This window comes from Paenibacillus sp. VCA1 (assembly GCF_031583795.1).
GTDB classification, from domain to species: Bacteria; Bacillota; Bacilli; order Paenibacillales; family Paenibacillaceae; genus Paenibacillus_AQ; species Paenibacillus_AQ albilobatus.
Genome location: NZ_JAVLSX010000010.1, coordinates 173,015 through 230,685, shown reverse-complemented (window position 1 = coordinate 230,685; position 57,671 = coordinate 173,015). Strand labels below are relative to the sequence as shown.

Annotated in this window: 52 protein-coding genes and 3 pseudogenes (1 of these 55 cut by a window edge); 40 read left to right on the top strand and 15 right to left on the bottom strand. The window is 51.0% G+C overall.

What is annotated here, in order from left to right; translation table 11 throughout:
• A protein-coding gene (locus RJP21_RS22660; RefSeq protein WP_310861319.1) for a TetR/AcrR family transcriptional regulator crosses the window boundary here: on the top strand, positions 1-363 show its 3' portion. It extends 282 nt beyond the left edge of the window; 363 of the gene's 645 nt are visible here — the last part of the coding sequence; its start codon lies beyond the left edge, outside the window; its stop codon occupies positions 361-363.
• A gap of 191 nt (positions 364-554) precedes the next feature.
• The gene (locus RJP21_RS22655; protein ID WP_310861318.1) at positions 555-833 is read left to right on the top strand and encodes a sensor histidine kinase; all 279 of its coding nucleotides are present in this window, start codon (positions 555-557) and stop codon (positions 831-833) included.
• 57 nt (positions 834-890) lie between these two features.
• On the opposite strand, the gene RJP21_RS22650 is transcribed toward RJP21_RS22655, so the two are convergent.
• Positions 891-1,658, bottom strand: a complete 768-nt coding sequence (locus RJP21_RS22650) for a hypothetical protein (RefSeq protein ID WP_310861317.1) — start codon at positions 1,656-1,658, stop codon at positions 891-893.
• A 463-nt stretch (positions 1,659-2,121) separates the two neighbouring features.
• Between RJP21_RS22650 and RJP21_RS22645 the strand changes: the two are divergent.
• Positions 2,122-2,301, top strand: a pseudogene (locus tag RJP21_RS22645) (transposase); the annotation flags it as partial.
• Positions 2,302-2,494: 193 nt separating this feature from the next.
• Here RJP21_RS22645 and RJP21_RS22640 read toward each other — a convergent pair.
• On the bottom strand, positions 2,495-3,514 hold the full coding sequence (locus RJP21_RS22640; RefSeq protein WP_310861316.1) for an alpha/beta fold hydrolase: 1,020 nt from the start codon (positions 3,512-3,514) through the stop codon (positions 2,495-2,497).
• 142 nt (positions 3,515-3,656) lie between these two features.
• Here RJP21_RS22640 and RJP21_RS22635 point away from each other — a divergent pair, with 142 nt between their 5' ends.
• The 3 genes and pseudogenes from RJP21_RS22635 to RJP21_RS22625 form a co-directional block, all read left to right on the top strand.
• Positions 3,657-4,559: a LysR family transcriptional regulator gene (locus tag RJP21_RS22635; protein WP_310861360.1), complete on the top strand. Its 903-nt coding sequence runs from the start codon at positions 3,657-3,659 to the stop codon at positions 4,557-4,559.
• A gap of 231 nt (positions 4,560-4,790) precedes the next feature.
• Complete coding sequence (locus RJP21_RS22630) at positions 4,791-5,027, top strand: helix-turn-helix transcriptional regulator (protein WP_310861315.1); 237 nt, start codon at positions 4,791-4,793, stop codon at positions 5,025-5,027.
• 24 nt (positions 5,028-5,051) lie between these two features.
• Positions 5,052-5,363 (top strand): annotated as a pseudogene (locus RJP21_RS22625) (DUF2178 domain-containing protein); the annotation flags it as partial.
• Positions 5,364-5,485: 122 nt separating this feature from the next.
• Here RJP21_RS22625 and paiA read toward each other — a convergent pair.
• Both paiA and RJP21_RS22615 read right to left on the bottom strand, forming a co-directional pair.
• On the bottom strand, positions 5,486-6,004 hold the full coding sequence (gene paiA / locus RJP21_RS22620; protein WP_310861314.1) for a spermidine/spermine N(1)-acetyltransferase: 519 nt from the start codon (positions 6,002-6,004) through the stop codon (positions 5,486-5,488).
• Positions 6,005-6,028: 24 nt separating this feature from the next.
• Positions 6,029-6,481 carry a MarR family winged helix-turn-helix transcriptional regulator gene (locus RJP21_RS22615; RefSeq protein WP_310861313.1) on the bottom strand — a complete coding sequence of 151 codons (453 nt, stop codon included), beginning with the start codon at positions 6,479-6,481 and terminating at the stop codon, positions 6,029-6,031.
• Positions 6,482-6,793: 312 nt separating this feature from the next.
• Here RJP21_RS22615 and RJP21_RS22610 point away from each other — a divergent pair, with 312 nt between their 5' ends.
• The 5 genes from RJP21_RS22610 to RJP21_RS22590 all read left to right on the top strand — a co-directional run bounded on the left by RJP21_RS22610 (position 6,794) and on the right by RJP21_RS22590 (position 12,030).
• Complete coding sequence (locus RJP21_RS22610) at positions 6,794-8,302, top strand: spore germination protein (protein ID WP_310861312.1); 1,509 nt, start codon at positions 6,794-6,796, stop codon at positions 8,300-8,302.
• Positions 8,303-8,331: 29 nt separating this feature from the next.
• Positions 8,332-9,546, top strand: coding sequence for a Ger(x)C family spore germination protein (locus RJP21_RS22605; RefSeq protein ID WP_310861311.1), 1,215 nt, complete (start codon positions 8,332-8,334; stop codon positions 9,544-9,546).
• 14 nt (positions 9,547-9,560) lie between these two features.
• Positions 9,561-9,758, top strand: coding sequence for a hypothetical protein (locus RJP21_RS22600; protein WP_160043303.1), 198 nt, complete (start codon positions 9,561-9,563; stop codon positions 9,756-9,758).
• Between the two features lie 15 nt (positions 9,759-9,773).
• Positions 9,774-10,868: a GerAB/ArcD/ProY family transporter gene (locus RJP21_RS22595; RefSeq protein WP_310861310.1), complete on the top strand. Its 1,095-nt coding sequence runs from the start codon at positions 9,774-9,776 to the stop codon at positions 10,866-10,868.
• Between the two features lie 169 nt (positions 10,869-11,037).
• A complete protein-coding gene (locus RJP21_RS22590; protein WP_310861309.1) occupies positions 11,038-12,030 on the top strand; it encodes a phage baseplate protein in 993 nt (330 codons plus the stop codon).
• A 126-nt stretch (positions 12,031-12,156) separates the two neighbouring features.
• Here RJP21_RS22590 and shc read toward each other — a convergent pair whose 3' ends face one another.
• The gene (gene shc, locus RJP21_RS22585; protein ID WP_310861308.1) at positions 12,157-14,046 is read right to left on the bottom strand and encodes a squalene--hopene cyclase; all 1,890 of its coding nucleotides are present in this window, start codon (positions 14,044-14,046) and stop codon (positions 12,157-12,159) included.
• Between the two features lie 397 nt (positions 14,047-14,443).
• On the opposite strand from shc, the gene RJP21_RS22580 reads away from it, so the two are divergent.
• Positions 14,444-16,507 (top strand): GxGYxYP domain-containing protein, encoded by a 2,064-nt coding sequence (locus RJP21_RS22580; protein WP_310861307.1) that lies wholly within the window; start codon positions 14,444-14,446, stop codon positions 16,505-16,507.
• 264 nt (positions 16,508-16,771) lie between these two features.
• Here the strand turns inward: RJP21_RS22580 and RJP21_RS22575 are convergent, their stop codons facing one another.
• Positions 16,772-17,359, bottom strand: coding sequence for a dihydrofolate reductase family protein (locus RJP21_RS22575; RefSeq protein ID WP_310861306.1), 588 nt, complete (start codon positions 17,357-17,359; stop codon positions 16,772-16,774).
• A 75-nt stretch (positions 17,360-17,434) separates the two neighbouring features.
• Positions 17,435-17,860, bottom strand: a complete 426-nt coding sequence (locus RJP21_RS22570) for a sigma-70 family RNA polymerase sigma factor family protein (RefSeq protein WP_310861362.1) — start codon at positions 17,858-17,860, stop codon at positions 17,435-17,437.
• A gap of 373 nt (positions 17,861-18,233) precedes the next feature.
• Here RJP21_RS22570 and RJP21_RS22565 point away from each other — a divergent pair, with 373 nt between their 5' ends.
• Positions 18,234-19,463, top strand: a complete 1,230-nt coding sequence (locus tag RJP21_RS22565) for an MFS transporter (RefSeq protein WP_310861305.1) — start codon at positions 18,234-18,236, stop codon at positions 19,461-19,463.
• A 159-nt stretch (positions 19,464-19,622) separates the two neighbouring features.
• On the opposite strand, the gene RJP21_RS22560 is transcribed toward RJP21_RS22565, so the two are convergent.
• Positions 19,623-20,957, bottom strand: a complete 1,335-nt coding sequence (locus tag RJP21_RS22560; protein WP_310861359.1) for a catalase — start codon at positions 20,955-20,957, stop codon at positions 19,623-19,625.
• 325 nt (positions 20,958-21,282) lie between these two features.
• Between RJP21_RS22560 and RJP21_RS22555 the strand changes: the two genes are divergently transcribed.
• On the top strand, positions 21,283-21,615 hold the full coding sequence (locus RJP21_RS22555) for an ArsR/SmtB family transcription factor (RefSeq protein WP_160040732.1): 333 nt from the start codon (positions 21,283-21,285) through the stop codon (positions 21,613-21,615).
• A 20-nt stretch (positions 21,616-21,635) separates the two neighbouring features.
• The gene (locus RJP21_RS22550; RefSeq protein WP_310861304.1) at positions 21,636-22,145 is read left to right on the top strand and encodes an SRPBCC domain-containing protein; all 510 of its coding nucleotides are present in this window, start codon (positions 21,636-21,638) and stop codon (positions 22,143-22,145) included.
• Positions 22,146-22,256: 111 nt separating this feature from the next.
• Here the strand turns inward: RJP21_RS22550 and RJP21_RS22545 are convergent, their stop codons facing one another.
• The 3 genes from RJP21_RS22545 to RJP21_RS22535 all read right to left on the bottom strand — a co-directional run bounded on the left by RJP21_RS22545 (position 22,257) and on the right by RJP21_RS22535 (position 25,270).
• Complete coding sequence (locus RJP21_RS22545; RefSeq protein ID WP_310861303.1) at positions 22,257-23,591, bottom strand: MFS transporter; 1,335 nt, start codon at positions 23,589-23,591, stop codon at positions 22,257-22,259.
• A gap of 27 nt (positions 23,592-23,618) precedes the next feature.
• Positions 23,619-24,338: a purine-nucleoside phosphorylase gene (deoD, locus tag RJP21_RS22540; RefSeq protein ID WP_310861302.1), complete on the bottom strand. Its 720-nt coding sequence runs from the start codon at positions 24,336-24,338 to the stop codon at positions 23,619-23,621.
• A 188-nt stretch (positions 24,339-24,526) separates the two neighbouring features.
• Positions 24,527-25,270 (bottom strand): GntR family transcriptional regulator, encoded by a 744-nt coding sequence (locus tag RJP21_RS22535; RefSeq protein WP_160040724.1) that lies wholly within the window; start codon positions 25,268-25,270, stop codon positions 24,527-24,529.
• Between the two features lie 262 nt (positions 25,271-25,532).
• On the opposite strand from RJP21_RS22535, the gene RJP21_RS22530 reads away from it, so the two are divergent.
• The 12 genes and pseudogenes from RJP21_RS22530 (at position 25,533) to RJP21_RS22475 (ending at position 40,263) form a co-directional block, all read left to right on the top strand.
• Positions 25,533-26,966 (top strand): PAS domain S-box protein, encoded by a 1,434-nt coding sequence (locus tag RJP21_RS22530; protein WP_310861301.1) that lies wholly within the window; start codon positions 25,533-25,535, stop codon positions 26,964-26,966.
• 90 nt (positions 26,967-27,056) lie between these two features.
• Entirely contained in the window at positions 27,057-28,007 is a 951-nt protein-coding gene (locus RJP21_RS22525) for an ArsR/SmtB family transcription factor (protein ID WP_310861300.1), read from the top strand.
• A gap of 51 nt (positions 28,008-28,058) precedes the next feature.
• Complete coding sequence (locus RJP21_RS22520; RefSeq protein ID WP_310861299.1) at positions 28,059-28,892, top strand: AraC family transcriptional regulator; 834 nt, start codon at positions 28,059-28,061, stop codon at positions 28,890-28,892.
• A 233-nt stretch (positions 28,893-29,125) separates the two neighbouring features.
• Complete coding sequence (locus RJP21_RS22515) at positions 29,126-29,323, top strand: hypothetical protein (RefSeq protein ID WP_310861298.1); 198 nt, start codon at positions 29,126-29,128, stop codon at positions 29,321-29,323.
• Positions 29,316-29,510: pseudogene (locus RJP21_RS22510) on the top strand (family 43 glycosylhydrolase); the annotation flags it as partial. The gene RJP21_RS22515 and the pseudogene RJP21_RS22510, both read left to right, overlap by 8 nt.
• Before the next feature lie 357 nt (positions 29,511-29,867).
• Positions 29,868-31,598 carry an extracellular solute-binding protein gene (locus tag RJP21_RS22505; RefSeq protein ID WP_310861297.1) on the top strand — a complete coding sequence of 577 codons (1,731 nt, stop codon included), beginning with the start codon at positions 29,868-29,870 and terminating at the stop codon, positions 31,596-31,598.
• 186 nt (positions 31,599-31,784) lie between these two features.
• The gene (locus RJP21_RS22500; RefSeq protein WP_310861296.1) at positions 31,785-32,759 is read left to right on the top strand and encodes an ABC transporter permease; all 975 of its coding nucleotides are present in this window, start codon (positions 31,785-31,787) and stop codon (positions 32,757-32,759) included.
• A gap of 15 nt (positions 32,760-32,774) precedes the next feature.
• Positions 32,775-33,677 (top strand): carbohydrate ABC transporter permease, encoded by a 903-nt coding sequence (locus RJP21_RS22495; protein WP_310861295.1) that lies wholly within the window; start codon positions 32,775-32,777, stop codon positions 33,675-33,677.
• 339 nt (positions 33,678-34,016) lie between these two features.
• Positions 34,017-35,801 (top strand): glycoside hydrolase family 2 protein, encoded by a 1,785-nt coding sequence (locus RJP21_RS22490; protein ID WP_310861294.1) that lies wholly within the window; start codon positions 34,017-34,019, stop codon positions 35,799-35,801.
• A gap of 30 nt (positions 35,802-35,831) precedes the next feature.
• Positions 35,832-37,580, top strand: coding sequence for a glycoside hydrolase family 2 protein (locus tag RJP21_RS22485; protein WP_310861293.1), 1,749 nt, complete (start codon positions 35,832-35,834; stop codon positions 37,578-37,580).
• A 49-nt stretch (positions 37,581-37,629) separates the two neighbouring features.
• The gene (locus RJP21_RS22480; RefSeq protein ID WP_310861292.1) at positions 37,630-39,054 is read left to right on the top strand and encodes a family 43 glycosylhydrolase; all 1,425 of its coding nucleotides are present in this window, start codon (positions 37,630-37,632) and stop codon (positions 39,052-39,054) included.
• A 126-nt stretch (positions 39,055-39,180) separates the two neighbouring features.
• Positions 39,181-40,263, top strand: coding sequence for a glycoside hydrolase family 172 protein (locus RJP21_RS22475; protein WP_310861291.1), 1,083 nt, complete (start codon positions 39,181-39,183; stop codon positions 40,261-40,263).
• Between the two features lie 186 nt (positions 40,264-40,449).
• On the opposite strand, the gene RJP21_RS22470 is transcribed toward RJP21_RS22475, so the two are convergent.
• Positions 40,450-42,051 (bottom strand): ATP-binding protein, encoded by a 1,602-nt coding sequence (locus RJP21_RS22470; protein ID WP_310861290.1) that lies wholly within the window; start codon positions 42,049-42,051, stop codon positions 40,450-40,452.
• A gap of 234 nt (positions 42,052-42,285) precedes the next feature.
• Here RJP21_RS22470 and RJP21_RS22465 point away from each other — a divergent pair, with 234 nt between their 5' ends.
• The 6 genes from RJP21_RS22465 to RJP21_RS22440 all read left to right on the top strand — a co-directional run bounded on the left by RJP21_RS22465 (position 42,286) and on the right by RJP21_RS22440 (position 49,108).
• Positions 42,286-43,980, top strand: a complete 1,695-nt coding sequence (locus RJP21_RS22465; protein ID WP_310861289.1) for a sigma-54-dependent transcriptional regulator — start codon at positions 42,286-42,288, stop codon at positions 43,978-43,980.
• Between the two features lie 172 nt (positions 43,981-44,152).
• Positions 44,153-45,115, top strand: coding sequence for a 2-keto-3-deoxygluconate permease (locus tag RJP21_RS22460; protein WP_310861288.1), 963 nt, complete (start codon positions 44,153-44,155; stop codon positions 45,113-45,115).
• A 15-nt stretch (positions 45,116-45,130) separates the two neighbouring features.
• Positions 45,131-46,429: a four-carbon acid sugar kinase family protein gene (locus RJP21_RS22455; protein WP_310861287.1), complete on the top strand. Its 1,299-nt coding sequence runs from the start codon at positions 45,131-45,133 to the stop codon at positions 46,427-46,429.
• Position 46,430: 1 nt separating this feature from the next.
• The gene (pdxA, locus tag RJP21_RS22450) at positions 46,431-47,438 is read left to right on the top strand and encodes a 4-hydroxythreonine-4-phosphate dehydrogenase PdxA (RefSeq protein ID WP_310861286.1); all 1,008 of its coding nucleotides are present in this window, start codon (positions 46,431-46,433) and stop codon (positions 47,436-47,438) included.
• A 251-nt stretch (positions 47,439-47,689) separates the two neighbouring features.
• Entirely contained in the window at positions 47,690-48,199 is a 510-nt protein-coding gene (locus RJP21_RS22445) for a DinB family protein (RefSeq protein ID WP_310861285.1), read from the top strand.
• Positions 48,200-48,304: 105 nt separating this feature from the next.
• On the top strand, positions 48,305-49,108 hold the full coding sequence (locus RJP21_RS22440; RefSeq protein WP_310861284.1) for an AraC family transcriptional regulator: 804 nt from the start codon (positions 48,305-48,307) through the stop codon (positions 49,106-49,108).
• A gap of 117 nt (positions 49,109-49,225) precedes the next feature.
• Here the strand turns inward: RJP21_RS22440 and RJP21_RS22435 are convergent, their stop codons facing one another.
• Entirely contained in the window at positions 49,226-49,633 is a 408-nt protein-coding gene (locus RJP21_RS22435; protein ID WP_310861283.1) for a VOC family protein, read from the bottom strand.
• A 163-nt stretch (positions 49,634-49,796) separates the two neighbouring features.
• Here RJP21_RS22435 and RJP21_RS22430 point away from each other — a divergent pair, with 163 nt between their 5' ends.
• The 4 genes from RJP21_RS22430 to RJP21_RS22415 all read left to right on the top strand — a co-directional run bounded on the left by RJP21_RS22430 (position 49,797) and on the right by RJP21_RS22415 (position 53,071).
• A complete protein-coding gene (locus tag RJP21_RS22430) occupies positions 49,797-50,627 on the top strand; it encodes an AraC family transcriptional regulator (protein ID WP_310861282.1) in 831 nt (276 codons plus the stop codon).
• A gap of 68 nt (positions 50,628-50,695) precedes the next feature.
• Entirely contained in the window at positions 50,696-51,118 is a 423-nt protein-coding gene (locus RJP21_RS22425; RefSeq protein ID WP_310861281.1) for a VOC family protein, read from the top strand.
• A 197-nt stretch (positions 51,119-51,315) separates the two neighbouring features.
• Complete coding sequence (locus tag RJP21_RS22420) at positions 51,316-51,900, top strand: RNA polymerase sigma factor (RefSeq protein WP_310861280.1); 585 nt, start codon at positions 51,316-51,318, stop codon at positions 51,898-51,900.
• A complete protein-coding gene (locus RJP21_RS22415) occupies positions 51,875-53,071 on the top strand; it encodes a DUF4179 domain-containing protein (RefSeq protein WP_310861279.1) in 1,197 nt (398 codons plus the stop codon). The genes RJP21_RS22420 and RJP21_RS22415 overlap by 26 nt, the downstream gene beginning before the upstream one ends.
• A 278-nt stretch (positions 53,072-53,349) precedes the next feature.
• Here the strand turns inward: RJP21_RS22415 and RJP21_RS22410 are convergent, their stop codons facing one another.
• Positions 53,350-53,913 carry a helix-turn-helix domain-containing protein gene (locus tag RJP21_RS22410; RefSeq protein ID WP_310861278.1) on the bottom strand — a complete coding sequence of 188 codons (564 nt, stop codon included), beginning with the start codon at positions 53,911-53,913 and terminating at the stop codon, positions 53,350-53,352.
• Between the two features lie 161 nt (positions 53,914-54,074).
• Here RJP21_RS22410 and RJP21_RS22405 point away from each other — a divergent pair, with 161 nt between their 5' ends.
• From RJP21_RS22405 to RJP21_RS22395, 3 genes are all read left to right on the top strand, one after another.
• Entirely contained in the window at positions 54,075-54,659 is a 585-nt protein-coding gene (locus RJP21_RS22405) for a LysE family transporter (RefSeq protein WP_310861277.1), read from the top strand.
• A 219-nt stretch (positions 54,660-54,878) separates the two neighbouring features.
• Positions 54,879-55,400, top strand: a complete 522-nt coding sequence (locus tag RJP21_RS22400) for a TetR/AcrR family transcriptional regulator (protein WP_310861357.1) — start codon at positions 54,879-54,881, stop codon at positions 55,398-55,400.
• A gap of 124 nt (positions 55,401-55,524) precedes the next feature.
• Positions 55,525-56,484: an NAD-dependent epimerase/dehydratase family protein gene (locus tag RJP21_RS22395; protein ID WP_310861276.1), complete on the top strand. Its 960-nt coding sequence runs from the start codon at positions 55,525-55,527 to the stop codon at positions 56,482-56,484.
• A gap of 90 nt (positions 56,485-56,574) precedes the next feature.
• On the opposite strand, the gene RJP21_RS22390 is transcribed toward RJP21_RS22395, so the two are convergent.
• Positions 56,575-57,639: an acyltransferase family protein gene (locus tag RJP21_RS22390; protein ID WP_310861275.1), complete on the bottom strand. Its 1,065-nt coding sequence runs from the start codon at positions 57,637-57,639 to the stop codon at positions 56,575-56,577.
• Between the last annotated feature and the right edge of the window lie 32 nt (positions 57,640-57,671).

Here is a 57,671-nt window from a genome sequence, read left to right as displayed (position 1 = left end):
TTCCCTTGTTCCGGTCAGCTTCTGATGAAGTCAAGGCCAGAGGCTGACTTTATGGAATTGTTCGAATGTCTATTGCAGATGATCGAACCTACCTCGTTGACGGATAAACAAAAATTTTCATATACGACCCATTTTTTTAACTACGTCATCCATTTTGCCGTTGAAGAATATGAACAACGTATGTTGCAGATATCGTTAGAGGAGGATCATAACGAGAATACCCATGTGGATCTTTCGCAATTTGCATTGCTTCAACGGATGCACGAAGAAGATATGTTTAAATTAATGGGTTCTGATGAACTTTTTAATTCCGGAATCCTTTTATTACTTGATGGAATAGAGCAGAGGGTTAAAAATGTTTGAAGAGAACGGCCCTTCTCCGTACGACCGCCAATAGGCTCCACCAAAATCTAACACAAACGGCAGAGATGCCGTTTTTTTCTTTTATTCCATAAATATGATAGAACTGGGGGCGATCCGGTGGTAATATCGATTCATACAATAGAAAGTTGAAGCTGACCGATTTTTTTTCATAGATAGCAAAGGAGCACTAAATGAACAATCCGATACATATTCTCGTTGCCGAGGACGATAATGATATCAGTCGATTGCTTTGCAGCATTATTAAGAAAAACGGTTATATCCCCCAGCCGGCTTACTTTTTGTTTGATCGGTTCTATACGGCAGACCGTGCCCGATCCGCCCAAACATCCGGGCTTGGTCTTCCGATCGCCAAAAGCCTGATGAACAACATGGGCGGCACGCTGACGGCCGAACTGAACTGTGAAAAGCTGATGCTCGTCTGCCGCTGGAAAAAAGCAAAAAGGCAGTGAAACCGCCGACAGCTGTAGGGCGAGTCGCTGGCAGCAATATGTTAAATACATTTTAAGTTATTTTTCTAACTTCTCTATCAGGGGCTCTAACTTTATAATGAATTCAGAACGGGGTTCCTTTTTCAAAAACAGTTTATTTATTTTGTTGTCTATTTCAAATTGTAAAAACCATGAATTGTTAGTGCCTATTAGGTTTAGTAAAGGATAAGGTTTGACGATTTTGTATTGACCTGATGATTTTTGGTAGTTGACTTTGGAGATAAGTGTATCTCCCCAGTAACAATAGGCATGTATTGTATTTGGAACCGTTGTTTTTTGATTAAGTTTAATAGGAAGTTCAAAAATCTCAAAAATAAGTCGGTTTACGAAATACTTACCTTTTTCTTCGGGCAATAGTATTTCTTGGTTGTTTTCCATTTCTTGAATTTGTAAAAAATTTTGAGGGTCAATTCTAAGATAAATATCTAATTCTTTTGTCTTAGCATGATAATTTATTAAGGGTTTCGAGCGGATCAGGGATGGAGTAACTCCAGCGAAATAATTGTCTACGTACTCTCTAACTATTGATTCGGTTGGAATGGTAGTTCGGATCTTTAATTCATGATGAATACTAGGAAAAAGGTATGTGTAGACAGCAGGTATGATAAAAATCAAAAGGAAAACTTTTTTAAAGATTGTCTTGTTTGTGCTTCTAAATAGTAGAAATAATGAAATGAGTAAGGAAATTATAGGGAAAATAAAATAAAAAAACGGCAAAAGAGGGAACATAATCATCATTGGATAATGACCGGAAAGTAGAAGTAATATCATCCAAATAATTAACAATATACTTAACGTCTTGATTGCTGATTTTTCAATTTGGGTTTGTTTTTTCAGATGCTATTCCTCACTTTCAAAAAAACTACATAAAAGAGCAGATTTGAAAGGCCAATATTCTACAAATAGTTATGATAGAGTTATTATTCTTTTTTATTTGAAGATTTATAAGGTAGGTTTAGCGTTAAAATGCCTTTTTCCAATACCCTAAGGTAATATCATTTTAGGTTTTCTTTTATTTCTTTAAGTAATTTAATAACTTCTTCATCGTGCCTTTTTGATCTGTTTATATGTCCTATGATACTAAACGTAGTAAGTGCACTTAGAATGAGTAATAAAAGACCAATAAGTTGGAGCAAGTCTTCTTGCATTTATATCTCTCCTTTTAGAGATTAATAATCTGATTATAACATTTTTATACTTTGCCAATGTTTCAATAAATGGAATTAATAACTAACATTTCAGCCAGGAGGGCAAGTACCTATACCGAAAACGAAAAGAAATGATTGAGCGAAGCTTTATTGATGCGTAAGAACACCACGGGTTTCGCTACTGCCGTTTACGCGGGCTGAATAACGTGAGGGAACAAGCCTTGATGACAGCGGCGGAGCAGAACATGAAGAAGATAGCGATCCGCCTTGATCATTTGTAAAAGTCGGGTCGGGGTAATCTAATCACTTTCCAAATTTTGTGACTCCTAGGAATAAAAAGAAACCCTATTCCTCTTTAAAAGGCAGGGTTTCTCACAGTCCGAAGGGTATAAACCCTATTTCAATTCCTTTATGGTGGAGGATTCAACCGCTTCCTATCTAATTAAGACAGGACACCCCAATGCTAATGATGATTTATCCGTTCGCACGAAGCGCCAACAAGCGTTTCAGGTTATCATCAATAAACTGATTGTCGCTACTATTGATTCCGCGGCCGGCAAAATGGCCCCAGACCGACTCGATCGGTTTAAATTCAGCATTAGGTATACGCTTTGCCTCGTATTCGTTATCGTCCGCCGGGCAGAAGAGATCTGTGCTTCCCGGCATGACGCAGGCTTGCGCTTTAATGCTCCCCAGCGCCTTATCGAAATCTCCGTTGTAGGCGGGGTTTGCACTAATATCTGCATGTTGGCCCGTCCATAACATGGCTAGCACATTGTGCGGATCCATCTGCATAAAGCTATTTTCCCAGACGCCGACCATAAAATCCTCCAAGGAGTCAAATCCCATCTCACGATACAGTTCCTCTCTGTAAAACGCGGAAGATACGCCCCATCCAGCATAGACACGGCCAACGGCGCGCATGTCTGCGGAAGTCAACTGGTTCAATTTGCTTGAATCGAAGCCGACTGCAGCCATGAGCGGAGCTTTCATTCCTTCCAGAACCACGTATGTTTGGGGCCAAGTCTTGGCGACTCCGGCGAAAGGCGCAATCCGTTCCACCATGTCGGGATAACTTGCTCCCCATTGGAATGCTTGAATGCCTCCCATGGACCATCCAACGACGAGAGCGATCTTTTGAATGCCGAATTTTTCGGTTACCAGCCGATGCTGGAATTGAACGTTGTCATAGATCGTTACCTGTGGAAAATTCGCCCGGTCGAATGGCGAAGGCGTGTTGCTGGGAGACGAAGATAATCCGTTGCCCAGCAGATTTGGAACGATGATGAAATATTGTTCTGGATCCAGTGCCATGCCGCTTCCAATCAACCATTCATTCTGAACATGCTGGTCGCCAAAAGCCGTTGGATAGACGATGACATTATCCTTTTTTTCATTCAATCTTCCATAAGTCTTATAAGCCAGAAAAGCGCCCGGTAATGTCACTCCCGATTGCAAGGTTACGTCGCCCAAATCAAAAATCTCATAATCCATCGTGTTGTCTCTCCCTTCAAAATGAACCATACATTAAGAATGTGTTTCTTGTTGTTAGTATAGATCTGTGATACTCTCAATAAAAGTGAATGTTTTTCATACTAGTATTCAATAATATTGAAAGCAGAAGGGGGACCGTATGATGGAATTGCGCCAACTGATTACGTTCCGCACGGTTGCAGCAACTTTAAATTTCAGTCGGGCTGCGGAAGCGTTGAACTACGTCCCCTCTAACGTCACGATGCAAATCAAAGCATTGGAGGATGAGCTAGATGTTCGTCTCTTTGACCGCTTGGGGAAGCAGCTTGTTCTCACGCATGCGGGTGAACGCTTTTTAACCCAGATCCAAAGCGTTCTGGAAAAATTGGACGAAGCTCGCACCGTCGTTCACGACAATGAAGTGCTAAGCGGCACCCTAACGATCAGTGCCAACGAGGTGATTTGCGCCTATCGGCTTCCGGCTGTCTTTCAACGATTTCGTTCGCAGCATCCGGGAGTCCGTCTGATCTTCCGCTCCGTTCCCAATCTGGAGCTCAAACAAGCACTATTTGAGGGAACTGCCGATGTCGTCTTTATGCTGGACGAACCGATTCGCTCAAGTGGACTTAAGGTAGAGCCGTTGGTGGAGGAAAATTTCCGCCTTTTCGCCGCTCCGGACCATCCGCTCGCCAAACGAACGGTGCTGCGGCTGGATGATTTTCACGGAGAAGTGTTCCTGACGAATGAAAAGGGTTGTCCCTATCGAACGATGTTTGACCGGTCATTTGAGAAAGAGGGCATTGATAGTATTACGTATTTAGAGTTTCAAAGTGCGGAAGCCATTAAACAATGCGCCATTTCGGGAATCGGCATTGCCTTTCTTCCTGAAATCGTAGTGGAAGCCGAAGTTGAACGGGGCGCACTTGTTGCCCTTCCATGGCAAATTCCGGACCTTCACGTGTATACGCAGATGTCATGGCATAAAGACAAGTGGCTTTCGCCCATCATGTTATCTTTCATAGAAGCGGCGAGGGAGGTTCTCCATATCCCTACTGCACCACTTTGACCGTTTTTTGCACCACTTAATATCATAAAATGCACCACCAAATACCATAAATTACACCAGATCGATATGTGAACCTGACGGAATCATGAATTTCGTCAGGTTCTTTCTGCATTCTGGCTCTTGTTGAATCAAAGCAATTTAATTAAAAATAAAGTTATTTAATCATTTTGTATAAGTTTACTTTACCTTTGTAAAAGATTAATTTATAATTTGATTCATGAGGTGATGGTCATGAAGAAAGATTTTGGTGATTCGATATCAAATAAGGTTTATGAATATCGTGTACTTGCCAGAATGTCTCAGCAAGAATTAGCAGAGAAAGTCGGGGTTTCCAAACAAACCATCTTCGTCATGGAAAAAGGAAATTATGTTCCAACATTGCTGTTAGCATTTCGAATTGCCGAATTTTTTAATGTTGATGTAAATGATATTTTTACTTATGTGAAAGGAAGTGATCATAGTGATTAATTTTTCTGATATCTCTAACGCTTTTTTAACCCGTTAAAGTCTTGGGCTGAACAATCACAAGGAAATTGGAATCTTCTCATTGTTAGCGGTTTTGTATTGGTTTTTGTCGGAGCTATTCTAACATACGTACTACACAAAAAAATGGGTAAAGCTGATGAAAGAACAAAGCAAATATCTTTAAATAGTGCCCTTATAGTGTTATGTGTAGTCATTTTATGCGACGTGATTTTCCCGAAAGAATATATGTGGCAGATCTTCTTCTTATTTAAATATTCTCTTGCATTCCTTGCTTCAGCAATCTATCTAGCAGTTCGATATAAAAAAGACTTTTTTTAACTAAAGAACGAAACAGGAGGACCTGAGCAGCGGGGCGCAGCGACATCATCCGCTGTGTTCCTTCGTTCGCTCAGGATGACGATTGGGATTACCGTTTATGCAAGGGTTTTTCTGTTGCGTTTCTATTCCAGCGTTTTGGTCAGTATAAAATCGATTTGCTCTTCATCGCCCATATAAAAAGAGTGAGCCCCCGTTCGAACAAAACCCATTTTTTCATAAAACGTTATTGCGTTCTCATTCTTTTCCCAAACTCCCAGCCAGACCGTCTTTTTGTTTTGGTTCCTGGCTATTTCTACCGCTTTGTTTATGAGATCTTTCCCAAGCCCCTTTTTTTGAAATTTACGTCTGATATAAATCCTTTCAATTTCGAGCGACTCAGCACCCATTTTTTCGGTTTGGGCATCATTCATATTTACCTTTAAATATCCGGCTAATTCTTCTTCGAACCGGATGAAAAAGAACTCCGAAGAGGGGCTGGACCATTCCTTTTCCAGCTGTTTAGGGTGAAACGCCCTTTCCAAATAAGCTTTCATATTTTCGGGTGAATTCTGATCTTTAAATGTATCGTTGAATGTTTCAATGCTTATTTCTTGGAGTATTTGCAAATCCTCATGTTGGCATTTTTTTATCTTTACGGTCATTTAAAATACAGCCCCTTTATAAAATCAATAATTTCTCTTGTTCCCCTTTTTGACATATTCCCAGTCGACTTCGATGTTCATTCTCATTCTTTGAAGAAAATGAAAAATGGTCTCCGCTTCTTGTTCGGAAAATCCGGCCAGGGCGACACGATTCGAATGATCGTTTTCCCTTTTGATAAAAGGAAAAACATGTTTCCCTTTTTCAGTTGGAAAAAGCTTTTTTATTTTTTTGTTATGTTCATCGTCTTTTTTTTCAATAAAGCCGTTCATTTCAAGTTTTTGGATCGCCCGGGCTGCGGTCGTTCGGTCCACTTTAATCATTTCGGCCAACTTCTCTTGAATGATGCCCGGGTTTTCACATATTCGGACAAGGTACAAATACTGACCTTTGGTAAGGTCATATTCTTTAAATTCTATATTGCTGATCGAATCCAATGCCCTGGCGATCATTCCGATTTCACGCAGAATTTCCTTCATGGTGCGCCTCCATCCCTTCCTTTTGTTAACCGGAACCTTTTATAAATATTATAGCATTTTTGTTGCAAATGCAATAAAAAGAAACCACGGGACGTATCACCGGGGCAATGTGACTCCGATGCTGAGGCAGCAGATGTTTTTTGGAAAAAGGCTTTTCTATCAAAATCCCTTGTCTATCAAGGGATTTTTGTTTTGCTTAGTCGATTTTGCCCTCAAAAATACAATGTTTCTGACTGGGACTGGAAAACGGTATAAATGTTTCTTCCGTAGGAAATGCTACGGTATAATCTTTTGACGGGTTGGTGATAGCAGATGAAAAAAACACCGCAGCAATTGGAAACCAAACAACAGGATCTGTCGCTATCGTTGGACAACCTTAAGGACATTTTTCAGGATTGCGACGATATTGTTTTCCGGCCTCTTGAAATGGACGACGTTAGAGGAACGTTTATTTTTTTCAAAGATATGATCGCAGATCAGGCTCTTTCCGAAATACAAAAGGTTATTTTTAATTTCTTACTGGAAGGATCCGCTAAGCCCGAATCTTCAACTCAATTGCTCAAGGCGTTGAACAGCAGATTTGTAACGGGCAAAATCGCACAATCCAACGAGACCTCAAGTATCATCAACGATATTTTGGACGGCAACGCCGTTTTTCTTCTGGAAGGAATGGATTCGGCGTTTGTGTTCCAAACGGCGGATACCAGCGGAAGATCCATAGAAGAACCACCTACCGATCAAGTCGTGCGCGGTCCCCGTGAAGGCTTTGTCGAACAATTGGATACAAACATCAAATTGATTCGGCGTAAAATCAGCACCCCCTCGTTAAAAGTGCAATATTTGACCTTGGGCAAACAAACGAAAACCCGTTTGGCGCTTATGTATATTCAGGGAATTGCCAATGAGGGGATCGTCGAAGAAGTTCGCCAGCGTATCAAGCGCATTGAGATCGATTCCGTCCTGGGAAGCAACTACATCGAAGAAATGATCGGGGATGCGCCGTATTCCCCATTCCCAACCATATATAATGCCGAACGTCCGGATCGTATTTGCGGCGATTTGCTCGAAGGCAAAGTCGGCATTCTATTAGATGGGACCCCTTTCGCCTTAACGGCACCCGCTCTTTTTGTTGAGTTTTTTCAATCCAACGAAGATTATTACGACAGTTTCTATTCAGCGTCCATCATCCGTTTGGTTCGTATTTTTGGCGCGCTGATCGCACTGCTGCTTCCGGCTTTTTATGTGGCTGTATCGACGATCCATCAAGATTTGATCCCGACCCCTTTTCTTATCCACATCGCCGGGTTTCGGGCAGACCTGCCTTTTCCGATTGTCGTGGAGGCGATATTTATGCAAATCACTTTTGAGGTGGTAAGGGAAGCCGGTTTGCGGATGCCCAAAGCCATTGGCAGTGCGGTCACCATCGTCGGTACGTTGGTGATCGGCGAGGCAGCCGTACAAGCAGGAATCATAGGATCTTTGATGGTCATTATCGTCGCGCTCACCGCATTGACGACGTTCGTCTTGCCCAACTATAAATTTATGCAGGTTTTCCGGTTCGGCAATATTCCAATGCTGATTTTAGCAAGCTTGTTTGGCTTAATGGGCATCATTGTCGGCCTGATGTTCATCCTGGCCCATTTATGCAGCATCCGTTCCTTCGGTGTTCCCTACCTGTCTCCGATAGCTCCGGTATCAAAGGGCTGGAAAGATGTTTTCATTAGAGCCCCGTGGTGGTCCATGGAAAACCGGAATCCGGTTTTGTCCGAGAAAAATGTGCGGCGTGGTCATTTGAAGCCACCTTTGCCTCCCAAAAAATGAGGAAATATGGAGGATAATGGAGGGGAAAGATGAGACGATTCTTCCGATCGCAATGGCTAGGAAAGCTTGTTCTTGCTTTGACTATCATGAGTTCCATCAGCGGCTGTTGGAGCAGCTATGAAATCAACAATTTGGCGATCGTCACCCTGCTTGGGATTGACCTTGACGAGAACGGCCAGTTTAAAATGAGTGCATTAATCGTCGATCCGACGATGATGAACTCGGGAGGTCAAGGGGGCGGAAAGATGGAATCCCCGTTTTTGATCGCTTCCGCAACGGGAACGAATCTATTCGATTCCATACGCAAAATCTCCAGTACAATACCTAAAAAAGTATATTGGGCTCATTTGCAGGCGATTATTTTCGGATCTGAAGCCGCAAAGGATAAAATGATTCCGGCGCTTGATATCCTTGCAAGGCAGCATGAATTCCGAAAAAATATCGATGTTCTTGTTTCGAAAGGCAAGGCGTCGGACATTATCGGCATGAGACCCAATTTGAAATCGGATATGGGGGCTGAAATACGCGGAATCATTCGGCTTAGTCCCAAAACGTCCTTGACGATGGTGAGCGATATCAGTCGCCTCACTCAAGACATATCCAGCGATAGGACTGATCATATTACGGGGGAAATTAGTCCGTCCATGGAAAAGGGCGTTGAAATCATCAAAAGCAACAAAACAACGTCCGCAGTGAGCATTCGGGGAACCGCCGTATTTAAACAGGATCATTTTGCCGGTTGGATGGATCAGAAAGAAACCCGCGGCGTGCTGTTTTTGCGCGACAAGGTCAAAGGCGGGATTGCCAAAGTACCTTGCAGACGTGACCCCTCCGGCATGGTAAGCCTGCAATTTTCAAACGTAACAACGCAAAAGACTCCGATGATCGTCAATGGACAGCCGGAAATGAAGGTATCCATCGATGTAAAGGCAGATATAGACGAAATCACATGTCCTGACTTTCACCTGAGTACCCAGGAAATTCAATATTTAAACTTGAAACTGAAGGAACAAGTCATCGAATACGTCGAAAAAGCGCTTCAGAAAGGACAAAGGCAATGGGGAACCGATATATTTGAATTCGGGGACGTTATATACAAAAGATATCCGAAGGAATGGGCGAAATTGAAGCCTAACTGGAGAATCGACGGTTTAAAGAATATGAAAGTCCGGCTGGATGTTTCAGCCCATGTTACACGTTCCGGTTTGATTTCAGATCCGCTTCAGGCGGAAGAATCGAGGTAACCATGAGAATCATTATGGGTATCATTGTTGTTTTGTTTGCCGCCGGGTCGGTTGCATTTCAAACGTATTCCTTGATCCGGGGCAAACAAATCAAAGCCGCAATCGTTCAGGCCGCCATCATGGCTGCAGCCGTTACGGGGGCCTTCATGGTCATTTACAACGTTTCCGTTCCATCGCTGGCTAAGCTCATGACCAGCATAATTCCTTGGTAAGGGAGAGTTCATCACATGATTGAGTCCGGTAAAATCAGCAATGTTCAAGCTGCGATGTTAACCATTACAAACCTTACGATTATGGGACATTTGATTATCCTTTCTCTGGTTTTTAACCAGAGCAGGCAGGACGGCTGGATTGCAGGGATTATAGGATCATGTTTGGGTCTCATCGGAATTGTGGGACTGACGAAACTGAGTCAGCGGTTTCCGGGGTTGACATTGGTCGAGATTTTATTTTATCGCTTCTCCTGGCCGGGAAAGGTATTGGCGGTGATATATCTTGCTTATTTTTTGGTGATGGGAATATTGGCCACGCGGTTATTTGCCGAAACCTATAAAGTCATCATGCTGGAAACGCCGCTTACCTCGTTTGTGATCATTATCGTTCTTTTGTGCGCGTATATCGTGTTTTTAGGACTGGAAACGATGGCAAGGATGAATCAAATCATGCTTCCCATCCTCGTCATCACTGCCATGAGCCTCGTTTTTTTAACGATAGGAAAAAAGGATTATACCAATTTGCTTCCTATTATGGCAAAAGGATTCGGCCCCGTCGGATTAGGTTCGTTAACGGTAATGGGGTGGTTGGGCGAGTTCGCCGTGATGGGGATGATCCTGCCGTATGTCAAACATCCGAAAAAGCTGCTTTCATTTAATGTTGCGGCGGCTTTTATCAACCTCATTTTTTTTCTCGGGCCGATCACCGGCCCCATTGCGTTGTTCGGCCCCGAAGAAGCGGCCAGAATGTCGTTTCCGACCTTTTCCGAGATACGTTATGTCCAATTGGGCAACATCCTGAGCCGATTTGACGCGATTGCCGTTTTATTTTGGACCGTCGGCCTGATGTTTCGCATTTCGGTGTTTTATTATGGACTATGTCTCGGAACGGCGCAAATTTTAAAGTTTAAAACATACCGTCCGCTGATCATACCTTTCGGATGGCTGATCGTGGTCGGCTCGCTTTTGTTCGCCAGCAACTATGAAGAAATAAAAAACTTTTTGTTCCGGAGTTATGTTCCGGTCAATCTGCTGATGGGAGCGGCCATCCCGATTATTTTGCTCTTTTGGTCCTTGGCGTTTTTCAAAAAAACGGGCAGCAGGCGTTAAACGGCAGGCGGAATATGACAACAAAAGAGAGCGGAAACGAATATAATGGCCCAGGCGGGAATTCCTGATTTTGGGCCTTTTGTATGTTTTTTTCATGAGAGGATTGGGTTATTGAATATATAGGGGCAGAGAGGAAGCATAGATGATCATTTGAAATGGAGGTATCTGAATGATACATGTTCAAGCGCTGAACCCTATGAAAAGCAAATTTAAAATGCTCGTATCCGCAGTTCTCGCCGTTCTTGTTTTTGGATTGTCCGTCATGCCCGCATTTGCGGCCACGCCCGGGAAAACCGTCAATGCTTCGGCAAAGCTGGCCTACAACCTGAAAGGACTTCATCACAACTTGGCCGTTCAGAAAGCTTATATTGCTTCAAAATACGTTTACGTCACCCAGCGGTCCGGGGGAAACGTCTATCTGTCCCGACTGCTCATCAATGGGAGTGACGCCACGTACGTCGACGAGATGACCGTCACCAACGCCGGGCATGGCCAAACCCTCGATATGTACACTTACAACGATGCGAACTATTTTTATTTCAGCTCCAAAGCGGATCCTTCGACCGATTACCACTGGTCGCTTCAGGTCGCAAGGCTTCAATATTCGGCAGGCAAAACCGTTGATTATACCGATCTGCACCGCTTTACCTACATGAATTACGCCAATAAGACCGGTGCGAGATTGGGCGAGACATACCGCGTCGACGGCGGGGGCAACAGCACTTATACGGTTTTCCGCGTCCAAACGAAAGAAGGCACGGTAACCTGGTCCATTTATGACACGGCGGCATTAAATAAGCTTTTGGACAGCAATGAACAAGTGCGCATGGATAGCGATGCGGCGGTACGCGCCTGTGTCGCCAGCTTTACGCAGTCGGGAAGCGGCATCGTCAGACCGAACGGTTCTTTCCAAGGCGCCGATCTGCTCGGAAAAACGGAAATCTATACGTCAGGCGGCGCGGAAGGCGATACTCCGCAAATTGCTTTGATGTCAAACACAGGCGCGTATAAAACCCTTGTGAATATTACAAACGTGGGAAAACATGAAATCGAAGGCGTGCAGACGAAGGACAGCAACGTCTATTTTACGATCGTGACCAACCCGACCGACAAAAAAAATACGCAGAAAGTGTATTATGTTGCGGATAGCGTTTTTCATTGACGTGGGAGGTTTTCCAGGGTAACATTCCCGGCATCGCCACCGGTTTATATGCTTGACCCGTACCGCGGGGACGGAGTCCGGGGCAGTTTTCGGCCGTGAAATAGCCCCGGCTTCCTTCAGGGTAAATCAATCTTTGTAGCTCTTTTTGTAATGGCTAAGCGCCAGAAGCGGCCAAATATAGCGGTAGCTGTGGTAATGGGAATAAAAGCTGCCGGGAAGGCCGGCGCCCGTCGGATAAGCGGATTTCCAATCGTCTTCATGCAACGATGCGATCAGTCGAAGGATTCCTCGATCCATATCGGGGGAGCGCTCCGGATGTACGGCGATCAGCGCGTCAAGCGCCCACGCCGTTTGGGAAGGGGTGCTTGCCCCGAGCGGGACGTAACGCATCAACCGGTCGCTTTGGCAGGATTCGCCCCAGCCCCCGTCCGGGTTTTGTATGCTCCAAAGCCATCGGCTTCCTTTTTGCACCGTTTCATGGTCTGCCGGCAGCCCGGCAGCCCGCAAGCCTGTCAAAGCGGCCCATGTCCCGTAGATATAACAAACGCCCCATCTTCCGTACCAGGACCCCTCCTTTTCTTGATGGCGAACCAGCCATTCCGTTCCCCGTTTTACCCAATCATGTTTGACGTCAAGCCCGGCAAAACGGCCGAGATATTCCAACGTTCGTCCTGTGAGATCGGCCTCCGACGGATCGATGGCCGCCGATTTGGCGCCGTCGATCGCAAGCCAGGCCAGCAGCTCGTTGTCGGTGTTTTTTTCGAAGGCCGGCCAGCCGCCGTCCCGGTTTTGCATGGATATAACCCAATTCAAGCCGCGGTTCCACGAATCCCGGTATGCCGGGTCGCCATGGGACAAGGCGTGGATGGCCCGCAAGGCCGCCGTGGTATCGTCCACGTCCGGATTGATCGTGTTGGACTCCGAAAATCCCCAGCCGCCGGGCACCGCGTTCGGATTATGAACGCTCCAATCCGCCGTTTGATGCTGTTGCTTGGACTTTAGGTACGAAGCCGCATGCCGCACCGAAGCGTCGCCGGCCGAAAGCCCGGCCTCCTGCAAAGCGTAGGAGATGAGAGCCGTATCCCAAACGGTGGAGGGAGAATTTTGGATCGTAGTTTTGCCGCCCAAACGGCACTGCATGGCGGTCAGTCCTTCCACGGCGCGCACGATGACCGGGTGCTTCGGTTCGTACTTCAAGGCAAGGAGGGCAAAGATCATAAGAATCGTGCTGCTGGCGTAGCTGTACAGCGTGCCGTCCGGTTCGATCCGCTCGAGCATGTACTGTTCGGCTTTGTTCGTTGCAGCTTCATGAATAAAACGCGGGGTGCCGATCAGCCTCGATAATCCGGATTGAATGTCCTTTTGCATGTCCCGGTATTGCTGAGGCAGAGGTTCCTCCGCGTCTTCGCGCGAAACCTTGAGATCGGAAAGATCGGGCGCATCGGCCGGCCTGATCGAAAAACGGCGATCCGCCATGATCAGCATCGGGGTGAGATGAACTCTGGAGTAACCGGAGAAGTCGAAATAATTGATCGGAAAATAGCTGGGGAACAACAGTATTTCCAGCGGGATCGCGGAAATCGATAAAGGCCATTTGCGCTGGCCGGTTGCGGCGAGCATCGCTTTCGTCAAAATGCCGTTTACTTGGCCGAGCCCGCCTTTGGAACGGATGTAACGTTTGGCTCTCTGAATCGGCTCGTCCTCCGAATGGCTATAGCCGGAATAGAGCAGGGCGTAATAGGCTTCCACCGATGCGGACAAATTCCCCTCCTTTTCATCGGGGTACAGCCTCCAGCAGCCGTCCTCCTGTTGTTCGTTCAGGATGCGGTCATGCAGCTCCCGGATGATCTTTTCATTGGGGACGTCCAATATTCGCAAAAGAATGATCATGTAGGCGTCGATCGCGATGCCGTTTTCGAAGCAAAAATGCCAGGAACCATCCTCCCGCTGCCTTTTCGTCAGGAAATCCGTCAGCTCCCCGATGGCCTCGTCGACCTTGATCAGCATGTCGTCCATGGCTGAGTCCCTCCGCCGTTGTCGTTTTTAGCAGTATATGACGGCATGAAAACGGAAATGAGGATACTCCCGAAATACGATCGGATTTGCTTTATTTGACCTATGCATTGATGGCCGTTGCCGCTGCAGACCCTATAGCATTCTCTCAGGAATGGGACAGAAGATGGACGAATAACGGTTTTTTATTACCGTCGAAATCAAGTGAAAAAGCTTGGATCATACGAATCCACGGGAGGTTTTGTCGAAAGTGTTGTAATAACATATATAATATATTAAATATGATATTAGGGGACTCATTTTATGGTTCGTTCGTTGCGGCAGACCGGGGAGGTGAACGGGAGGTAAAGCGCCGAATGATTGCCCCCGCCATTTTACGATAAGACGAGGTGGATTCATCGTGATCCGAAAGAAGCCGATTGTTATAAGTCTTGCCTTATTATGCACCCTGTCGTTGTCAGTGGGCGCGTCCGCGGAACCGGCTGCGCAGCCGCAAGGTCAGGCGCATACGATTTCATGGCCCGATCAACAGCAGCTCCCGACCTTCGCCAAGGTCAAGCGGCTGGAGGTTGCGGACATCTACGACGCGCCCGGCGATATCAAACTGCTGCTTTCCACCCTGCAAGGCATCGTGAATCGCAAGGAGCCGCGCATCTATCTGATCGAAAGCAAGGAGGAAGGCAAGCTCACTTGGCTGAACGATTTGGAGGTTCCGTTTACGCTGCATGACGATTACTGGGACATTGTCAATGCATTCAAAAGCGAGGCGAAGGGGGTCATCGTCTACGATCCGCAGCTGCCGGATTCGATCAATGTGGCGACGACGCTGGCCGGGCTGAAAAACGCCGTCGTGGCAAGCCCGGAATTGGCGCAGAAGCTGGCGGCCGCACCGTATCATTTGCCTGTCGTCGATGACCTGCGGGGCCGCTTCAAGGATCGTGTGGACGCATACAGCTGGCAGTTTGACCATTTATGGGGCGAAACGACGCATCGGATGCTGATCGGATTAAGCCCGGACACCTCCATCCGCCTTCCGGAAGGCAATTTCGCGTCTTTCAAGACGATTGCCGAAGAACCGACGCAGGAACGCGACGCCAAAAACCGCAAGGAATACGATCTCGATTTGTCGGGGTTCCTGGGCAAAGAGTCGGTTTACCTGCGCTTTGAGGACGCTTTTCCGCAGGACGGCTGGGGACCGGCGGTGCATGAAGTGACGGTGAAAGCGGACGGGCAGGTCATTGCGCATTTCATCCCCGGCACGGCGGAAGAAGAACCTTATCTTTACGACCGGAACAACTCGCAGCTGTCGTCAGGCAACAACGGCCACCGTTTCGCCGACAACGGGCGTTATTTCGTCTATCAGTTTAGCGCTCCGGCCGGAACGAAGCAGCTGACGGCCACCGTCGACATGTGGAATCAGTTTAAAATTTCGGCCAGCAATGTAAAGCCGGTTTCCTCCGATGCGAAAGAACCATACGGATTTTTGCGCGATTACGCCGTTGCGAACAAAGCCGCGGTGTTCTGGCTTGATTCGAACGTGCCGCAGGAAAGGGAGCTGTTCGAAAAGATGATGTCGGACGTCAAGCCGGGAACGCCTTATTTAGGCTGGTTCAGCAACGACGTCGCCGGGGAATTCAGCGGCGTTGAAATTACGTCGAGACATGGCGTATACGTGCTCGCGGCGGATTATTTCGGCAACATGACCGTCTTTTCCGGAACGAAAGCGAAACAAGCCAATCCGAAACCGGTCAAAACGCCAAAGCTGGAAAACAAAATTTATGTCACCTATACCTTTGGGGAAGGGGATAACCTCCAGTACAACGAGCACCGGATGCGCGTTCTCTGGGATGACCCCAGCCGCGGGAAGGTGCCGATCAACTGGACGTCAAGCCCGCTGCTTTACGACGCCGCTCCAACCATGTTGAACCATTACCTGGAAACGGCGACCGCAAATGACCGGCTCGTCGCCGGACCTTCCGGGGCGGGATATTTTTATCCGAACGCCTGGCCGGACAACTCGTTCGCTAGTTTCCTGAAGCAGACTTATTCCTATATGAAAAAAACCGGCATGACGATCCCGTACGTGCTGAACCGGGTGGACGGCCAAAACTTGCCGCTTAGCGAAACGAAGGCGGCCGCTTACCGCGATGAATACCGCGTTCCCGGCCTGATGCTGATGTATGACAACCCGAACAGCGTCGAAGTGTTGGACGGAGGCCTTCCCGTATCGACGCTCCGCGAAATCAGCACCGTGGCAGACGGCAAAAAGGTGCTTGCCGACGCCAAAGCGAACTGGGACGGCAACTCCCCGCTGTTCGTATCCGTCGCCCTTCTGGCATGGAACATGACGCCTACGCAAGTCTACGAGTTGAACAGTTCGCTTGGACCCGAATACCAAGCCGTGACGGCAGACCAGTATTTTGCGCTCATCCGCCAAGCGAACGGCTTACCGGCCAAACCGTAAAATAGCCGTCTAAAGCGCGCAAGAGGGGACGGCCCGATCAGTGTCATTTAGTTAAGGCGCAGGGCCAAAAATCAAGAACAAGAGCAGGTTATCGAAAAGATAGCCCGCTCTTTTTTTTGAACGAAAAAGAGAAAAAGGGCTTGACAAGCAGTTTGAAATGCGTGGCCAAGCCCTAAGGCTAAAGCTTGCGACGACATCACATCAATCTTTTTCATAGCATGGCGCGATCGCTCACTGGGCGTAAGTTCGTGTTTTGATGTTGAGCTAAGCTTTAGCGGGTCTGTAGGTTAGCAAGAGGGAACCAACCTTAAGTGTTTTGACGTCCACGAGATGGAATTCCATCTGCTCATTAAGATCGTCAAACAAATGCTCCCCTACGTTGACCACAACCGGGTGCATAACGATCTGATATTCGTCAATAAGATTTGCGTTTGCAAGTGATCGCACAAGCGTTGGACTACCGAAAATAACAATGTCGCCACCGTCGCCATTTTTTAGGTCTTTAATTTGCTCTTCTATATTACTGCCGGTCAATGGTTTTGGGGCTTCAAATTCTCCCCATTTTAGATTTTCGTGTGGGCGGGCGCTTGTTACAACGAGTTTGTGGGCGTTGTTTATCTTATCACCCAGGCTTGAACCTCGAGTATTCGGCCACTTTCTAGAGAGGTCTTCGTAAGTTCCGCGGCCAAGCAAAATCGTATCCGCTGTCTCAAAAATATTTAATAGATACTGAGAACCTTCCTCAATGCCAGCGCTATTTCTCCAGACCGCCCAGTTGGTTTTGTCCTCGCTTGGGTCGCCAGTGACAACACCATTAATCGTACTGTGAATGAATAGAATGATTTTCCGCATGAACTATCGTCCTTTCTATCCTTGATCATCGTAATTTAGTATCTCATTTATTTAGACGAAATTAGATTACGATATTCATCGGTGTATTTGTGCAGGAAGCCCAAATCGCGAAAATAATTTTACATTAATGAAATTTTGGACGTGGTATATCTGCTTGTCCTTTATTTCAATCATGTGGATCCCCCAGGGTACCAAGTAGGAGTCTTCACCGCTTGGCACATACTGTGCGAAAGCAGGACAACCCCCATTCGCCGTAATCGGTAAAAACCGTGATCCTTCACAATGCCAGCGTGTAAGCGAAAAAAACTTGAACAAATCGTCTTTGCCGCGTACCCACATTGCGAAAGGCGGCATTGACAGGCGGCCTTCCTTATGAAACAACGCTACGAGCGCATGGATATCAAATTGTTCGAAGGCTTCCACATACCGTGACAGCAGCTCACGATCAGGTTCGACATCCATCATGCTAAACTCGTCAGAATGAAGTTTCGCTCGGTCCATCGTTTCTCTGGCTCTTTGCAGGGCGCTGTTAACCGCTGCCGGCGATATGCCTAAAGTTTCTGCGATCTGTTTGGAGGACCATTCGAATACATCCTTCAAAATAAGAACCGCACGTTGACGAGGGGGGCAAGATCTGCAAGAGTGCAATAAAACAGAGTTCAAGGGTATCTTTGCGAATGAAAATATCTTCCACAAAAACAGACGGCATCCGTATGAAAAAGCACGGAATTTTCCGAGCTTCCGGCAAAGTGCCGGGGGCTGTTTTTTTCCAATAAGATATATAATGATTAGGAACGGCCGTACCTCATGATGAATTCGGTCTTATGTGAAAATGATTTTAAATAAACAGGGGAATGGGGGGAAGGAAGCCAATTTGGAGACAAAAGAAAGCCGCAAGCCGGATCCGATCCGGATCGTTGCCATTGTTACGGCATTAAGTTTGCTTGGCGATTCCATGCTGTACATTGCCTTGCCTATTTTTTGGAAGGAAGCCGGGCTTGCGTCGCTTTGGGAGGTCGGGTTTCTTTTATCCATCAACCGTTTTATCCGTTTGCCGGCCAATCCCGTAGTCGGTTGGTTATACCGGCGAATGCCTTTAAGGACCGGGCTGATCGTCGCCATCATTTTGGGTGCGTTGACAACGGCCGGTTACGGCGTCGTTAAAGGTTTTGCCGGGTGGGTGCTGTTGCGGTGTTTGTGGGGGATTGCCTGGTCATTTTTTCGCATCGGAGGATTGGCGGCGGTCGTTCGTCATTCCTCTGAACACGGCCAAGGCAAAGCGATGGGGATTTACAACGGCTTGTATCGGACGGGGAGCTTGGCAGGCATGCTGCTTGGAGGCATTTTGGCTCCGGTATTCGGGCTGCAGACCATTTCCGTTTTGTTCGGGGCAGCTAATTTAGTCGGAATCCCGCTGCTCATGCGCGCTTCAAACCACGGCATTCGCCAGTCTGGCGCCGAAGAACGGGATATAGCCGGAAAACGCCCGTCGGCCCTGCCGAAAAGCCGCATCTGGATGATCGTCATCAGCAGTTTTTTTGTCACGATGTTTATACAGGGCGTGTTCCCTTCAACCCTAAGCACGCTGATCCAATATCAATTCGGCAATCCGATTGGTTTGTTGGGCGTTCTTGTCAGCGTAACGGCCTTATCCGGTCTGCTGCAATCCGTCCGGTGGGTATGGGAGCCTTTTTTGGCGAGCCGGATCGGGCAATGGTCCGACGGCGGCAAAGGGAGAATTCCGCTGCTGATTTATTCGCTGCTGTCGGCTTTTGCGACGTATGCCTTTCTTTCCGTCCATTTTTCTTTTGCCGCTTGGATCATCATTGCGCTTGCTTCCATGGTGGCCGCCACTTCTTTGACGACCCTGATGGACGCTTTGGCGGGGGATGTCGCGAAATCCGCCGAATCCATGACGTTCCTGACGTTTTATTCCATGGTTCAGGATGTCGGCGCTGCCTTGGGCCCGACGCTCAGCTACTTTTTCATTGCTAAGGAGCATGGCTTCGAATATCTTTATTTCGGGGTATCGGGCATGTTTTTGCTGCTCGCGTTGTTGTGGATTCCGGCCTATTTGAAGCAGCGGGCAGCGGCGATGCATTAATGAATTTATGCCGTTGTGTCATGCATCGGACAACGAGAAAAATAGAAAGAGTGTCTCTGTAATGGCATGACAAAAAACACCGGATTTGATTTTTTTCCGGTGTTTTTGTTTTTGGTTATGCGCGCAACAAGCCAGGTTATGCCGCTGCGACGGCCGCAACTACGATTCGATATGCCGGGCGACTCTTTCGCCCAGTTCCTGTGATGCATGACTAAGATGACTGAGGACAACGCGCTGCGTTTCAGGGGATATGCCCTTTAGATCGGCGGCAAGGTTATCCACCAGATGGTCCTGCTGCGTCTCGGAAAGGGCGCTGTAAAATTGGCCTGCTTGCGTAAAATCGTCCGTATTGGGCAGATCGGACCGCTCGAGTCGTCCTTCCACCGATCTGCCGCTGCCGCTGGTCACCAAGGATGCGGGCGTCCAGTTTTTCTGGTGGTTGACCGGGATATTGCGGAATTCGGGCCCGAGCCGCATGCGCTGCGAATCCCAATAAATGTTGGCCCGCCCCTGCAGCAGCTTGTCGTCCGACAGCTCGGCTCCTTCCAAAAGATTGGATGGGGAAAAGGCTATTTTCTCCACCTGCTCCCTATAGTTATCCGGATTGCGGTCGAGCACCAGACGGCCGACCGGCTGCAAAGGAAATTGCCGCTCATCCCAGAGTTTGGTCGCATCCAGCGGATCGTAAGGAAGATTTGCCGCGTCGTCGGGATCCATCAGCTGCACGTAAAGCCCGTAATCGACGTTTTGTCCCGCGGCGATGGATTCATAGAGTTCCTTGCCCGCAATATCGGGATCCTCGCCGGCCAGCCGGGCTGCTTCATGGCGATCGATGTACTTCTCGCCGGCAAAAGGGATCCAGTGGTATTTCACATAGGTGCGGGCGCCTTGCGCGTTTTTCCAGACGTAAGTATTTACGCTATGGCTTTTCATGTGGCGGAAGTTTTTTAACGTGCCTATGTCGGAATAGAGCCAGACGAGAAAATGAGTGGCTTCCGGCGTCCCGGCTACGAAGTCCCAGAGCCGTTCGGGATCGGTCAGATTGCTTTTCGGCGAAGGCAGGAACGCTTCGATGAATTCCGGAAAGCGGATGGCATCCCGCACGGAAAAAACGGGGATATGATTGCAGAGCAGATCGAACACGCCTTGTTCCGTATAAAATTTCGTGGAAAATCCGCGGACGTTGCGGGATGTGTCCGGGGTGCCTTTCGTGCTGACGGCAAAGGAAAGCCTCACGGTGACGGGAACCCGCTGGCCCGGATTTTGCAGAAAGCAAAGCTTGGTATACGCCGACATGGAATGGACCGTCTGGAAATATCCGAATGCGCCGTATCCTTTGACGTGTACGGGCCTTTCCGGAATTTTGGCATGTATAAAGGTTTCCAGCGTCTCGTGAAGCATGTTATCCTGCTCCAAAACGGGCCCCCGGTCACCGACGGTCTGCGAATGCAATGATGCCGGCATGTCCTTTGACCAACCGTTATTTTCTTGCATCATTCGGCCTCCCATGTTCAAAGTTTTCATCCGCTTTACGGCGGATCGGGTTCGATGCAATCATCGCTATCCACAGTATATTGCGGAAAGCGGCGATAAAGTCCCCCAAAAACCTTTCCTTTCGTCATTGGCGCCAGGTCGCTGCCGTTTGGGGAAACGGATGCAAACGCGTTATAATATTTTTCATATTCCTTGACAGGAATATTCCTAATGTAGTATATTTTGATCATAGCAAGGGAATACGGATAGAAACGGGGGGGCAGGACCGAAATCGGCAGGCGGATGAATTCCGCAGGGCCCATAATGTAATAAAGGAACATGAATCATGGAAATCAAGACATTTAGCGCATTAGCCGAACCCAATCGACTGAATATCGTTCAATTGCTGCAGGGCGGCCCATTGACCGTAGGAGAAATTGCGGATCGTCTGCAGCTTCGCCAGCCGCAAGCCTCGAAGCATTTACGCGTCCTTTTGGAAGCCGGGCTCGTCGAAGTCGAGGCTGTCGCCAACCGCCGGAATTACAGGCTTCGTCCGGAGCCGTTCCATGAATTGGACGAGTGGCTGGACGATTACCGCCGAATGTGGGAGGAGCGGCTTGATCAACTGGATCTTTATTTGCAGAAATTAAAGTCCCAAGAGAAGAAATCGGATGGATAAATCCAAGGGAGGATGCAAGGATGTTGAGACAAATGACTTTTCAGGCGGAAGGCAACGTGCTTACTGTCGAGCGTGTTTTTGATGCCCCGCGCGAGCTGGTATTCAAGGCGTTTTCGCAAGCGGAACATTTGAAGGCGTGGTGGGGACCGCGCGGCTGGGACGTGACCGTATGCAACGTGGATTTTCGCGAGGGCGGCCGCTGGCATTATTGCATGAAATGCGTCGACAAAAACCAGGGCGATTTTTATGGATTCGAATCCTGGGGCAAAGCGGTTTACCAAGAGATCGTTGACGGCGAGAAAATCGTGTACATCGACTACTTCTCGGATGCGGAGGGCAATGAAGCCGAAGGAATGCCGGCACCGGTCATCACGTTGACCTTTGAAGAATTCGAAGGCAAGACGAAATTCGTGAACCGCGCCGTTTACGAATCCGCCGAGGCTCTCCGGAAGGTCATCGAGATGGGGATGGAGCAAGGTTTTACGGAAACGATGGACCGTCTGGACGAATATCTGCAGGCGAACCGATAATTGTCATTGGCACGCAGAAGTTCCTTATATTAAGAAAGAGGGAGAGGCTGGAATACGCCTCGCCCTCTTTTTTCGTTTTTGGAATATAGCGCTGCGGACACAACCCTGCCTTTATGCCGTCTCTCTTGTTCTTCCGATCAAAAGCCAGTAAATGAGCAGTGCAGCAACCGTAATGACGGCAAGGACCGACAAGATCATCTTGAACGATACCGATTCGATCATGGCCGCCGAATACGTGATCCCGATCGAGGTGGCGACGTTTAACGTCAAGTTATAGAACCCGATCACGGTTCCCGATTGGCTTGACGGTAGAGCGCTTACACAGGTATCAAGCAACGGCGCGTACATAAAGGCAAAGGAGCCTGAAAATAGCATCATCGAGATGACGTACACGATCACGGGCCCTCCGTACAGCAGTGCCGGTAAAAATAAGCTGAGCGCGATCATGATCATCGCTGCCGACACCGCCTGCTTGTTGGAGAGGTATTTGGATATGGTTCCGGCCGATGCGCCCACGAGGACCGCCGTCACGTATCCCGGAATCAACAGCAGCGATATCGTGTCCAGGTGGAGACCGTAAACCTTTTCAAGAAGGAACGGGAACAGGAAGATATAACCCAGCTGCACCGAATAAATAATGAAAGCGACGGCCAGCACGGACACGAATCTTTTGTTTTTGAAAAAGGTTATGTCGATGAAAGAGTTTTTGCTTTTGCTGATATATAAAAGGAACAAAACGACCGCCGCCGCCAGCATGACGATATACAACCAGTTGAAATCCGTGATATACAGCATGACCGAGGTGGCGATCAAAGCGATCAGAAACAGCCCGATCACGTCGACGCGGCTTTTCTTCGTTTCTTCCTTCGGCAAATACTTCAGGATTAGCGGCAGCAAAATCAGCGACAGCAATGGAATCAAAAACAATGCCGCCCAGTTCAGATAGGTCGAGACGAACCCGCCTGTAAGGGAGCCGATGACAAGAGACAACGAATAGCTGCTGGTGCTGTAACCAAGGAATCTTTTTTGCTCGTCTTTAGGCAAATGCTTGGCGACGTAAATAACGTAAAGCGTCTCCGCGGAAGCCAGCCCGGCGGTTTGGACGACCCTGGATACAAGCAGCATGGGGAACGAATGCTGAAACGCGAACCCCATGACGGATCCGGCGGTTATGAAGGCGATGCCCGCGGCAAGCAACGAGCGGATGCTGACGGAGTCGGCCAAGGAGGCGTATACCACGGCGCCGATCCCGATCACGAGACCGGCCAACGTGGCCTGCCAGCTGACGGCCGTCGTCGAAATGCCCAAATCTTTTGCAATCGCGACGGAGACCAGTTTAAACGAATTGTCGATGATCAAGGAAAAAACAAAAAATATGAGCAGAATGGGAACCGCTTTCTTCGCGGAGAAAGCCTTGGTTTCGTGCAAATCCACGGTCGTATTCATCGGTCAACATCTCCTTTCCCGCAACATTTACGCCAGTTCGAGGGCGATTTCCATCATTTTCGTAAAAGAAGTCTGTCTTTCTTCGGCAGACAGGAACTCATGTCTAAAGATGTGGTCGCTTACGGTCAGTATGCAAAGGGCGTTGACGCCGGCGTAGGCGGCATTCAGGTAGAGTCCTGCCGATTCCATCTCGGCGCAGAGGATCCCCATCTTGCTCCATCTTTCGAGCGCGGTCGGATCGACGTTATAGAATATATCGCTTGAAAGAACATTTCCGACATGGACCTGTTGGCCTTTTGCATCGGCGATCTTTTTGGCTTTTTCAAGCAAGTCAAAAGATGCCGTAATGGAATAATGCCCCGGAAGATTAAATTGATGCATGTAATTGGAATCGGTTGCAGAACCCATGGCAAAAACGATGTCGTTCAGATGCAGATGATCTTGAATGGCTCCGGCGGATCCGATCCGGATCAGGTTTTTGACGCCAAACACGTGAATGAGTTCCCAGGAATACAAACTCATGCTGGGCGTGCCCATTCCCGTCCCCATAACGGATATCCGTTTGCCGTTATACGTGCCCGTAAAACCAAGCATACCGCGGACCTCGTTGAATTGGACGACATCTTCAAGGTAGGTTTCGGCGATGAATTTGGCTCGCAAAGGATCGCCCGGGAGGAGAATCGTTTCGGCGATTTCGGCTCCGTTCGGCTTGATATGAGGGGTTTCGATAGGTGCTTGCGTGTTCATGATCTCATTCTCCTTATAACAACTCTTTTAGTTGTATGGTATGTTGTCTAATTTGTACTTTGATAAAATACCACACAAACGACCTGGATAGCAACTAAAAATTACGGCGACGAAGCGCCGGTGCAGGAAGGAGAAGAACAAAAAACGGCATCAACCTGAAAGGAAGATGCCGTTACCGGAATGAATGCTTATTTGGTTGCGTTGATTTTCATGACGCTGGATTCTTCGGGAATATAGAACTTATTATAGAGGACCGGATGATGCTGGTCATTGACGTACAGACTTTCCAGGATCAAGTCGCACTGGTCGGCTCCTCCGGCGATGATGTATTTTTGCGAAGGGGAATTGATCGCACTCGAACGCTTGATTTCAAGCGTAGCGGAGTGGGCCGTTTCGTACACTTTATTTTCGAGAAAATCCAGGAGCTGGTCGGTGTCCTGCAAATCCAAATTCAATTCCGAGACGGTCTCGATCGCCATGAACGTAAAGGCAAAAGCGACGGCGATGCCTTTGCTTTTGTACCATCGTTCGATGGCGACGACCGCGGCGGCCTTGCGGTTCAAAATTTCCTGCGTATATTCGCTCTCCAAATCCAGCCGGAAATCCAATTCGATCCGGTCGATGGGTTCCGACAGGCATTTATGGATCGGATTCCCGATTTTCTCCAAACCCGCCGTTTGGTTCGCCTGCCGATGTCTGGTGACGAAACTTCCTTTGCCATGAACGCTCTTGACCAATCCGTCATCCTGCAAAAGGGCCAAAGCCTGTCTCAGGGTCATCCTGCTTACTTTGAATGTTTTGGCCAGTTCCGTTTCCGTCGGCAGCTGGCTGTCGCAAGGATAGGTGCCGTTCATGATCTGTTTATATAATTCGTCGTAGACCTTGATATATAACGGTTTTTTTTCTTTGAATCCTGCCTGGTTGACTTCCATTTTTTCACACCCATAACGATTAATTGTGCTGCCATACTCTGCAGGTGCATTCCCAGCCGATGATGGCGCCGTTTCAAGCTCGACCCAACCTTGCGATTATTATAACATGGCCGGGCCGAATTGAAATCGGTCGCCTTCCTCCGCTGCCGGTTCATTTTTCCTCAATCCCGCCGCTTTTAAATTTTTTTCCGGAAGGATGCCGGTGTTCGACCGTCGAATGAAGTGTAAATATTTTATTATTGGCCGATGGGAGTGGATGCAGATGGGGAAACCGCCGTGTGAATTCTTGGAGTATTCTTCCGCGGAATTGATCGAAATGTTGTCCGAGCAGCAGGGCATGACGTTTAAAGTCAAAAAAATAGATGGACGGTTCATACATACGTTTTGCAGCGGGCGGCTGTTATCCAAAATAGGCTTGACTCCTCAGGAGGTCACGGGAAAAGAGCTGAAGGACTTCTATCCCGCCGACATAGCCGCTCACAAAGAATCATTTTACCGGGATGCATGGCATGGGAAGGAAGGGATCATTTACGAAAGCGTGTTTCACGGCGTATTTTATCTGGTGTCTCTGCAGCCCGTCAAAAGATTCGGAAAGGTCGTCGAAGTGATCGCCTCCTGCGTCGACATTACGGAACTGAAGAGCCGCGAACAAGAGCTCCGGGAAACGAAAGAACTGCTGGAATCCTTATACGAAAGCTCCGTCGACGGCATTTGCATTATGGATACCGACGGCAAAGTCATTCGGATAAACCATGCTTTCGAGAAAATTTACGGCTGGTCGGAAGGCGAACTGCTCGGGAAGCAGGCGCCCATGTTTCCGGCCCATCTGGAGAACCGGTTCGAGGAAATTTTCAAGCATCTGCATAATGAGAAAGTGATCCATTTTGAAACCGTGAGGCCGCGAAAAGACGGTGAAACCATTCATGTTTTTTTGACGCTTTCCCCCATCAAAGACGCCAAGGACGACATCATCGCCATCACCGGCATTACCCGGGATATATCCGAACAAAAAAAATCGGAGGACTTTTACCGGAAAGCCGATAAATTGAATGCCGTCGGCCAATTGGCCGCGGGACTTGCGCACGAAATCCGGAACCCGCTGACCTCGCTGCGCGGATTTTTGCAAATCATGCAATCCGGGCGGGTGAACAAAGAGGAATATTTCGACATCATGCTGTCCGAAATCGACCGGATCAACAGCATCGTGAACGAATTTTTAGTGATAGCGAGACCGTACCAATCCAGCTTCCAAAAACAAAATCTCGTCCGTATTTTGCAAAGCGTCGTCACCTTGCTGGAGGCTCAGGCCGCGCTGAACAACATCGAGATCAGCATGGAGGTTGAAGCACGCATTCCTTTGGTCGAATGCTCGGAAATGGAAATCAAGCAGGTATTCGTAAACGTATTAAAAAACGCCATTGAGGCGATGCCGCACGGAGGCGTGATCCGCATTCTTGCCCTCTTGCAGGAAAGCGGCGTCCTGATCCGATTTATCGATCAGGGCGTCGGCATTGGCGAAAACCAATTCCCGCGATTGGGCGAGCCGTTTTTCACCACCAAGGAAAAGGGGACGGGGCTTGGCCTGATGATGTGCTACAAAATCATCGGCGATCATAAAGGCGAAATCAACATCGACAGCACCCTCCACGAAGGAACGACGTTCGACATCATTCTGCCTCTAACAGATGGTTCATGACGGTTTTGCCCGTCAGGCGCGCATCATTGTCATGGCGCGGATTATTCAGTAAAATTGTTGTAATTTAATTGTATAAAGGAGAGCGGACTCGTGCTGGAACTTAGCTTTAACGATCCGGAAAGGCTGGTGAGCGTCACCCATGCCTTGTCGACCCGTTCCCGGATTGATATTCTGCAGCTGCTGCATACCAAAAAGCTCAACGTGATCGAAATCGCCGAAGCGCTGGACCTGCCCGTGTCGACCGTGGCGAATCACGTGAAGGTGCTGGAAGCGGCCAAGCTGATACATACGGAAATGCTGCCGGCTTCCCGCGGAGCCATGAAGGTCTGCAGCCGCAATTATGACGGCATTTTTATCGCTTTGAACCGCTTCAAATCGCTGTCCATGAGCGATATGAACAGCTACGAGGTCGAAATGCCCATCGGCCATTACAGCGACTGCGAAGTGGCGCCGTCCTGCGGCATGGCCAGCGCCGAGAGCATGATTTTGAAGGAGGACGACCCGGCAAGCTTTTATCATCCGAAGCATATCGACGCACAGATCATTTGGTTTGCCAAAGGGTACGTGGAATACCTGCTGCCGATGGACATCCCCGAGGGCGCCTATATCGAGTCGCTGGAGCTGTCGATGGAGATGTGCTCCGAGGTTCCGAACTACAACCATGAATGGCCGTCCGATATTTCGGTTTGGGTCAACGGCGTCGAAATCGGGATGTGGACTAGCCCTGGCGATTTCGGCGACCGCCCCGGCAAGCTGAACCCGGAGTGGTGGTATGACTGGTCAACGAAGTACGGGCTTTTGAAAACCTGGCGGGTAGACAATGAGAAAACGACGCTGGATATGGAGAAGGTATCCGACGTCACGCTGCGGCAGTTGAATTTGTCGGAAAGCCCCAAGCTGCGGCTGCGCATCGGGATTCGTCCGGACGCGGTAAACCAGGGCGGCGTGAACCTGTTCGGCCGCGAATTCGGGGATCACGAGCAGCATATTCGGATGTACGTCAAATACGCGATGGCTTCAGGCCGGGAGGAAGAGAACTGAAGCCAAAGCAGCCAAGCAAAGCCATGCCTGAAAGGATTGCGGGAGATGGATATGAATGAGTTGCAGTTCATCGTCAGCATCGAGCGCTTCAAACCCCATATGTTTCATTTGGAGCAGGGAGAAGGCCTTTTTATGTCGCATGCGCATGCAAGCGATGAGTTGACGCTTGTTTTGGAAGGAGAGGGGTTCTACAGCTCGGCTGAACAAAATATCAAGGTAACCGCGGGAGACATGATCCTGATTCCTCCCGGTCTGCATCACGGTTTCGTCAGCACCGAGCCTTGGCAGGGCATTTCCGTGCACTTTAACCATGACAAGCTGCCGGTGCACTGCCGGCATTTGTTTGCGGCCCGTGAAAGCGATCCGCATCGAATTCAGTGGGCCCATCTGAATGGAGACCGGCTTCGCTGGGCGGATATTTGCTTGTCGCAGCTGGAAACGGAATGGAAGTCGGGCGAGCCGAGAATGGATGCGTATAATTTGATGCGGCTCGCGCTCGAGACGACGCTGACGCTCTTTCAGCGAAGCCGGGCGGAAGAACTGCCGGCACCAAAAGGCGCAAACGACCGGAACATCATTCAGGAAGTGCTGAAGGAGATCCATTCCCGTTACTATACCGCGCTGACCGTCAGCGAGCTTGCCGCGCGGCATTACTTGTCCGAAAGCAATCTCCGCAAAAAATTTACCGAAGCCGTGGGCGTTTCGCCCAAGCAATACATCATCAATATGCGGCTGACGGAAGCGAAGCGGCTGCTGCGTCATACCGACAAAGCGATCGAGACCATTTCCTCCGAAGTCGGATTCACCTCCTCCAGCCGGTTTTACGATTCCTTCGTGAAGTCGGTCGGCGTGACGCCGCTCGAATGGCGAGTACAGGCGCGTTGAACAGATATGAACCAGAACCGTCCCGGGGCGGTTCTTTTTTTTCGACCGTCGAAATCGATTCAAGGTGATTCTTTTTTGCAGGAAATCAAATCGATATCGCAATTGATTGGCTTCGCGGCCGCCCGGATAATAGAAATGGAAGGGGGGCATGATCCTGATCAAGAGATCCAAAGGCCTCGGCTTTAGCGATCAGCCTGAACATGGGACGAAGAGAAAGGAGAGATGGGGAAGCGATGACCGATTCCACGACATTCCGCAATCCGGTGGCGGCCAGGTCGGCCGATCCTTGGGTGTACAAGCATGCGGACGGATTTTATTATTTCATGTGCACTAGGGGAGACCGGTTGGAACTGAGCCGATCGGCCCGTCTGAGCGAAATCGCCAAGGGAGATCGAACGGTGATATGGGTACCTGAGCCGGGAGGGGCATAACAGCTTCACGACATCCCCGGACGGGCGGGAGGACTGGATCGTCTATCATGCATTGTCCGCACCCGGGGAAGATACTGCTTTACGGGCGACGCGCATTCAAAAATTCGGGTGGAAACCGGACGGCACGCCGGATTTTGGGATACCCGTCAGCGATGAGCACGCTCTCCCGCTCCCTTCAGGCGAATAGGACAAGCGGAGGGGCGGGTTTTGCCAGGCCTATAGTTACAATAAAATTGTAACAGTTAGACTTTTTTATATATTTCTAAATGGGTGCTCTGTGCATGTTTCATTAGCTTTAACAAAGTTCTTCTTTGTTAATTAGGCCTTATTTTCCAAGGGTTTATCCTTCTGGAATATGTTATCTCGTATATTTTTTATTCGAAATGCATTTGACTTATTAAAATATTTTATTACAAAAAATCAAAATGAAAGCGTTGACAGAATATTGCGGCAAAATTATACTTCGTGTGAACATACAGGAAATGGAAAATGGGGCAATGCGAGAGTGAAGGTATTTCCAAAATCGATATGCGGGGGGATTTGCATGGGAAAAATCACGAAACGGCTTTTAAGTTTGCTGGTGGTATCGTCGATCGTCGTTTCGACCGCTGCTTGCAGCGGCAGCAAGGACGAATCGGCGGAAACGGCCACGCCGGAGACGGAGGTCGCCAACAAGGAGAAGGTGGAGTTCAAGGACATCAGCACGAACATCCGGGGAAACAAAACGCCGACGCAAGAGCAAAAAGACGAAGTCAATAATACCATGAACGATACGTATTTGGGAGATTTGTTCGAACAGAAGATTCCTCAAGACTACTCGGCTTATCCCTACAAAAAGGACGTTACTCTGAACGTCTGGATGCCCGCCGATCCTCAAATCCCGGACATGAACAATCATGCGGTGCAGAAGCAGGTCGAAAAGCTGACCGGCATCAAGGTCAATTTCATTACCCCGCCGGTCGGTCAGGAAGCGGACGCATTTACGCTCATGATTTCCTCCGGCGAGCTGCCGGACATCATCATCAATCCCGAACGTTATCCGGGCGGACTTGAAGCGGGCGTCAACGACGGCGCTTACTTGGATCTGACGGACAAAATGGAGAAATACGCTCCGAACTATACCGCATGGCGGAATTCGGACGAAATGAGAAGGAAAACGACGGTGACGGACAGCGGCAAGCTGCTTGGGTTTTACGGCATCGCCCCTTATTCGGAATGGACTTGGTTCGGGATGCTGATCAAGAAGGAAGCGCTCGAAAAGACGGGGATGGAAGTGCCGAACACGATCGAAGAATGGCATGCGTTTTTGAAAAAATGCAAGGAAGTCGGCTATAGCGAGCCGCTGAACTACGGATCGACGTACGGCCAAATCTTCACCGGCATCATCAACGGGGCGTTTGGCGTGTGGGATTGGACCTTCCTTGACGGCAACGGAAAAGTGGCGTGGGGACCGGCCCAGCCGAAGGCCAAGGAATATTTGGCCACCATGCAGCAGTGGAACAAGGAAGGGCTTCTGAACCGCGATTGGGCAACCGCCGACTTCAACCAGCGGATGGCGAGCGCCATCTCGGGCAAAACCGCGGTCATGATGGACTCTCCCGATACGATGTGGAGCTACTGGAAGCAGCAAAACAACATCGATTTCGTAGGGGCGCTGAATCCGGTCTTGAATGCCGGGGATAAATCCGCGACCACGTATAAAAATTTCAAAAGAACCGGCCGCGCGGCCGCGATCACGACCAAGTGCAAGGACGTCGAGGCAGCCATGGCGTGGCTTGATTTCAACTACAGCAAAAAAGGCTGGGAGATCTTGAACTACGGCGAATACGGCACGATGCATTTGATCGACGAAAACGGCAAGCCGTATTTCCCGGAGGACAGCTATATCTACAAAGATCCGGACGGACAGCCCGTAGCGACGACGCTCCTCAAATACCGCATGCACACCTGGCCGGATATCCGCGACGAGCATAACTCCAATCCGCTGATCGTCGCCAAAGGAAGTTATTCCGGCGAAATCCGGAAATATTGGACGGAGAACATGGACACGAGCATGGCCGTGCCGCCGATCACGTTTACGCAGGAGGAAGCTTCGCGCGAGGCGGAACTGGGCAATCAGCTGTCGACGCTGCGGGGCGAATATTTCGCCAAAATCATCATGGGTGAGCTGCCGGTTGACGCTTACGACAAGTTTTTGAATGAAGCCAAAAAAATGGGGTTGGACGAGTTCCTGAGCATCCATCAGGCCGCTCTTGACCGCTATAACCAGAGATAGCGACGGGCAGGGAAGCCGGTGCATGCGTGCGCTGGTTTCTCTCAAGGCCGAGTCGTCTGCGGTCGCCGCGGATGGCTCGGACTTTCATCGCCGTTCAATCAGGGAATGGCCGTCCGCCGAAGGAAATCGCTTGTGCTGGAATCGGAGAAAGAGGAAGACGAAGAGATGCGAAGGAGGGGCAGAACGATGGTGGTTTTACGGAAAAACAGGGAACATGGCCGCGGCATGACGGCGCCCAGCCCCAAACGGAAGACCGGGCATGTGATCAAAAAGGATTTCAGAAAGAACTGGTTCGTCTACATGCTCGCCGTTCCCGTGGTCGCATGGTTTCTGATCTTTTGCTATGGACCGATGTGGGGCATTTTGATTGCCTTTAAGGATTACAAGCCGCTGCTCGGGTTCGCCGACAGTCCGTGGGTGGGTTTAAAGCATTTTGTCGATTTTTTTGAAGGGCCCTATTTTTGGAGGATCGTTAAAAACACGCTCCTGCTGAACGTGTGGGGGATCGTGTTCGGATTCACCGCCCCGATCATTCTGGCGCTGATGCTGAACGAGGCGCGGGACGGCAAGTTCAAAAAGGCGGTGCAGACCATTACCTATATGCCTCACTTCATTTCGCTCGTGGTCGTTTGCGGCATGGTTCATATCTTCACGGCGGACGAGGGCATCATCACCCAGATTTTACAATTTATCACGGGCAAGGATTACTCGTCGCTGCTCGGATATTCGTCCATGTTCAGGGCGATCTATACGTTTTCGGGCATCTGGCAGAGCATCGGCTGGGAAAGCATCATTTACCTGGCCGCGATGAGTTCGATCGATCCGGCCCTGTACGAGGCGGCCGAGATCGACGGCGTCGGAAGAATAAAGAAGATGTGGCATATCACGCTGCCTCAGATCAGTCCCGTGATCGTCATCTTGTTTATTTTTGCCATCGGCGGGCTCATGTCGTCCGGTTATGAAAAGATCATCCTTCTTTATAATCCGCTGACCTACGATACGGCGGACGTCATCGCATCGTATGTGTACCGCCGGGGCTTAAGGGAGGCCAGCCTGAGCTATTCCACGGCGGTAGGGCTGTTCAGCTCCGTGGTGAACTTTGCCCTGCTCTGGGCGACGAACCGGATCGCAAGGCGAAACTCCGAAGTCAGCTTGTGGTAGGGAGGAGACCAAAAGATGAGAAAGCACAAAACGTTCGGGAACCGGGTATTCGACGTCGTCAACTACGTGCTGCTGACCATGCTGACGGTGGCTTGTCTATATCCGATCCTGCATATCATATTTGCGTCATTTAGCGATCCGGCCAAGCTTGTCGCCCATAAAGGCCTGCTGCTGAAACCGCTTGGCTTCACGCTTGACGGCTACAAGCTGATTTTCAAGGACAACAGCCTGCTCGTCGGATATAGAAACACGATGATTTACGTCGGCTTGGGCACGCTCGTCAACATGGTGATGACCGTTCTGGGCGCGTATGTTTTATCCCGGCGCGATCTCTATTTCAAAAACATCATCATGATCGTCATCACGGTGACGATGTTTTTCGGCGGCGGCCTGATTCCGTGGTTCCTGCTTATGAAGGATATCGGCTTGTACAACAATTTATGGGCCATGATCCTGCCGACGGCGCTCAGCACCTGGAACATGATTATTCTGCGGACGGGATTCCAGGCGATTCCGCTGGAGCTTGAGGAGGCGGCGACGATCGACGGCGCGAGCCAGGCGCGGATTCTTTGGAACGTCATCCTGCCGCTGTCGAAGGCTACGCTGGCGGTCATCTTCCTTTATTATCTGGTCGGCAACTGGAATTCATGGTTTAACGCCATGGTGCTGCTGAAGGACCGGAACCTGTTCCCGCTGCAGCTGCTGATGAAGGAAATTTTGGTGGCGAACGATTCGACCTCAACGACGATGGGGAGCGCCGGCGGCGTGGTCATCGACAGCGCGGGCAGCTCCACCGCGTACCGGGAGCTCGTGAAGTACTGCATGATCGTGGTCTCGACGATCCCGATTCTGCTCGTGTACCCGTTCCTGCAAAAGTATTTCGTCAAAGGTGTATATGTGGGCTCAATAAAAGGCTAGGTGCGCGAAAAGAGTTTCAGAACAGAGGCGCAGGCCAAACGGCATGTTCCGAAAAACATGACCGTCTGGTCTATGTCTGCTGCTTCATGGCGGATGCGGGACATGAATACCCTATCCGTCGCTGCCGAATTACCTGCCGAACAGGCAGGTGCCGCCGGTAATCCGCTCATCCACCTCCGGCAGGAAACGGACATGGATCATTTAGATAACTATTTAATTAATCAAATAATAATTTCGTTGACTATATATCACGTTTATTTTAATATCTACGTGAGAATTCAGTGACTCATTCTAAAATAATTAATTAACTTTTTAGTTAACTGAAGGAGCGAATGGCACATGGGGGAACAATGCAGCAAAGCGCCGCCACGCCCGGAATATCCCAGACCGCAATTTATGCGGCAGGAATGGGTCAGTTTGAACGGAGCGTGGGCATTCGAGTTTGACGATGCAGTCGTCGGGGAGGACGAACAATGGTATTTGGAAAATAAAGCCGGTTCGTTTACGAAGGAAATACAGGTCCCCTTTACATTTCAAAGCGAACTGAGCGGCATCGGCGACCCGGCATTCCATGATGTCGTCTGGTACCGGCGGGGCTTCGACGTTCCGGCGGACTGGAGGGGGAGGCGGATCATGCTCCATTTCGGCGCCGTGGATTATGCGGCGAAGGTGTGGGTGAACGGTCATCTGGTGGCCGTGCATGAGGGAGGCCATACGCCTTTCCAAGCGGATATCACGCCTGCGCTCGCCGATCATGGCAACATCCTCGTGGTCAAAGCGGAGGATTTCAGCCGGGACGTGACGCTGCCGAGGGGTAAGCAGTACTGGCAGGAGCAATCGGCAAGCATTTTTTACACGCGCACGACCGGCATCTGGCAAAGCGTATGGCTGGAGCCGCTGGCGCCGGCCCATCTGGACAAGATCAAGCTTACCCCGGACATCGACCGCAATGAAATCCGGTTATCCACCTTCGTGCAGGGCTGGAAGCCGTCCGGCGATCTAAAGCTGCAGGTGACCATAACTTTCCAAGGCGAGGCGGTGGCGGAGGATCAGTACTTCGTCAAACATGCGGAGGAGACGCGGTCGATCGGGCTGAACGATTTCATGGATCATGGGCAGGGGCGTTTATGGAGCCCGGAGAAGCCGAATTTATACGATGTCCGGCTCCGCCTGATGCAGGGCGAAGAGGTGCTGGACGACGTGACGAGTTATTTCGGCATGCGGAAGGTGTCCATCCAGGACGGTATCCTGTGCCTGAATAACCGCCCATATTTTCAAAGGCTGGTGCTGGACCAAGGGTATTTTCCGGACGGAATCCTCACCGCGCCTTCCGACGAAGCGCTGCGGCGGGACGTCGAGCTCGCGAAATTGATGGGCTTCAACGGCGCAAGAAAACATCAGAAAACCGAAGATCCCCGGTTCCTCTATTGGTGCGACAAGCTTGGGCTGCTGCTGTGGAGCGAGGCGGCGAACGCTTACGATTATTCGGCAGCGTATGTGCGCCGCTTTACCCGGGAATGGCAGGAGATTATGGACCGCGACTACAACCATCCGTGCATCGTGGTCTGGGTTCCGCTGAACGAAAGCTGGGGCATTCCGAACGTTCTGGTCGATCGGCGCCAGCAGCAGCACGGTCTGGCAATGTACCATCTGACGAAGTCGCTCGACGACACGAGGCCGGTCATTTATAACGACGGCTGGGAGCATATGACCACGGATCTCGTCACGATCCATGATTACGAGAGCCGCCGGGAAGTGCTGGAGGAACGATATGCTTCGGCGGCCGCCGCGGTGGAAGCGATGCCGGCTCGACGGCGGATTTTCGTCGGCGGGGCGTCCTATCAGGGCCAGCCGATCCTGGTGTCCGAATTCGGCGGCATCGCCTACAAAAAAAGCGATTGGGATGGCTGGGGATATTCCGGCGCCGAAAATGAGGAGGATTTCCTGCAAAGGCTCCGGGCGGTTGTCGCTCCGATGTTCTCATCCCCGGTGATTCAGGGATACTGCTATACCCAGCTGACGGACGTGGAGCAGGAGATCAACGGCCTGCTCACCTACGACAGGCGGCCGAAGGCGCCGCTGGAGGAGATCCGCCGCATTATGGAAGGCAACGCTGACTTATAACATAAATCTATGCGAAAAGGAGTTTTTTCAATGGAATCCAACGTCATGATCCCCCGTCCCGAATACCCGCGTCCGCAATGGGTGCGCGATCGCTGGCTGAATTTGAACGGCGCCTGGCAATTTGAAATCGATCACGGCAAAAGCGGGAAGGAACGCGGCTATCATCAGCCGGAGCATGCGCTCAAAGGAACGATCACCGTCCCGTTTTGTCCGGAGAGCAAGCTGTCCGGCGTGGAATATAAAGACTTCATGGCCGCGGTTTGGTATAAGCGGGAATTCACCTTGCCGAAGGATTGGATGAACGGCAGGATCCTGCTTCATTTCGGCGCGGTCGACTACGAAACCGAGGTGTGGGTGAACGGAACCTCCGTCGGAACGCATCGCGGCGGGTACTCCTCGTTCAGCTTCGATATTACCCCGCATGTCAAGGAAGGCGCCAACATCGTGACCGTCTGCGCGGAGGACGACGTCCGCTCGGGACGGCAGCCGCGCGGCAAGCAGAGCGGAAGCTTCCATTCGCAAGGATGCGACTATACGCGCACGACGGGCATTTGGCAAACCGTATGGCTTGAGCAGGTGCCTGAAGCCTATCTGTCGGACATGAAAGCGGTGGCTGATCCGGCCAATGCCTGCGTGCATCTGGAAGTGAAGGTCAGCGGCAGCGCCTCCGGCGCGCAGCTGAAGGCTTCCGCCTTTTATGGCGGAAAAGCCGTCGGGAAAGCAGCGGCCGTGGTGCAAGGGCCATGCGTCAAGTTGACCTTGCCTTTATCGGAAGTTCATTTGTGGGAGGCGGGCAACGGCCGGCTGTACGACCTGAAGCTGACGCTCGGCCGGGAGGACCTGACGGTCGACGCGGTCGATTCGTATTTTGGCCTGCGGACGGTGCGGCTGGACGGCATGGCGTTCCGGATCAATGAGAAGTCGGTATTCCAGCGGCTTGTGCTGGATCAAGGCTTTTACCCGGACGGCGTCTATACCGCGCCGACGGACGAGGATTTGCGGAAGGATATCGAAATTTCGATGGGTCTCGGATTCAACGGCGCAAGGCTCCATGAGAAAATGTTCGAGCCGCGCTTCTTGTATTGGGCCGACCGGCTCGGGTACCTCGTTTGGGGAGAGCATGCCAACTGGGGGCTGGATATTACCACGACCGCAAGCTTATCGCGGTTTTTGCCTGAATGGATGGAAGGCGTGGAGCGGGATTTCAATCACCCGGCGATCATCGGCTGGTGCCCGTTCAACGAGACTTGGGACCGGGACGGCGCCAAGCAGGACGACGAGGTGCTGCGCATCGTGTACGAGACGACGAAGCGGCTGGACCCGACGCGTCCGGTGATCGATACCAGCGGCAACTTCCATGTCGTGACGGATATTTTTGATCTCCATGATTACGATCAGAATCCGGAGACGTTCCGGGCCAGATACGAACCGATGAAAACCGGCGGAGAGGTGTATAACACGTTTCCGAACCGGCAGACGTACGGCGGCCAGCCTTATTTCATCAGCGAATACGGCGGCATTTGGTGGAACCCCGACCAAAAGGACGACAAGGCTTGGGGTTACGGCGACCGTCCGACATCCATCGATGCGTTCCTCAAGCGGTACGAGGGGTTGACGAGCGCCCTGCTTGATCACCCGATGATGTTCGGATTTTGTTATACCCAGCTGTATGACGTGGAGCAGGAAGTGAACGGGCTGTATACCTACGATAGACGCCAGAAGTTCGACCCGGAAGTGATCCGCCGCATCAATTCCCGCAAAGCGGCCATTGAAGACTAAGGCGAACGTCGTGGTTTGAGCTTACATCCCGAGAGGAGGATGCTTGAACATGAAGGCCGCTGTGCGCAATCCGCTGCTGCTGGCGTCATGCATGCTGCTGCTCGTTCCCATGGGACAGGTCGCGGAGCCGGATTCCAGCCGGAACGATTTCTATAACGTCGTCATGCAGGATGGGGCGGACCCCTGGGTTTACAAGCATACGGACGGTTTTTACTATTTCACGAAAACGACGGGCGGCAACGTCACGATCTGGAAATCGTCCCGGTTGACGACGATCGACGCGGCGCCGACGAGAGTCGTTAACACGGGCTGCTGCAATATATGGGCTCCCGAGCTTCATTATATCAACGGGGCTTGGTATATCTATTACGCCAAGGATGACGGCGACAACGCCAATCACCGCATGTACGTGATGGAAAATACGTCGGCTGACCCGATGCAGGGAACCTGGAAGGACAAGGGCCGGATCGCCGACCCGACGAATAAATGGGCCATTGACGGCACCGTGCTGCAGACAGGCGGACAGCTCTATTTTATATGGTCGGGCTGGGAGGGGGATGTCAATGTTAGCCAAAATTTGTATATCGCCCATATGAGCAATCCGTGGACGATCGACTCGGACTGCGTTGAAATCGCCAGGCCGACTTACCCGTGGGAAACCAACCACACGCCTTATGTCAACGAAGGCCCGCAGGTTGCCGTACGGGGCGGCGTCATCAACCTGGTGTACTCGGCGAGCGGAAGCTGGACGAACGACTATTGCCTCGGGCTCATTACGGCCAACGTGTCAAGCGATTTGCTGGATCCGGCCTCTTGGACGAAACGCAGCCGGCCGATTTTCGCGTCGGGAGGCGGGCTATACGGTCCGGGACATCATTCGTTTACCCAGTCTCCCGACGGAACCGAGGACTGGATCGTGTACCATACGGCCAAATTCAGCGGCGCGGGCTGGAACCGGGAGATCCGGATGCAGAAATTCACATGGAATGCCGACCATACGCCAAATTTGGGCGTACCGGCCGATCCCAACGTTCCGATTCCGCTGCCTTCCGGCGAAGGGCAGCGTATCCGCATCGAAGCAGAACAAGGGACGTTCGGCGGAGCGGCATCCGTTTTGCAAAGTCCGAACGGATCGGGCGGCATGAAGGCCGGGCATATCGATACGCCGGACAGCTATGTGGAATTTGCCGTTAACGTGCCGAAAGCGGGCGAATATATATTGATGGCGCGAACCGCCAATGGAACGGACGGAGGGGGTTGGTCCCATTTGCGGCTGGCCGTCAATTCCGGCATTCCGAGCCCGTTGTCCATCGCGAATAAAGGCTGGGAGAACTGGGGGCTGTCCACGGCGCGCATCCAGCTTCAAGCGGGCGGCAACAGCATCCGTTTTTCCAAAGGCGCAGGTTACGGGGAAATCGACTTTTTCGACATCCAACCGGCCGACGAAATAAGTCGTACGAAAGAAAAGGATTAGGAATAGGCAGGAGGGAGAAATGAGAGAACATTTCGCCCGGCTGTCTTCTTTCGAGCCGATCATAGGTTCAACTTTATATGGCATATAGGCTGGGATGAGGCGAACATGCTCAAAGGAGGGTGCGGAATGCACGGATTTAACGGACTCGATATGGGGCTTGGGAGTTTGCCGCAATTGTCGGATGCCCGCACAAGGTCGATCAGTCCCGAGAACTTTACCGGGGCCAAAGGCAAGGGCGGCATGGCGGCGGAAGGAACGGGAGCTGCTTGCGCGCGCGATTTGGGCGTCGGCTGGAAAGTGTCGCCGTCGGTCGAAATCGAGCCGGGGTCGACGTTTACGATGGCGGACATCGAGGGGCCGGGAGCGATCCAGCATATATGGCTGACCTGCTTTCCGACGTTTTGGCGCAACCTGATTTTCCGCTTTTACTGGGATGATGAGGACCAGCCCTCCATCGAGGTGCCGGTCGGCGATTTCTTTTGCAACGGTTGGCAGGAGCGGACGAACGTGAACTCGTTTCCCGTCGCCGTCAATCCCGCGGGCGGCATGAACAGCTATTGGATGATGCCGTTTCGGAAAGCCGCGAAAATCATGATGGAAAATACTTCGGCGGAAAAAGCGGTGCTTTATTACCAAGTCAATTACACCTTGACCGAAGTGCCTGAGGATATGGCGTATTTCCATGCGCAGTGGAGAAGAAGCAACCCGGTGCCTTATCGGGAAGTGCATACCATTCTCGACGGCGTCAAAGGGAAGGGGCATTACGTCGGAACCTACCTGGCTTGGCAGGTGAACAATAACGGCTGGTGGGGAGAAGGGGAAATCAAGTTTTATATGGACGGAGACCGGGAGTTTCCGACCATTTGCGGAACGGGAACGGAGGATTATTTCGGCGGCGCCTGGAACTGGGAGCATCCGGCCGGACAATATTCCACGTATTCGACGGCGTTTCTCGGCATGCACCAGCTCATCAAGCCCGACGGCTTGTACCGCAGCCAGCAGCGCTTCGGCATGTACCGCTGGCACGTCATGGATCCGATCCGCTTCGAGCGGGATTTGAAGGTCACGATCCAGGATCTCGGCTGGCGCTCCGGGCACCGTTATTTGCCGCAGCAAAGCGACATTGCCTCCACGGCGTTCTGGTATCAGTCCGAGCCGCATCGCGATTTTCCTTCGCTGCCGGACAATGACGGCCGGGAGGTTGTCTAAGGCGTGCACTTCCCCGGCAGGATCGATTTCAAGCAAAGGAAAACCCGGACTCCATGGAGCCGGGTTTTTTGTCTCCCCAATCCTCCCGCGGTCGGGAATAACGACGCCGCATGAACGCGGTTGAAAGGCCCGTTTCGTTCCGGCAACGGCATCCCGAAGCATGGTCCTTCAAACGACCGAAACCATCTACATACTAAGTGCAGTTCCTGAATGGGGCAGCAGCTCATGGTCTGGATGAATCTCCCGCATCGTCTTTGGCAGATAGTCAGCCAGCGCCTGCTGCAGGGTTCCTTTCGTCACGGCTTTGGCATCGAAGGACAAGCCGTTTCGAATCATCATTTTGACGGTTTCCGGCCGGAGCCCCGTGATGACGGTTTTGCAACCCATCATTTTAATGCCGTCGATCAGGTTGATCAGCCGATGGATCACCTCCGGTTCAATCCCGATGACGCCCGACAAATCGATGATGAGCATCTGAATGTTTTCCTTGCCGATTTGATCGATAACCTTTTCTTCCATAACATCGGAGCGGACGTTATCGATCGAGCCGATCAGAGGCAGAATTGAGATCGATTGGCTGAGCGGGATGAACGGCACCGACAGCTCCATAACCATCTCCCTTTGGCTCCGGATCAAATCGTCCTTGAATTGGGAATAACTCATGAAGAAGTGGCTGAGAAAAAGATCCAGCAGCTCATTGATCTGCTTCTCCAAACCGTAAAAATCTTCCTTGCTTGACGTTTTTCCGTTGATGCGGTCATAGTTGTACAGAAAATCCCACATGACGCGGCGTACGGCCTGAATCCACTCCAGTTTGAAGGCCAGGGTCAGCGAGTGTTTCGCCCAGGTGATGCCCTCTGCTTTGGCGAAAGAAATCACCTCGTATTCTTTGCCTTCGACGATGTACAATACGAGTTTATGGGCGTTGTCCAGAAGGTTGATATTTCCGATATCGAGAATCTCGTTGATTTTATCTTTGACGGTGACCGCTTCGATCTGCAGCCGCTGTTCGAACATGTCCCGGTTTTGCCGGAAAAAATCGGTTAGATTGACGCCCTTGAACGTATCGAGTTCCAAACGATTCACCTCTTTTTTTCTTCTGCTGCCCGTCCCTTTTGGGAAAACGATGGTAAACCGGGTCCCGACACCTTCCTCGCTTTTTACAGACACCACCCCGTTATGCTGATAAGCGACGGAGAATACGAGCGTGAGCCCCATGCCCGTGCCGTTTTCCTTCGTGGAAAAAAAGGGAGTGCCCAACATGTCGAGCTTTTCTTGGGGGATTCCGCTGCCGGTATCTTCTATGTAAACGGATATTTCGTCTTCGGATGCATGATGGCCGATTTTAATGGCGCCCTGATCGGGAATCGCTTCAAACGCGTTTTTGATCAAATTGAAAAACATCTTTTTCAACTGATTCCGTCTGCCGGAAATGAAATTCCCCGGATCCCGGAGGTCCATTAGTACTTCTACCCGATAAAACTGATCTTGAAACAGCTGAATGATCGATTCCAGCTCTACGGTCAAATCAATCGGTTCGGTGGCCTCGTTCTCCAAATCGGGTTTGGATACTTGCAGTAAGTTTTGCAGAATTTCGATGGCATTTTCCAGTTCGGATTGCGCGATGTCGATGTAGCTCTCGTCGTTTTTCTCCTTCAGCAATTGAAGAAAACCCTTGACGGCCGTCAGAGGATTTTTTACCTCGTGAGCGATGCCGGCTGCGATTTGTCCGACGGAAGCCAATTGCGTCAAATGCATGTCGTTTTGCAGTGTATTGCTTCGTTCCACCGTTTATCAGCCCTTTCATGCCGTGTATTCATGATATCATCTTAATATATCTTCAAAGTCAAAGGTACAAAATAAATTCAAGGTTCGAGACGCCTTTTTTACGGCATGCATGAAAGGTTCGCCGGCATCGGCCAAGCAAGCGGATCATGTGCATGGCTTGCTTCCGTTGCACCGCCCCGGATGATATGCTAGGGGGAAAGCGACTAATTTGAATGGATATAGGTGTGGATAAAAATGACGATCAAAGCTCTGTTCGTAGCCCCTTATGCGGCGATGGAGAACTTAATAGAAGAATGCGGGAAGCAGCAGCGCGACCTCGAGCTGACGGTTCGCACCGGCAATTTGCAGGAAGGCGTCAAGCTGGCGAAGCAGGCCGAAGCCGAAGGTTTCGACTGCATCATCAGCCGGGGCGGAACGGCCAAGCTGATCGGCGAAGCGGTGGATATCCCTGTCATCGACGTTCGAGTGTCCGGCTACGACATGCTCCGGGTGCTGACGCTCGCCAACGATTTTCCGCGGAAAAAGGCGATCGTGGGATTTCCGGCGATAACCGGAGGAGCCAAAGCCATCGTCGATCTGCTCGATATTTCGATCGATATGTTTACGATCCGGGACGAAAGCGAAACGGAAGCCCTTTTGCGGCAGTTGAAGGAAGACGGCTATCAGCTGATCATGGGCGACGTGGTCACGTTCGAGACGGCATCGCGGCTTGGCCTGCTCGGGATATTGATTCAATCCGGAAGGGAGTCCATCTTTGACGCTTTTAAGGAAGCGGCGACGGTATCCAGATGGCTGTCGAAAAGCAGGCGGGAGATCGAGCGGTTAAAAGGCGTTTTGCAGGCTGCGGCGCAAGACCTGATGGTGCTGTCGGAGAGCGGGGATGTCGTGTATGAGCAGTGGAAGGCGTTCGGCGCCAGACCTGAAATCAACGTTCCGATCGAAAAAAAACCGGATACCAGAGGCGCAGGCCGAGAGGTCATCCATGCCGCCGATCCGGACGGGCAACCCGTCAAAATCGTCAGAACGCGAACCGTCATCGGCGAAACCGCGTACTGGCTTTGCGAATTTTACAGGCAGCCGCTTCATCTGGAGGCAGCGGACGCCATGCAGGTCCATACGGAGCCGGCGCCGCTCATCATTCACCAAAGCGAAGCCATGAATGCATGTCTGACGATGCTCGGCCGCAGCTTAAAGTACGACCAGTTTGTTTTTATCGGCGGAAAAGGCACGGGGAAAAAGATGCTGGCGCGGTATTTGCATGATCAAAAAACGCAAGGAGACGGATATTTCGCTTCGGTGAGGGCGGCGGATTTGCCTGAGCTTGGCCCGGAGGAGATTGCCGCGGAGATTCGTACTATTTACGTGTATGCCTTTGACCGCCTGGAGCGCGGCTGGCAGGAGGGCGAATGGCGAAAAATCAGGGAGCTGAGGAAGCGGGGCGTGACTCTCGTTTTTGGCATGACTGAGGAAGAGGTTTCCGGGGAAAATAGGATTTACGAAGATGAAATCATCCATGTGCATGTCCCTGCCCTCGCCGAGCGGAAAGCGGATTTGAAGGAGCTTGTCACGGCGCTGCTGCTGCATTTCAGCCAAACGCTCGGCACCTCGGCGATCCGCATGTCGGAAAAAGCTTTGCGGCTGCTTGCGGATTACCGCTGGCCCGGCAACGTCTCCGAACTGAAAGCGCTGCTCCAAGAGGCGGTCATCCTTGAAAAAGGGTACGTGATCGATGAACCGCTGGTTGACCAACTGCTTAGCCGAAAAGGAGCAGAATCGGGAGCTTCCCCCGACCTGTTAAGCGGTACGCTTGACCAAATCGAGAAGAAAATCATCGAAAAGGTGCTGGAGGAAGAGGGCTTCAACCAGACGAAAGCCGCCAAGCGGCTGCAAATCAACCGGTCGACGCTTTGGCGCAAGTTGAAAAACTAAAACATTCCAAAAACATCTCTTTGGTTGTTTAAAAATGCAACATTTTTGATATGTTACAAATTAACATGTCGAAAACTGTTGCATTTTATTTTGTAAGCGATTAATATAATGAACGAAAACGCAATCATTTAAGGATACTGTTGCAAAATAAAACACAGGAGATGAGACAGTTATGAAAATCAAGGCAGCCATTGACAAGATTCCCGGCGGGATGATGCTGATTCCGCTGTTGATCGGTGCCATCATCCGTACGTTTTTTCCCGGAATCTTCGACTTGCCTGAATTTAAAAGCTCCTTTACGGGCGGGCTCCTGACCGGAACCTCCGCACTGCTCGCAGCTTTTTATATCTGTTTGGGGTCGACCATTCGCTTTCAGGCAACCGGTTACATTTTGAAAAAAGGCGTCAGCCTGTGGATCGGCAAAATCGGCACCACGTTTATTATCGCGCTGCTGATTAAAGCCATCTTCCCGGACCAAAACAACCTGTTCCTCGGTTTGTCCGCATTGGCCATCGTCGCTGCTTTTTCCGATACGAACGGCGGGTTGTACATGGCGCTGATGGGCCAGCTCGGCAAAAAAGCCGAAGACGTCGCCGCGTATTCCATCATGTCGCTGGAATCCGGCCCGTTCTTCACGATGCTGATTCTCGGGGTCGCAGGCTTGGCCAGCTTTCCGATCATGGCTTTCGTTTTTGCGATTTTGCCGCTGATCATCGGCATGATCTTGGGTAATCTGGACGAAAAAATGCGCGAGTTTTTAAGCAAAGGGCAGGATGTCATGATTCCTTTGTTCTCGCTGGCGATCGGTGCAAGCATCAACCTCGCCAACGTCGTTAAAGCGGGCGCATCCGGCATTATTTTGGGCCTTGGCGTCGTCGTGATCACGGGCGGCATGCTGTTCCTGATCGACCGTTTGACGGGCGGGGACGGCGTCGCGGGGATTGCGGCATCGTCGACGGCAGGCAACGCGGCCGCCGTGCCGATGGCGGTAGCGGCCGTATATACCGGATACAGCGGCATCGCGGCTACGGCAACGCTTCAGGTGACCGCCGCGGTCATCGTAACGGCCATTTTGACGCCGCTTCTGACGACGTGGTTCGCCAAACGGGCGCAGCGCCGAAAAGCACAAGTTTAAGGAGTCGTTTAGGACATGCAGCCATTTTACATCATTGCAGACGATTTGACGGGAGCGAACGATGCCGGCGTGCAGCTGTCGAAAATCGGGATCGCCTCTACCGTCTATCTCGATTTGAAAGAGGATTCCTGGACGGGACAGGCTGGCGACGTGGCGATCATCGATACGGACAGCCGCGCGGCCGGCGAACGGGAAGCCTATGAGCGGGTGGAGAAAGCAAGCGGCGTTCTTCGGGAGCGCGGGTATGTCCATGCCTACAAAAAAATGGACTCTACGCTGCGGGGAAACGTGGCCGCCGAGCTGGCGGCCGTCGTTTCGGTCCACCGGCCGGAAGTCGTCGTCATTGCCCCGGCCTATCCGAAGATGAAGCGCCAGACGATTGAAGGTACCCAATACGTAAACGGGCGGCCGGTCTCCGAAACGGAGTTCGGCAGAGACCCGAAAACGCCGGTAAAAGACAGCTATATTCCGAATTTGCTGGGCAGCTACGTGGATGCGGAACGAATTTGCCTTATCGGAGAGGAACTGCTGGCAGGTCCGTTGGAGAGTCTGACGGATATGATCGTCCGGCATGCGGAGCAAGGGCAGACTTGGTTCGTATGCGACGCCAAAACGGACCATGACCTGAAAATCATCGCGGACGCATTCGCCAAGGCGAAGAAACATACGGTCTGGGCCGGATCGGCCGGATTGATCGAATATTTGCCCGACGCGCTGCAGCTGCAAAAAACGGAACGCACGGATCGGCGGCCGAACGTAAGCCGCACGCTGACCGTATCGGCAAGTTTGTCCCGCGTGACCAAAGAGCAGCTGGAGCAGGTGCGGCGGATGGAAGATACGCGTTTCGTCGAAGTCGATCCGGCGGACCTTGTCCGCCAAACCTACGTTACGAAGGATATTCTCGATACGTTGGCGGAAGCGCCGGACAAAAAGCATTTCGTATTATTCGTGGACTCCTCGGAGAAAAATAGGGAGGCCACGACACGGCTGGGAGAGGAGCTCTCATTAAGCAAGACGGAGATCAGCGAATCGATTTCGCGGGAGCTCGGCAATATCGCCCGCGAAGCCGTTCGCGCCTTCCCCGATATCGAGGGGTTGGTCCTGACCGGAGGCGATACGGCGAAAGCCGTGTGCAGCCGGCTGAACATGAACCGGATGCAGCTTTATACCGAGGTCGAGACCGGACTCCCGCTGGGTATATTAAAAGATACGGCGGATACGGGCATGTATTGGACCGTAACCAAGGCCGGCGGCTTCGGGCACCGGCATTCTTTGGTCAACGCGCTGAAATATATGAGTGGAGAGGATGAGTAACATGAATCAAAAGAAACCTGTGATTGGCATTACGATGGGAGACGGAGCCGGGGTTGGACCGGAAATCATTTTGAAAAGCTTGAAAAACCGCGAGATTTACGATTTGTGCGATCCGCTCGTCATCGGCGACAGCAAGATTTTGGAACGCGCGAAATCTTACGTGAACAGCACCCTGCAGATCCGGACGGTGACGGAGGATCAGCTGGATCAGCTGGCGTATGAATTCGGAACGGTGTACTGCCTCGATCTGAACCTGCTGAAGGCCGATCTGCCGCTCGGACAAGTGTCCGCCGAAGCCGGCCATGCGGCGTTCGAATATTTGGCCAAAGCGATCGATTTGGCCAAAAAGCAGCAAATCGACGCGATTTGCACCGCTCCGCTGAACAAAGAAGCGCTGCATAAAGGCGGCCATCAATATCCGGGGCATACCGAAATTTTGGCCGATCTGACGAACACGAGCGAATTTTCGATGATGCTGTCCGCGCCTAACCTGAAGGTCATCCATGTCACGACGCATGTCGGTTTGATCGATGCGGTGAAAATGATCAATCCGGAGCGGGTATGTCGCGTCATCCGGCTGGCCCATGACACGTTGACCAAATCGGGCATCCAAAATCCGCGCATCGCCGTCTGCGGCATCAATCCGCACGCGGGCGAAAACGGCCTGTTCGGATACGGCGAGGAAGAAGAAAAGGTCGTTCCCGGCGTGAAAAAGGCGCAGGAGGAAGGCATCAACGTCGTCGGCCCGCTGCCTGCGGATACGTTGTTCTTCCGCACCGTGCGCGGCGATTTCGACATCGTTGTGGCGATGTATCATGACCAGGGCCATGGTCCGGTGAAGGTGCTTGGCCTCGATGCGGGCGTCAATATTACGGTCGGCCTTCCGATCATCCGCACCAGCGTCGACCATGGCACCGCGTTCGATATCGCGGGCAAAGGCATCGTCGAAGAAAAAAGCATGATGGAGGCTATCCGTCAAGCCGTCGAGCTTGCGCCGAAAAGACAATAATACGCATGATCAACACATACATGGGGAGGCTTGCGCCGAATACGGGCAGCCGATCCTTGCATTCATCCGATGCCCCAAGCGCCGAAGCATGTTTTCGGCGCTTTTTTTCGGCGTTTTTTTATTTGGAAGTTTAACGATACCGCAAATCTTAAGCATTTATAAGACCGACTGCGTGATAAGATAAAAGGGAAATGCGAGGCTTTATATGGCTGTAAGCCTGAAATGAACGGACCGGAAAAGGAGTGTTTCCTATGAATGGCGCCATGCTGATCGAAACGTACAAAAACGGTTTGGAGAGGTATTCTTTAGCCGAGCTCAGGCATCAATCCGCGCCGGAGGTTTGGTCTCTCGGGCAAATGCTGGACCATTTGGTTCTGGCTTCCCTCGATTATTTTGACAAAGTGGAGCTTTGCGCGGCCGACGGCGAAGAACAATGGCTCGGAAAAACCGAAGCGGGCGAGCGGCTGTTCGAACTCGGCGGATTCCCGCCCGTTAAAATCAGACTGCCGGACGGCCCCGAAAACAACCCGAGCAATTCCGAAAGCAAGGAAGACCTTTTGCGCGGACTGGATCAAGTGCTGCAAAAAATGAAGGCATGGGAAGGCCGGATCCCTTCGATCAACCCTCGACGCAAAGTGAAACACGGCGGTTTTGGCTGGCTGAACGCACGGGAGTGGTTTGAACTGAATGACATGCATTTGCGTCATCACCTGCGGCAGAAGGAAGAATTGGAACAAAAAGCGGGGTGCGCTAACCCGTAACAAAAAAAGGGGATGGATCTTCTCTTCTGGAAGCATTGGAAATAAGATGGGTATGTATGGTAAAATGGCAGAAAAAGAACCTATGTTCGGGCTCGGGAGGCTCTGATGATTCAGCCAAAACCGGAAATCGACGAAGCTATTTTGTTTATCCATGCGCATCTTTGCGATCCCCTTTCGCTCAAGCAAATCGCCCGGCATGTCGGGTACAGCCCTTATCATTTCATCCGCTTGTTCAAAGCGCAAACCGGCCTGACGCCGCAGTATTATATTTCGTCGGCCAGGCTGCAGAAAGCCAAAGAATTGCTGCTTCAGACGAATTTGACCGTGCGCGACGTCGCCCTGGAAATCGGGCAGCAAAGCATCGGGACGTTTACGACGCGTTTTGCCGACAAGGTCGGCGTGACTCCCGCCCATTTCCGCGATCAACACATCCTTGCCGAAACGGGTTTACAGTCGGTTCTGTCGGAGAGCCGCGAGCCATTTTCCACAGAAATCGGGCCGACTGGCGCGATCATTTCCGGCCGCGTTAATGCCGAATCCCCGATTCACGGCGTCATTTTTATCGGTTTATTTCTGAGGCCCATTCCGGATGCAATTCCCGCTTACGGCACGTTGTTGACGTCGCCGGGGCCCTTTCGGTTTTCGAACGTCAAGCCGGGAACGTATTATTTGATGGCAACGTCGGTATCGTCCGACATGCGGTCCACGGACATTTTGCTGCCGCATCGTACGCTGCGCACCCGGTTTCACGAGCCGATTGTCGTCGCGTCCCATCATCAGCGGATCGATAAGGAGGTTGCGTTGTATCCGCCAAGCATGGGCGATCCCCCGATTTTAATATCGCTGCCGCTGTTGATGCAGCGGTTTATGGCGAGGCAGCGATTTTTTCTTGAAAAGAAATGCCCATAACCGGGTCAAAATAAATAGACCGCCGGTTCCGAAAAAACGGAAAAGGAGGTCTTTTTTTGTTCAACATGCTAATATTACGCTTTTCGAAAGAAACGTATACCCTGCTTGAAAGCACTCTTACGAAGCATCGTCGGAGGTGATCATCCAGCTCACGCCGTACGGATCGACGAGTTCACCGTAATACAGGCCGTATGGCTGCCGCGCAAAAGGCTGCTTCACTTGTCCGCCAGGGGCGGACGACAGTTTGGCAAATGCGCTTTCGGCTTCGGATTTCGTTTTGTAAGATACATCCAATAGGAAGCCCGAGCCTTGCGTGAAAGGTTCTACGGCATCCGCCATAAAAATGGAGCTCCCTTCGGCCACCGTTACGCATAAATGCATCACTTTGTCTTTGAGCTCGCCTTCCGCGCCTGCGGCTTGTCCGTACGTAATAACCGATAGAATTTCGCCGCCGAGCGATTCAGCGTAGAAAGCGGCTTGGCTCCTTGCATCCTCCGATAAAAGAAAGGGTCTGAGCGTCCCCAATGTACATCCATCCTTTCCGGCTTTTTTGAATGGTACAAACTTTATTATATGCCCGGACGGTTTGCCGCGTTTCTTATCGATTGCTCACTTTCACGGGTTTTTCTTTTGGCGTGACGGCGGAAGTATAGTAGAATGAGCTTAAACAGGATGGGAGGAGGCCGCCATGAGGATCTATCTGCCACTGCAGCCGCCGATTCTGGAGCCTGTGCAGGACTCCTCTTACCGGTATCGCGAATTTTTGCCGTGCAAGGCGCTGGAGCCTTACGTGGCCTGCTATTGGACCGTAGAATTCGATGCGTCTTATGGCCGCAGGCTGCACCGCATTATACCGGACGGGTGCGTGGACATCATTTTTGACCTGAAAGCCCCGTCTTTTTCTAAAGGAGCCATGGTCGCCGGGTTCATGACTTCGTATGAAACGATCGATTTAACCGAGAGCTGCGCCTCCTTCGGCATCCGCTTTTTTGTCGAGCAGGCCCGCCGCTGGATCGGATATGCGATTTCGGGGTTGACCGGCCGCACCGTATTTCTGGAAGACGTATGGGGGGCCGAAGCAAGCTTGGTTGTGGAGCAAGTGCAAGAAGCGGACAGCGTGCAGGCGATCATCGGGCTGGTGGAATCCATGCTTTTGGAGAAGTTGCGGCACCACGAATACCCGGTTGATCCGCTCATCCGATTGGGGCTGCAGCATCTGTATGCCGGCCGGGGGATGCTTTCCGTCCGTACGCTGGCGGAAAAGCTCTGCTACAGCGAACGCAGCGTAAGGAGAAGATTCCAGAAGGAGCTGGGGATTTCCCCCAAGGAGCTTGCCAACATCGTTCAATTCCAGAGCCTTTTGCAGGAGCTGAACAAGGGGACTTCGTCCGCTTTATCCGATCTGGCCGCCAAATACGGTTATTTTGACCAACCCCATTTCATCCATATGTTCAAACGATATTACGGATTAACGCCTCTTCGGATTTTGAAGCAGGATGTCCGTTTTTTACAATCCTAAAAAGAAGGAATTCTGCGATGATATAAACAAGTTATCATTTTACTACCAAAGGGAGGATCAATCATACGATGAAACCTCGTATTTCTGTACTTACGCTTGGCGTGGACGACTTGGAAAAAGCGGTCGCTTTTTACCGGGACGGGCTTGGATTGCCGACGGAAGGGATCGTTGGGAAAGAATTCGAGCATGGGGCGGTCGCGTTTTTCGATTTGCAGTCAGGGGTCAAGCTGGCTCTGTGGAGCCGGAAGGATCTCGCTCACGAAACCAAGATTCCGCTGTCCGCCCCAAGCTCGACGGAAATGACGATCGGCCATAATGTGGCCAGCAAGGAAGAAGTGGATCAAGTGATGGAACAAGCCCGCAAGGCGGGGGCCAAAATCATTGATCCGCCGCATGATGCCTTCTGGGGGGGATACTCCGGGCATTTTATGGATCCGGACGGGCATCTGTGGGAAGTGGTCTGGAATCCGGCATGGGAGCTTGAGGAGTAGTCTTTGCCGGAAATAACACGAACCAAAGCGGAGCCGGCGATATCGAGGGTTTCACCCGGAAAGCCGCACGTGAACCGAAAATCCCTTCAGGCAAACATCGATTGCCGAAGGGATTTTTTCGTTTTTGCCGGTTCATGTCACATTCGTCGGCTTGGCAAACGTTATATAGGTGAAGTCGGACAAGAGGAGGTGATTCCATGGAACGGTTCAGCCCCGGGGCCGGAGGGTCGGACGATATCGAAGCCGTCGTGGAAAAAGTCAAATCTGGAGACAAGCAGTCCTATGCCGTTATCATACGCGCATTCGAACATCAGATGTACACGTACTGCTATTACATCCTGAAAAACCGCGAGGAAGCGGAGGATGCGCTGCAGGATATATTTATCAAAGTTTATCAGTCGATAACCAAATACAACAGGCAGGTCTCCTTTTCCTCTTGGCTGTATAAAGTGGCCTACTGCCATTGTTTGGATCAGCTCAGGAAAAAAAGCCGCCGCAAGAAGCTTATCGATGACCAAAAAGAGATGCAGCCGCTTGACGATTACCGGCAAACGGACGCCGAACGCGCAGCGGAGGAACTGCTGATGAATCTGAAGCCGGAGGAACGGCATTTGATGCTGCTGAAGGTCGTGGAACAATACAGCTTCGAGGAAATCGGGGAGATTATGGACTCTAAGCCTGCAACCCTGCGCAAAAAATACGAGCGCATACGCAAAAAGCTCATTCAGCAAAAAAGAAAAGAAGGAGGGCTAACCCATGAGCGTATGGTTAGATCAAACTGAGGAAGAGCAAATGAGGCAGATCCGGCGGACGGTCAAACAAACGAATATGCCTGAGGTTAGCTACGTGGATCGAATTATGGGGAGGATGGAACAAATGGATAGAAGAAGCAGAACAACGACTCATCGCAAAGGAAAATGGGCCAAAAAAGCAGCCATCAGCGTATCGGCGGCCGCCGTTCTCGGAGGCGTCGTGCTCGGAAGCGGTTTTGTGTCCCCGGTGATGGCGGACGCGCTGAAAAACGTTCCTTATATCGGAAGCGTGTTTCAATACAATTTTGACCCCAGTCTGAAACAGGCCAGCGTTTCGGGACTGACGACGGCGCCGAATTTGAGCGTGACCCGGGATGGGCTGACGATGAGCATCAAGGAAGTCATGTTTGACGGAACAAGGCTTGCGTTTACGATCGAACGTCAGGGCATGGATGACGATACCGTCCTGTCTCCTTACCTTCCGGAAGGAGCAATCCACGTATCCGGCGAGGCGCCGAAGAAAGTACCTGTGGAACAGCAGAAAAAAGGGTATATGTTTACGCCGGAGGTCACGATCCAAGGGGAAACGGGATTTCTCGGCTCGTTCACGGACGCGGTCGGCGAAACGGAGGACGGCAAGCTGATCCGCAATATGGCCATGTACGAAGTTACGAGCGGGTTGTCGGAGAAACAACTTCCAAGCGAGTTCAACATGACGGTAAAAATGAATGTGAGCGGCTTTAAAGAGCCGTTCGAATTCCAAGTACCCGTCAAAAACCTGGCTAAAGGAAACGTGGTGCTGCATCCAAACCAAACCCAGAGCAGCGGTTCGTTCAGCTACACCGTGAAAAGCATCGAGATCACGCCGGTGACGACGCGCCTGATTTTGGACAGCAAAGGCAGCGTGCCGTCTACCCCGGAACAGTCGGGCGAATTCAGCGCCACCAAAATGTACTACGATATCGTGGATCAGGACGGAAAACCGCTGAATCAAAAAATGATCGGATTCTTCCATCAAAATCCGAGGACCGAATACCATGAGGATGAAACCTACAGCCCGTTTGCCAAAAAACCGACCTCCATTACCATCAAACCTTATACGATGACAGTCAAAAAGGACTGGTCCGTCGTCGAGGATGAAAAAGGGAAACCGGTCAAAACGTACCACAAGGATCTTGAAATGACCATTCCGGTGCAATAAACGCGCGGCAGTCATGAACCCGTAGCTCTAACCTTTGTGACCCGATTTCTACCATGAACGAAAAACCATACAGGAAATTGGAGCGCAGGGAGCGATGGGAGGAATGATTCGTATCCGCAGCGTCTCTTAACAGCAAAATGGGGCCGCCCTAAAGATCTATGATCTTTTGGGACGGCCCGTTATTTTTGGCGCGCTGATGACAGTCGGCCGGCAATCAGCCGCCGAAAGCTGAATCTTAAGCGTCCCATGGTATCATTTCCCCTTTTTCAACAGATCGGCTATTGCGTTTCAGGGTAATATATCGTCATGCTTGCCCGTACCAAGGTATCCCCCGAATTACGGTAGGAATGGGATCGATCCGCTTTAAATCGGATTGAATCGCCACGTTTGATCGTAAACTTCGATTGATTGACTTCGATGGTCATTTCCCCGTCAAAAACGGTGACGTACTCTTCCGTACCTTCAATATGCGGATCGGCGTGATGATAACCGTCCTTTTCGATCTCGATAAAGTACAGCTCGAACCGCTGCTCCTCGTGATAAGGAAAGCAGGGGTAAACTCTATAGTTTCCGTTGTCTTCCGACAAAACGTTGATTTCATCCCGAAGCACGATTTTTGTATCCGGCTGCGGCTCGTGGATTAATGACGTAAAAGATACCTTCAAACCCGTCGCTATTTTCCAAATGGTCGTAATGGTAGGGCTTGATTCTCCTCTTTCGATTTGCCCGATCATCGTTTTGCTGACTCCCGTTAATTCCGCTACTTTATCCAGGCTTAGTTTTTTTCGCTCGCGGATGTCCTTTAAATTTCTGGCAATGACGAGATGAATTTCTTCTGCCATAGGAATACGCTCCTCAAGGATTATTTTAAGAAAAGTATACCATACGATTCGGGAACAACCCTCCATTTACAATATAACGTTCATCTTGTAATATTATAGTCGTTATGAAGTACAATTCGGATTATATAACGACTGAAAAGAAGATGAAGGAGGGAGAAAACATGCTGATCACTTCCATGCTGCTGTATGCGTTTATTTCCAGTTTCACGCCCGGTCCGAATAACATCATGGCCATGTATTTGGCCAAGAAGCATGGTTTTCGCCATACGTTAACATTTTGTTTAGGCGTGGGGACCGGTTTTTATGTCATTCTTTTGTTATGCTGTTATTTCAGTCTTTGGCTACAAGATCTCGTTCCCAAAATCGAATTCTGGATGTCGATCATCGGTTCAGCATACATGGTATATCTGGGGATAAAAATCATTCGGAGCAAAGAAGAAGGCGATCGAAAGAATGGGGAGGGGGAAAAGCGTTTTTTTACGGGCATGCTGCTGCAATTTATCAATCCCAAAGTGATCTTATACGGCTTGTCGGTAGTCTCCGTATTTGTCATTCCAAATTACAATTCAACCGCCGGCATTTGGTTGTTTGCCACTCTTCTCGGCTTCATCGGATTTGCGGGAACGGTTAGCTGGAGTATTTTTGGGGCGGTCTTTAACAAATTCCTGACGAAGCATAGGAAATCATTTAACCTGTTGATGTTTTTGTTGTTGATATATTGCGCGTATACGATTCTTAAATACTAAAATACTTCGGGATCATGTCCCTAAAATGGTTGCCTGCTTTGCAACGGGATGGGGGTAGCTGGTAGCGTTGACGGACGAAATCCAAGCTGCTCCCTTTCCGGGGCGGGCATTTCCAGGCCTGCCCCGGCAGCGCGAATTCGCGAATTGCGATGCCGGGAGGGTTCCAGTATAATGGACGTTAATTGATTCATCACTCAAACTCGGAAAGGCGGAAACATGATGTCCAAAAATGAAGCGCCATCGGTCAATCGGAAGGAAGAAATCATTTCGGCGGCGATCGAAACCTTCGCGGAGATCGGATATTATCGCGCTACGACGGCGCAGGTGGCGGAAAGAGCAAGCATCTCGCAGCCTTACATTTTTAAATTTTTCCCGACCAAAGAAGCATTGTTGGTTGCGGCTCTGGAGGCTTCCTGGGGAAGGATCGTCCAATCGTTTAAGCGCGTTGTGGAATCCGTGCCGCCGTCGGAGCTGGAGCCCGCACTGATCGAAGCATACGAAAACATTCTGGCCGACCGCGTGAATGAAATGCTGCTTCAAATGCAGGCTCAAACCATTTCCTCGGAAGTCGTTCGGGAAGAGATGCGAAAAGGGTTCCGGACGGTTCGGATCATCGTGTTGGAAGCTTTCCGCAACGCCGGAATTCCGCATCCGGAGGAGCGCACGCTTCTATTTTTGGCCAGAGGGATGTTATGCAACATTTCCATGGCGCTTGGTATGCCGGAATTGATGGAACAGTAGGCGGGGTCGAGGAAACCGCCAGTTTCAAAATTAGTTATTGACTAATCACTAACTTCGTAATATGATGATCACAATCGGTGATTGACCAATCACTAACTTAAATCGGAATGGAGATGACTTATTTATGAAAAAGACGATCGTTTTAGGGGCAACCGGAGGCACGGGCGCGGCCATCACGGCAGAACTTGTCCATAGGGGAGTGGAAACCGTTGCATTCGGGAGATCCCGGGCGAAACTGGAGCAGCTGGCCCGGCAGCTCGGGAACCCGGGACATTTGCGGCTGTCCACTGGCGATGCTTTCCGGCCCGGAGACATTGCGGCGGCGGCCGGCGGAGCGGAGGTGCTGTTCCATTGCGCGAACGTCCCCTACCACGAGATGGTCCAAAAGCTTGTCCCGCTGGGAGAATCGGTGATGGAAGCGGCCAAGGGGCTGAACCTGAAGGTGGTCGCCGTTGACGGCATTTATCCTTACGGAAGAAGGCAGATGAAGGAAGTGACCGAAGAGCATCCGAAGCAGCCGCATACCAGAAAGGGGAAAACGAGGCTTGCTTTCGAACGGATGTTATTCGAGGAGCGCTGGGACAGCGTGCGGAAAATGATTGTCCGGCTGCCGGATTATTACGGTCCTACGGCCAATGATGCCTCCTATCTGGGATCGACGCTGGCGGCGATCGCGGCGGGCAAAACCGCCTTTTTCATCGGCAACATGCGGGTTCCGCGGGAGTATGTGTATTTGCCTGACGCGGCCAAGATGATCGTTGAACTTGCGGGCCGGGACGACGCTTACGGGGAAAATTGGAACATCCCGGGCGCAGGGATCATATCGGGCAAGGAAATCGTTCGTTTTGCGCAAAAAGCAAGCGGCGTCGCGAAGCCCGTCATTCCGCTTGGCCGGGCAGGTTTATCCCTTCTTGGGCTGTTCCAACCGGTGATGAAGGAAATTGTTGAAATGCTGTATTTGACGGAGGAGCCTTTGAAGCTTAGCGGCGAAAAATACAGAAGACGGATCGGCCCGATCCCGGCAACCGGTTTTGAGCAGGGGATCTCCGAAACGATCCGTGCCTGGATGAACCGAAAATTATAAACGAACAAGGTTATTGATGAATCACTTTCCAATTGTCTTTTTAGCCGATATCAAAATGTTTGGAAGCGAGGACCGCGCTCGGAATGACGCTCAGCTTATCCGTGACCTCGCAGGTTTCCTTCCGGTTAAGCGGCGTCCCCGTCCTTTGAACACCGTTTTCCACAGGTAGACGCTTCCTACCGACATGGCAATCGAAACGATGCAGACCGCGGCAAAATGGAGGAGGCTGTTCCGGACCAGCCACGCCTCCCAATGAACCGCTTTGGCAGCGCCGCGCACCAGCACGATGACCAACGGATGCAAAATGTACACCCATGTCCGCCATTCCCGGTAACGCTTATTCGAGGTCCCTTTCCATGACAACGCCCATCGGAACAAGCAATAAGCGGCAGGGAGCGCAAATACGTACATGCTGTCATGGCGCGGAATTCCCGCCGAACGCAAAAGCAGCCCTTCCGCGAACATCGCTCCAAGCGACACCGCAAACAAGATTGCATGGAACACAGGGCTTGTCCGCGCGCCTTGTCCTTTGGCCGCTGCGGCGCCCAGAACGAGATAAACGGGAGCAAAAAACAAGCCGTTGCGCGTATAGTCGAACAGGTGAAACATCGCCCCATACGATGCGCTTAGCCATGGTACGCCTTCGATAAAGCCGTAATAGCTGTCGCCGAGCAGTCCGATCACATACAGCGTGATGGAGACGGGAAGCATCCAGTTCGGCGTTTTGCGATAAAGGAAAGCGGTCAAGGTGATGCCGATCATCAGTGCGGGCAAATACCATAAATGATAAAACGTGCCGTCAAACACCAAGTCTTTCAGCAAGGAGCCGACCGTAAAACCGTCGGAAAAATATCCCGTGTAAAGATTCAGCGGAATGTACAGCAGGATGGAGGCGCCGTATAAGGCCCCGACTTTTCGCAAATAACCGGACAGGACTTTGTTATCGTGAAGGGGATCGCCGGTCAGCTTGCGGAAAAAGAAAAATCCGGCCGTCATAAAAAAGATCGGCACGGCAATGCGGGTCAGAATGCCGCTCAGCAAAAAATCGGCGGTGCCGTTGTACGTCGAAAGCGGGCTGGTGTGATTGGCGATGACCAATAGGGCGGCCGCAAATTTCAGCCAGTCCAATCCACCGTATTGAGGTTTGGATGTCATGATTTCGTTCTCCTTGATTCAAGTTTGCCGGA

Bases quoted from the DNA above. Each gene is read 5' to 3' on its own strand.
- RJP21_RS22655 (WP_310861318.1), top strand. From the start codon at position 555: ATGAACAATCCGATACATATTCTCGTTGCCGAGGACGATAATGATATC.
- RJP21_RS22640 (WP_310861316.1), bottom strand. From the start codon at position 3,514: ATGGATTATGAGATTTTTGATTTGGGCGACGTAACCTTGCAATCGGGA.
- RJP21_RS22635 (WP_310861360.1), top strand. From the start codon at position 3,657: ATGGAATTGCGCCAACTGATTACGTTCCGCACGGTTGCAGCAACTTTA.
- RJP21_RS22630 (WP_310861315.1), top strand. From the start codon at position 4,791: ATGAAGAAAGATTTTGGTGATTCGATATCAAATAAGGTTTATGAATAT.
- paiA (WP_310861314.1), bottom strand. From the start codon at position 6,004: ATGACCGTAAAGATAAAAAAATGCCAACATGAGGATTTGCAAATACTC.
- RJP21_RS22615 (WP_310861313.1), bottom strand. From the start codon at position 6,481: ATGAAGGAAATTCTGCGTGAAATCGGAATGATCGCCAGGGCATTGGAT.
- RJP21_RS22610 (WP_310861312.1), top strand. From the start codon at position 6,794: ATGAAAAAAACACCGCAGCAATTGGAAACCAAACAACAGGATCTGTCG.
- RJP21_RS22605 (WP_310861311.1), top strand. From the start codon at position 8,332: ATGAGACGATTCTTCCGATCGCAATGGCTAGGAAAGCTTGTTCTTGCT.
- RJP21_RS22600 (WP_160043303.1), top strand. From the start codon at position 9,561: ATGGGTATCATTGTTGTTTTGTTTGCCGCCGGGTCGGTTGCATTTCAA.
- RJP21_RS22595 (WP_310861310.1), top strand. From the start codon at position 9,774: ATGATTGAGTCCGGTAAAATCAGCAATGTTCAAGCTGCGATGTTAACC.
- RJP21_RS22590 (WP_310861309.1), top strand. From the start codon at position 11,038: ATGATACATGTTCAAGCGCTGAACCCTATGAAAAGCAAATTTAAAATG.
- shc (WP_310861308.1), bottom strand. From the start codon at position 14,046: ATGGACGACATGCTGATCAAGGTCGACGAGGCCATCGGGGAGCTGACG.
- RJP21_RS22575 (WP_310861306.1), bottom strand. From the start codon at position 17,359: ATGCGGAAAATCATTCTATTCATTCACAGTACGATTAATGGTGTTGTC.
- RJP21_RS22570 (WP_310861362.1), bottom strand. From the start codon at position 17,860: ATGGACCGAGCGAAACTTCATTCTGACGAGTTTAGCATGATGGATGTC.
- RJP21_RS22560 (WP_310861359.1), bottom strand. From the start codon at position 20,957: ATGCAAGAAAATAACGGTTGGTCAAAGGACATGCCGGCATCATTGCAT.
- RJP21_RS22555 (WP_160040732.1), top strand. From the start codon at position 21,283: ATGGAAATCAAGACATTTAGCGCATTAGCCGAACCCAATCGACTGAAT.
- RJP21_RS22550 (WP_310861304.1), top strand. From the start codon at position 21,636: ATGTTGAGACAAATGACTTTTCAGGCGGAAGGCAACGTGCTTACTGTC.
- RJP21_RS22545 (WP_310861303.1), bottom strand. From the start codon at position 23,591: ATGAATACGACCGTGGATTTGCACGAAACCAAGGCTTTCTCCGCGAAG.
- deoD (WP_310861302.1), bottom strand. From the start codon at position 24,338: ATGAACACGCAAGCACCTATCGAAACCCCTCATATCAAGCCGAACGGA.
- RJP21_RS22535 (WP_160040724.1), bottom strand. From the start codon at position 25,270: ATGGAAGTCAACCAGGCAGGATTCAAAGAAAAAAAACCGTTATATATC.
- RJP21_RS22530 (WP_310861301.1), top strand. From the start codon at position 25,533: ATGGGGAAACCGCCGTGTGAATTCTTGGAGTATTCTTCCGCGGAATTG.
- RJP21_RS22520 (WP_310861299.1), top strand. From the start codon at position 28,059: ATGAATGAGTTGCAGTTCATCGTCAGCATCGAGCGCTTCAAACCCCAT.
- RJP21_RS22515 (WP_310861298.1), top strand. From the start codon at position 29,126: ATGACCGATTCCACGACATTCCGCAATCCGGTGGCGGCCAGGTCGGCC.
- RJP21_RS22505 (WP_310861297.1), top strand. From the start codon at position 29,868: ATGGGAAAAATCACGAAACGGCTTTTAAGTTTGCTGGTGGTATCGTCG.
- RJP21_RS22500 (WP_310861296.1), top strand. From the start codon at position 31,785: ATGGTGGTTTTACGGAAAAACAGGGAACATGGCCGCGGCATGACGGCG.
- RJP21_RS22495 (WP_310861295.1), top strand. From the start codon at position 32,775: ATGAGAAAGCACAAAACGTTCGGGAACCGGGTATTCGACGTCGTCAAC.
- RJP21_RS22490 (WP_310861294.1), top strand. From the start codon at position 34,017: ATGGGGGAACAATGCAGCAAAGCGCCGCCACGCCCGGAATATCCCAGA.
- RJP21_RS22485 (WP_310861293.1), top strand. From the start codon at position 35,832: ATGGAATCCAACGTCATGATCCCCCGTCCCGAATACCCGCGTCCGCAA.
- RJP21_RS22480 (WP_310861292.1), top strand. From the start codon at position 37,630: ATGAAGGCCGCTGTGCGCAATCCGCTGCTGCTGGCGTCATGCATGCTG.
- RJP21_RS22475 (WP_310861291.1), top strand. From the start codon at position 39,181: ATGCACGGATTTAACGGACTCGATATGGGGCTTGGGAGTTTGCCGCAA.
- RJP21_RS22465 (WP_310861289.1), top strand. From the start codon at position 42,286: ATGACGATCAAAGCTCTGTTCGTAGCCCCTTATGCGGCGATGGAGAAC.
- RJP21_RS22460 (WP_310861288.1), top strand. From the start codon at position 44,153: ATGAAAATCAAGGCAGCCATTGACAAGATTCCCGGCGGGATGATGCTG.
- RJP21_RS22455 (WP_310861287.1), top strand. From the start codon at position 45,131: ATGCAGCCATTTTACATCATTGCAGACGATTTGACGGGAGCGAACGAT.
- pdxA (WP_310861286.1), top strand. From the start codon at position 46,431: ATGAATCAAAAGAAACCTGTGATTGGCATTACGATGGGAGACGGAGCC.
- RJP21_RS22445 (WP_310861285.1), top strand. From the start codon at position 47,690: ATGAATGGCGCCATGCTGATCGAAACGTACAAAAACGGTTTGGAGAGG.
- RJP21_RS22440 (WP_310861284.1), top strand. From the start codon at position 48,305: ATGATTCAGCCAAAACCGGAAATCGACGAAGCTATTTTGTTTATCCAT.
- RJP21_RS22430 (WP_310861282.1), top strand. From the start codon at position 49,797: ATGAGGATCTATCTGCCACTGCAGCCGCCGATTCTGGAGCCTGTGCAG.
- RJP21_RS22425 (WP_310861281.1), top strand. From the start codon at position 50,696: ATGAAACCTCGTATTTCTGTACTTACGCTTGGCGTGGACGACTTGGAA.
- RJP21_RS22420 (WP_310861280.1), top strand. From the start codon at position 51,316: ATGGAACGGTTCAGCCCCGGGGCCGGAGGGTCGGACGATATCGAAGCC.
- RJP21_RS22415 (WP_310861279.1), top strand. From the start codon at position 51,875: ATGAGCGTATGGTTAGATCAAACTGAGGAAGAGCAAATGAGGCAGATC.
- RJP21_RS22410 (WP_310861278.1), bottom strand. From the start codon at position 53,913: ATGGCAGAAGAAATTCATCTCGTCATTGCCAGAAATTTAAAGGACATC.
- RJP21_RS22405 (WP_310861277.1), top strand. From the start codon at position 54,075: ATGCTGATCACTTCCATGCTGCTGTATGCGTTTATTTCCAGTTTCACG.
- RJP21_RS22400 (WP_310861357.1), top strand. From the start codon at position 54,879: ATGTCCAAAAATGAAGCGCCATCGGTCAATCGGAAGGAAGAAATCATT.
- RJP21_RS22395 (WP_310861276.1), top strand. From the start codon at position 55,525: ATGAAAAAGACGATCGTTTTAGGGGCAACCGGAGGCACGGGCGCGGCC.
- RJP21_RS22390 (WP_310861275.1), bottom strand. From the start codon at position 57,639: ATGACATCCAAACCTCAATACGGTGGATTGGACTGGCTGAAATTTGCG.